Origin of the sequence: Lutibacter maritimus, assembly GCF_900116115.1 — a bacterium.
Lineage (GTDB): Bacteria > Bacteroidota > Bacteroidia > Flavobacteriales > Flavobacteriaceae > Lutibacter > Lutibacter maritimus.
Map to the genome: position 1 here is coordinate 122,843 of NZ_FOZP01000008.1, position 57,671 is coordinate 180,513.

Genomic DNA, 57,671 nt, shown 5'->3' on the forward strand with positions numbered 1-57,671 from the left:
AATTTAATTTTAATTGCTTCAGTTATTTCTCTTTACAAGCATATAACACAATCACTAATTTTCTTCTTCTTGTTGTTTCTTACAAACCAACTTCTTATTAAACTAGTATTTCCTTTTAAATTAACTCCTAAAATTTTGTTGTAATATAATTACTTATTTTAAAGTGTTAATTTAAAAATTTGCTTTTAAAACCGTGTAACCATCTATTCATGCTAAATACTTGGCACATTACCTTTAAGTTGGTTTTAAAAACGATGTTCAAGAACATTTGATTTAACAAATGTTATTTAAACTTTAAAAAGTTACATTTTAATGTTTTTAACTAACATTGCATTGTTAAATCTTTTGTAAAATAAATACCTAAATTTTAAATTTCCAAATTTATAATAGGTTAATTTTCAACACGATATGAACCGTAGTTATGAACAATTGTTAATAACAAAAGCCCATTTTGAATATTCAAAATGGGCTTTGTAATTTTTAATGAAATTTAGACTAACGTCTTCTTTCTTGAATTCTAGCTTTTTTACCAGTTAATTCTCTAAAGTAGAAAATACGTGCTCTACGAACTCTACCTTGTTTGTTAACTTCAATTTTTTGAATTGCAGGTAAATTTATTGGGAAAATACGCTCTACACCAACTGTTCCAGACATTTTTCTGATGGTGAATGTTTCAGATGCTCCTGAACCTCTTCTTTGAATTACAGTACCTTTAAAAAACTGAGTACGTGTTTTTTCACCCTCTTTAATTTCATAGTATACAGTGATTGTATCTCCCGATTGAAATTGAGGAATTTCTTTTTTAGTTACAAATTCGTCTTGTACAAACTTTACTAAATTTTCCATTTCTATATTTTTATAAAAGTTTTTCAATAACCAACATTCACGATTTTCGTCAGAGGTTAATTTTGAGTGTGCAAATTTAATAAAAAAGATTAGTCTTCCAACAAATCTGGTCTTATTTTTTTTGTTCTTTCAAAAGATTGCTCATTTCGCCAATCTTCTATTTTTGGAAAGTTACCTGATAGTAGGATGTCAGGAACCTTAAGTCCTTTATATTCAGAAGGTCTTGTGTATACTGGTGGCGATAATAAATTGTCTTGAAAGCTGTCTGTTAATGCAGAAGTTTCATCCCCTAAAACTCCAGGAATTAACCTTATAATTGTATCACATAAAACAGCAGCACCCAATTCTCCACCGCTTAATACATAATCGCCAATTGAAATTTCTCTGGTAATATATAAATCTCTAACACGCTGATCTACACCTTTGTAATGTCCGCAAAGAATAATAATATTTTCTTTTAATGAAAGTGTATTTGCTGTTTGCTGATTTAAAGTTGGCGCATCTGGAGTCATATATATGACCTCGTCATAGGTTCTTTCTTCTTTTAACTTAGAAATGCATTTGTCTATCGGTTCAATCATTAAAACCATTCCTGCACCACCGCCAAATTGGTAATCGTCTATTTTTCCGTAATCGTTTAAAGCATAAGTTCTTAAGTCGTGAAAATAAACTTCAACTAAGTTTTTATCAATAGCACGTTTAATGATTGAAAATTCAAACGGACTTTTAATTAATTCTGGTGAAACGGTAATAATATCAATTCGCATGCTGCAAATGTAAATCTTTTAATTTGAAAGTTGAAAATGAAATTTTGAATTTAATAATTAAGCTAAAGTGGCCTTAATCATTCTGTCAACGTCATAAAAATCTTTTTTCAAAATACAGTTTTTGAAACCTTTTTTTTGTAGTAAATTTGTTACTTTTTCTCCTAAATATTGATTGATTTCAAAGTATAAACTGCCATTTTTTGTTAAATTATGAATGGCTAAATCGGCAATTTTATCATAAAAAATTAATGGATTTTCATCTTTTACAAACAGCGCTAAATGAGGTTCGTTATTAATCACATTTTGATGCATTAATTCTTTTTCTTTCTCTCTAATATATGGCGGATTACTTACAATTATATCGTATTTTTCTTCTAAAATTTCTATGTCTAAAATATTAGCTTCAACAAAATTTATGTCTACGTTGTTATTTGTGGCATTGATTTTAGCAATTTCTAAAGCTTTGTTAGAAACGTCAACTGCATAAATTTGGGCTTTTGGAAAAAATTTAGCTAAAGAGATGGCAATACAACCGCTGCCAGTTCCAAAATCTAATATTTTTAATTCTGTTTCGTTTTTATAATCATTTACTATCCAATTTACCAATTCTTCTGTTTCTGGACGCGGAATTAAAACACTATTATTTACTTTAAAAGTAATTCCGTAAAACTCTGTTTCACCAATTATATATTGAATTGGTACTTGTTTTTTTAATTCTGATAAAGCGTTTTGTAGATAAATTAAATCTTCATCATTTATTTCAAATTCTGGTTTAAGCGCTACTTCAATTCTGTTTAAGTGTAATTTAAATTTTGTTAATAAATTAAAAAATGATTGTATTTCAGTTTCAGGAAATAATTCTGAAAGTTCAGAAAAGAACTGTTTTTTAAATTGTTGTAGTTTCATTATAAATCTTTAAGCATCCATAAATTACAAGAATAATGTCCGGTATCACCCATTGGAGCATCTAAATCTTTAAAACCAACCTTTCTGTATAATTTTCTGGCATCTTGCATGTACGGTAAGGTTTCTAAATAGCAGTGTTCAAAACCAAATTCTTTTGCTTTTTTTAGGCAAATATCCATCATTTTACTTCCCAAACCAATTCCTCTGGCTTCGGGTAAAAAGTACATTTTTTGTAATTCACAAACACGTCCTTTATAATTTTCTAATTGTTTTACGCCAGCGCCACCCAGTATTTCGCCGTTCTTTTCAACTACAAAGTAAATGGCGTTATCCGTATTATAAGCTTCAAATAAAGTATCTAGAATTTTATCGGCATAAGCAGTTCCTACTTTTGGAACACCGTATTCAATTAAAACTGAGCTAATTGCTTTGGCTATTTTAGAATTGTCCTTCGCAGTAATTTCTCTAATTGTAAAATTGTTAAGAGTCATTTTAATGTACTATTTTTACAGTGTGAATATACACGAAAAATATATAAAACGCTGCATACAATTAGCTAAAAATGGACTGGGTACTACATACCCAAATCCACTGGTTGGTAGTGTGATAGTTTTAAATGATAAAATTATTGGTGAAGGTTGGCATAAAAAAGCTGGAGAGCCACACGCAGAGGTGCACGCAATAAATGCTGTAAAAGATAAAAGTCTTTTAAAAAAGGCTACTATTTATGTAAGTTTAGAGCCTTGTTCGCATTTTGGAAAAACCCCACCTTGTGCTAATTTAATTGTTGAAAGTGGAATTAAAAAAGTTGTGATTGGTATTATAGATAGTAATAGCAAAGTGAGCGGGAAAGGTGTAAAGCATTTAATGGAAAATGGTTGTAAAGTGGTAGTTGGAGTTTTGGAACAAGAATGCTATAATTTAAATAAACGGTTTTTTACATATCATAAATACAAACGACCATTTATTGTTTTAAAATGGGCAGAAACTGCGGATGGATTTATTGATAAACTAAGAAATGAAAACTCGGATAATTCTCCAAATTGGATTTCTAATAGCTATTCTCAGCAGTTGGTGCATAAAATGAGAGCCGAAGAACAAGCTATTTTAGTGGGGACATATACAGCTTTAAATGATAACCCAAGTTTAACGGTTAGAAATTGGACTGGCGAAAATCCTATTAGAATTGTGTTGGATAAAAATGCTAAAATTCCTGCAAATTATAATTTATTGGATGCCGCAGCTAAAACTATTGTGTTTTCTGAAGTAAAACATATTATTGATTCTTACCAAAATATAATTTTTGAAAGAATTGATTTCAGTAAAAATGTACCAGAACAAATATGCAAAGTTTTATATAACTATGAAATTCAATCAGTAATTATTGAAGGAGGAAAACAAACATTGCAAAGTTTTATAGCTGCTAATTTATGGGATGAAGCAGTTGTTTTTATTGGAGCGATTAAATTTAATAAAGGATTAAAAGCACCAGAATTAAAAAAAGCACCATTTAAAACACTATCAATTTTAAATGATACTTTAAATATGTATAAAAATTATTAGTTATTCTGTTTTTTCAAACATTTCAATTGTTGTTTCACCTGTAGATTTTTTATAACCCCTAAACATTCCTGTAGAGTTAAAATCCCAATAAACCTCGCCATTTTTATCTAATAAAATCATTCCGCCTTCACCTCCTAATGGACCAATTTGATTGAAAAGTACTTCATGAAGTGCTTCCGAAGGCGAAAATCCTTTGTGTTTTATTAAACTGGAAACTTCATGTGCAGCAACGGTTCTAATAAAATATTCACCAGTTCCGGTTGCCGAAATTCCACAAGTTAAGTTATTGGCGTAGGTTCCGGCACCAATAATTGGCACATCACCAATTCTACCATATTTTTTATTAGTCATTCCACCAGTTGAAGTTCCTGCAGCAATATTTCCACTTTTATCAATGGCAACTGCACCAACCGTTCCAAATTTATGATCGTCAATTAATTCGTTTTTTATTAAAAATGCAGTATGATCCAATTTTATTTTTTCTTTTCCTTGAAGTTCTTTTAACTGATTCATTCTTTTTTCAGTAAAAAAGTACGAACTATCTACCATTTCAATGCCGTATTTAGCAGCTAAAATTTCTGCTCCTTTTCCTGATAAAAGTACGTGAGATGAGCTATCCATTACAATTCTGGCCGCTAAAATCGGGTTTTTTATATGATTTACACCAGCAATTGCACCAGCATTTAACGTTTTTCCATCCATAATAGCAGCATCCATTTCCTGATTTCCTTCGCTGTTATAAACAGCGCCTTTTCCAGCATTAAAAAGCGGTGAATCTTCCATAACGTTTATGGCGGCTTGAACGGCATCTAAGGAAATTCCGCCCTTTTCTAAAACAGCATAGCCAGCGTTTAACGCTTCTTCAAGTTTTAATTTATAAGCTTCTTGTTGTTGTTCAGTAAAATATTCTTTTTTAATTCCGCCAGCACCTCCATGAAGTACAATTGCAAACGAATTTGGTTCGCGTGTTTTTGTTATTTCTTTTACATTGTTTTTAGGATTACAGCTTGTTAAAAAAAGTGTTAAGCTAACTAAGAAATATAATTTTTTCATATTGGTTTAAATTAGTGTATCAAATATATTCATTTTCAAATTGAAATTTTAACCATTGTAATTAATATATTTGTGCAATAAATGAACTACTTATTTTAGAAAAAGACACATATAATACTATTCATTCCGCTGTTGGAGATGCTTTGTTTAAAGAAAAAGGTAGCAAGTTTATTGGTTATGCCTTTCCTGTAATTTCTGAAGATGAAGTTAAAATGCATTTAGAGGAATTAAAAAAGAAACATCACTCGGCACGTCATTGGTGTTACGCTTGGCAAATTGGTGTTGAAGATATTCAATATAGAGCAAATGATGATGGTGAGCCGAATAATTCAGCAGGGCAACCCATTTATGGCCAAATTTTATCAAAAGAAATTACAAATGTATTAGTTGTAGTTGTGCGTTATTTTGGCGGAACTAAATTAGGTGTTGGTGGTTTAATAAGTGCTTATAAAACCACAGCAAAATTAATTTTAGATGCAGCGAAAATTATTGAAAAAACCATTGATGTTAACTTTCAATTAAATTTTGAATATGTAGATATGAATAAAGTTATGAGAATTATAAAAGAACACAACATTGAAATTCTGCATCAAAGAATGGAATTAAATTGTGAACTTGTAATTTCAATCCGAAAAAAATATGCCAACCTTGTTCAGCAATCTTTTGAAGATTTACGATGTTTAAAAATTAAAGCACTTACGCCATAAATTTTTCAATTTTATTTAAAATTGAATCTGGAATTCTCATAGGTCTATTAGTTTTCATGTTCACAAAAACCAATGTTGAATTTGCAGTTGTTAACAACTCATCTTTTTCATTTCTAATTTCGTAGTCAAATTCAATTCTTGCAGATGGTTTTTTAACCAAGGTAGTTTTTAAAGTTAATAAATCATCGTATTTTCCAGGTTTCATGAAATTTATATTTAGACTAATTACAGGTAGCATAATTCCTGATTCTTCCATATTTTTATAGGTAATTCCTAAATCTCGCAACCATTCTGTTCTGCCCATTTCAAAGTATTGTGCATAGTTTCCATGATAAACAAAACTCATTTGGTCAGTTTCTCCGTATCTTACCCTAAATTTAATTATATTTGATAGCATTTTTATTTTTTTAAAGGATGATGTTACGTAAAAAAAAAATAATAATCAATAGGTATTTTATTTTTTTATGATGAAAAATATTCACATTTTTGTAATACCAAAAAACATTTAGAGATTACTCTAAATTATCGGCTAAAATAAACTTTTAAATACTATTTAACCAACAATGACTAAAACTGCTTCATCAGTTTGGAAGGAATGCCTATCTTTTATACAGGATAATATTAAGCCGCAAGCATATAAAACTTGGTTTGAGCCGATTAAACCAATAAAGTTATCTGGCGAAGCTTTAACAATCCAAGTTCCAAGTAAATTTTTTTACGAATGGCTAGAAGAACATTATATTAAATTGTTAAGAGTTGCATTATTAAAACAATTAGGTGAAGATGCTAAGTTGATTTATGATGTGAGAATGGAAAACAACTACAGTAGTAACAATCCACATACTGTAAAATTTCCTAGTTCAAATAGAAATCCAATTGTTCCTCAAGGCGTTACAGTTCCTATGGATTTAAACAAACGAGAACTTAAAAATCCGTTTATCATTCCAGGAATTCAAAAGGTTAAAATAGAATCACAATTAAATCCAAATTATAATTTTGAAAGTTTTGTTGAAGGAGATTCTAATAGGTTAGCGCGTTCAGCTGGTATGGCTGTTGCAAATAAGCCTGGTGGAACATCATTTAACCCACTTTTAATTTATGGTGGAGTTGGTTTAGGTAAAACGCATATTGCACACGCAATTGGTGTTGAAATTAAAGATAAATACCCAGATAAAACGGTATTATATATATCATCTGAAAAATTCACACAACAATATATAGATTCTGTAAAAGGAAATACTCGAATAGATTTCATTCATTTTTATCAAATGATTGATGTTTTAATTATTGATGATGTGCAATTTTTATCAGGAAAAACAGGAACTCAAGATGTATTTTTCCATATTTTTAACCATTTACATCAAAATGGAAAACAGGTAATTTTAACGTCTGATAAAGCTCCTGTAGATATGCAGGATATTGAACAACGTTTATTATCTCGTTTTAAATGGGGATTGTCTGCAGAGTTGCAAGCGCCTGATTATGAGACGCGTGTATTGATATTGCAAAATAAATTATACCGTGATGGTGTAGAAATGCCAGAAGAGATAGTTGAATATATTGCAAAACATATAAAATCTAATGTACGTGAGTTAGAAGGTGTTTTAATATCTATGATTGCACAAGCATCTTTCAATAGAAAAGAATTTACATTAGTATTAGCAAAACAAATTGTTGATAAGTTTGTAAAAAACACAAAACGAGAAGTATCTATAGAATATATTCAAAAAATTGTATCTAATTATTTTGAATTGGATGTTGCAACATTACAATCTAAAACAAGAAAGCGTCATATTGTTCAAGCCCGTCAATTAGCAATGTATTTTGCAAAAAGAATGACTAAAGCATCCTTAGCAAGTATTGGTTCTCAAATAGGAAAAAGAGATCATGCAACGGTGCTTCATGCTTGTAAAACTGTTGATAATTTAACAGAAACAGACAAGCAATTTAAAAAATATGTAGAAGATATTACGAAGAAGCTTACTTTTTAAATAAATTTCATGACTAAAATATTAATGGTTTGTTTAGGCAATATTTGCCGTTCACCATTAGCAGAAGGAATATTAAAATCTAAAGTATTTAGTTTTAAAACTTTTGTTGATTCTGCCGGAACGGGAGCTTATCATATTGGTAAAAAGCCAGACCCACGTTCTATTTCAATAGCAAATTTAAACGGATTGGATATTACAGATCAAAGAGCTAGAAAATTCACTGTAGAAGATTTTGATAATTTTGATTTAATTTATGCGATGGATAATTCTAATTATCAAAATATTATAGATTTAGCTAGAAATGAAAATGATAAATCTAAAGTAAAACTTATTTTAAACGAAGTTTTTCCTGGTGAAAATTTAGATGTGCCTGATCCTTATTATGGAGGTGATTTTGGGTTTAAAAATGTGTATAAAATGTTAGATGAGGCGTGTGAAATAATTGCAAAAAAAATAAATCCAAATGTCTAAAACTAAAGGTTCTTTATATTTAGTTCCAACAACTTTAGGTGATTGTGATCCAATGGATGTGTTACCTGTTACTGTAAAAAGAGCCATTGAAACTTTAGATTATTTTATTGTTGAAAACGAAAAAACAGCTAGAAAGTTTATTAAAACTGTTGCTCCAGAAAAGTCTCAACCATCTTTAAAATTATTTAAATTAGATAAATATGCTAATCCAGCTGAGGTTTTAACATATTTAGATGTGTGTGAAGAAGGTGTTTCGGTTGGATTGCTATCGGAAGCGGGAGTTCCTGCAATTGCAGATCCTGGAGCTGATATTGTTAAATTAGCACATGAAAAAGGAATTAAAGTAATTCCATTAGTAGGACCTTCATCAATAATACTTGCAATGATGGCTTCTGGATTTAATGGGCAAAATTTTGCCTTTAATGGCTATTTACCTATTGACGCTGCTGAAAAAAAAGCTGTATTAAAAAATTTAGAAAAATTATCTTTAGAGAAAAATCAATCTCAAATTTTTATTGAAACACCTTATAGAAATAATAAGTTCTTGTTAGATTTAAAAACAATATTACATCCTGCAACTATGTTATGTGTTGCTTGTGATGTTACATTACCTACCGAATATATTAAAACCTTAAGTATAAAAGATTGGAAAAATGAAAATCCAGATCTACAAAAAAGACCAGCAATTTTTATTATCCATAGAATATAAAAAAAGGTTTATTCAATTTATGAATAAACCTTTTTTGTAAATCGAAAATTAAAAGTTATTTAATTTTAGGTTTTTGGTTTGCTTCAATAAATGAAACATCATAGCCCGAAAACTGTTTTAAATAATTTCTTACTGAGGAACCAAAAGCATCTGAAAAATAAAATTCTCCATTGCTTCGTAAAAACTTTTTCACATTTCCAGCTCCTGCTAAATGAGCAGCAGCAAGAATACCTGATTCTGTAATTTTAATTCCATCAATTTTTTTTCCTACGGTTCTCTCAATATCTTTTCTTAAAATCCATTTATTTAATGAACATAGTGCTAAAAAAGCTTGTTCTTGTAATTTTGGAGTGTTTAAAAATCTATGAGTGTCATAAATATTGAACCGTTCTAAGGTGCTTTTCCCAAATTGATATTTTCCTAAATATCCTAAAGAGTTCACAACATCATATTGTCCTTGAGATTCTTTAAAAGCAATTGCTTCTCTAAATCCGTTGTACATTTTTCCAACAAAAGGGATGTTATTATACTCTTGGAAAATACTTTCTTCTTCAGTAGGAACAGTACTTACAACTTCCGCTGCAATACTGTTTTTGCTGTAGTTGTTTTTATTTTTGGTAAAACTTGATATAAAAATTACCAAAGCTAAACAACTTAATATTAGTATTGTTTTTTTCATAATTTAAAGGTTTTTCTCCTTTTAAATTTCGGGGCAAAGGTAATTTTTATTTTTAAACCAACAATTTTTTTTAGCTTAAATGTGGTTTTTTAGCACTTTTTTAACGCTTTTTAGTTAACGAAAACGTTTTATAAAGTTTTATAAATCAAGTAGTTGATTTAAAATTACTATCTATTTATTCCTTGTTTTGATAGCCAAATTTGATATTTTGCGGCATATTGGTTATGCTGAGCTAATGTCTTAGCAAACTCGTGTGTACCAATTTTTGTAGTACTTGCACACATAAAAAAGTAATCATGCGAAGCAGGTGATAAAACGGCATCTATTGAAGAAATATCAGGCATTGCAATTGGACCTGGAGGTAATCCTAAATTTTTATAAGTGTTGTATGGTGAATCTATTACAAGATCTTTTGTTAAAACTCTTTTTATAATTACATCGTTACCTAATTTTTGTTTTACTGCAAAAATAATGGTTGGATCAGCTTGTAAAGGCCATTGTTCATGTAAACGATTTAAATATAATTTAGCAACCATAGGTCTTTCACTCACTGTTGATGTTTCTTTTTGAACAATGGAAGCTAATGTAATTACTTCAATTGGTGATAGATTTAATTTTTTTGCTTTGTCTAATCGTTCTTTATTCCAAAATCTATGATATTCATCTTTCATCTTGCTTCTAAAAAGATTGGCAGATGTGTTCCAATAAAACTCATATGTATTAGGTATATACATTCCTAAGGCAGTTTTCTTATTAAATCCGTTTTCTTTTAAAAATATAGTATCTTGAAAAGCTTGTAATAGTGTAACGGAATCGGCTTCAATTTGTTGGGCTATTCTTCCAGCAAGTTTTTCAAAATTATCTTGGTTATTATAAGATAATTTTACAGGAGTTTGCTTACCATTGCGCAATAAGTTAATTAATTTATTATTGCTCATTCCTTCAGTAATTTTATATTTTCCTGGTTTAATTGATTTTGGATAATCTTTTAAATTGGCTATAAAACTAAAGGTATTTACTCTTTTTAAATACGGACGAACTAAATTTTCAACAGTGGCATAATTACTATTTGTTGGAATGTATAAAAAACCTTCTTTTATAGTATTTGGTTTGTATATTTTGTTGTAAAAATTATAACCGAATACTACACCAATAATTATTAATAGGCCAAAAATCAATAAAAAAAGTTTTTTTAAATTCATTCGTTTTATTTTATTAATTGATATAATAATTCGTCTTTATATTGTTTATTGGTGTAAATCCAATCTTTTTTGGTGCCTACCAATTTAAAATTTAATTTTTCAAATAATGCTATACTTTTTTTGTTTTCAGAAGTAATATTGGCATATAATTGATGAATATTTAAATATTGAAATGCATAATCAATTACCAATTCTAGAGCATCGGTTGCATAACCTTTATTTTCATATTGAGGAAGTAATAAAATACCAATTCCTACACGATTGTGTTGTGGGTTAAAATCAAATAAATCAATCATACCAATAGGTATATTTGTTGAATTACAAATTACAAATCGGTATTGTTTAGCCTCGTATATATCTTGATGAGCATTATTTATGTATTGTTTTAAAAGGTGTTTTGAAAAAGGAACTTGAGTACTGCTTACTTCCCAAAAAAGTTCGTTATTTTCTGTAAGGAACAGAAAATCAATATCTTCTGGTTCTAATGCTCTTAAACTAATATTTTTTCCAATTAAGTTAGCCATTATATTTCTATGGTTCCTTCAAACACAAATTGCGCTGGTCCTTTTAAAAAAACATTGGTATAATTTTTACCTTCATTTTTAAACGAAACTTCTAAGTTACCACCTAAAACTTCAATTTCTATAGTGCTTTTGGTTGTTTTTAGAGTTTTATGTGCAGCTATTGCAACGGCTGTAACACCTGTTCCACAAGCCAACGTTTCATCTTCAACGCCACGTTCATAAGTTCTTACTTTAAAAGTATTGTTTGAAGTTTTTTCAACAAAATTTACATTTGCGCCCGTTTTAAAATATGGTGCTCCATATCTAATTTTAGCACCTTCTTCTTTAACATTTATTGCAGAAACTGAATTACAAAAAGTAACATGATGTGGCGAACCTGTATTTAAAAAAGAATGTGTGCTTTCTTCAACAATATCAGAAACATCTATCATTTTTAAACTAACAATTTCATTTTTAACACTTGCAAAATGCAATCCGTCAATTGCATCAAATGAAGTTTCATTTTTTATAATTCCTAACTGTTTTGCAAAAGCAACTATGCATCTACCTCCATTACCACACATACTACCTTCATTTCCGTCAGCATTGTAATACATCATTTTAAAATCCTGTTTTTCAGAATTTTCTAATAAAATAAGTCCATCTGCTCCAATACCAAAACGGCGATTGCATAATTTTTCAATTAATCCTACATTGCTTTTAGGAAAAAATAGACTTCTATTATCAATCATAATAAAGTCGTTTCCTGTACCTTGGTATTTGTAAAAATGTAATTTCATCGGTACAAATGTAATAAAATATCTATTGTTTTGATGATTTTAAATTTGTGAATTTTGTTTTTGTTAAAATGAGTTAAATGAGCGTTAATAAAGCGTTAAAGCATATTTTTGAATATAATAAATATATAATTTTGAATGTTATTTAATTAAAATTTAAAAAATATATAAAGATGAAAAAAATATTGAGTATTGTGCTGTTTTCAGCTTTAGGAGGCGCTTTAACTTTAGGGGCTTATAAAATATTTTTAGAAAAACCTCAAGTAGTAATTGAACAATCAGGTATAACAAATCCTAAAACAGTAGCTGCAAATTATAGTGATGCACGTTTTGGAGGTGCGGAAAATATAGATTTCACTACAGCTGCTGAAAAAACATTAAACTCGGTTGTACATGTTAAAAACACAATGATGCAAACAATAAAAGACCCATTTGCTGAATTTTTCTACGGTCAAGGTAATGGAACTCGTCAATTTTCACAAATTGGAACTGGAAGTGGAGTTATTATTTCATCAGACGGCTATATTGTTACCAATAACCATGTAATAAATAATGCTACTGATATTGCGGTTGTTTTAAATAATAAAAAGGAATATAAAGCAAAAATTATTGGTACAGATCCAACAAATGATATTGCGCTAATAAAAGTGGATGCTAAAGATTTGCCTTACGTAACTTTTGGTGATTCTGATCATATTAAAATAGGAGAATGGGTGTTAGCTGTAGGTAATCCATATAATTTAACATCAACAGTAACCGCCGGAATTATAAGTGCAAAAGGTCGTGATTTAGATGGAAACGGAAGTGTAGATTCATTTATACAAACTGATGCTGCTGTAAATCCAGGAAATAGTGGTGGAGCTTTAGTAAATACAAGAGGAGAACTTATTGGTATTAATACGGCAATTTCATCAATGACAGGCTCTTTTGTTGGTTATTCTTTTGCAGTTCCTTCAAATATTGCTAAAAAAGTTATAGAAGATTTAATGGAGTTTGGAAATGTTCAAAGAGCAGTTTTAGGTGTTGTTGGTGGCGAATTGGATGGTAAAGTTGCTGCAAATTTAGACGTAAACAATACTGAAGGTTTTTATATTTCTGAAGTATCTGAAGGTTCAGGAGCTGCAAAAGCAGGATTAAAACCCAAAGATATAATTATACAATTAGATGGAAATAAAATTTCTACTTTTTCTGATTTGACAGGCTTTTTAAGAACAAAAAGACCAAATGATAAAGTTCAGGTTACTTTTTTAAGAGATAATAATCAAAAAACGGTTGAAGTATTGCTTTCAAAAAATGAAATTAGCAAAGTTTCAACTTTAGGTTTAGAGCTAAAAAACTTAAATAATACCGAATTAAAAAAATTAAAAATTGAAAATGGAGTTAAGGTTTCCAATATTTTAAATAAAGAATTACTTAGCTATGGAGTTAAAAAAGGATATATTATTACAGAAATAAATAATAAAAAAGTGTATTCAGTTGACGATGTAAATGATATGATTTCGGCAAAATCTTCAAACGAAGTAATGCGAATTGAAATGATTAATTTACAAGGAGAAGTTGAACGTTATATTTTTAGATAATAATTAAGTTTGTTTCATTTTTAAAAAAAGCCTTTCTTTTTAAGAAAGGTTTTTTTATGCTTAAAATATTTGCGAAAACGTTTGAAATGGGTATTTTTGCCGAAATTTAAAAAAAACAACACAACATGTCATTTAACGAACTTTACGAAAAAGAACTTGCTTTTCAAACCGACAGAAGAAGAGCAACTGTTGAATTTATTAGAATAATTAGTGATTTATGGTATGATGATACTATTGAATTAGTCCTATTTAGAAATCAATTAATTGATAGAAATGTAAGCGAAATTTTAAATTTAGTGGAATACGCAAGTGATTTTGTTCAAAAACCAATTTCTATTTTTGATGCTGTTGAAATTGCACGAGAAATTAAAAGTCAGGCATTTCCTCCTTCTAAAATTGATATTGGAAAATTAGTGTATGAATTTCATTTAGATGAAGATCAGCATTCAATTAGAGATTTTGTAGTTGAAAGATTAGAAGCGTCTAATAATTCAGAAGAAATTGAACCAAAAGACGTTGTTTTATACGGTTTTGGTAGAATAGGTCGTTTATTAGCACGTGAATTAATGGCAAGAACAGGAAAAGGAAATCTAATGCGTTTGCGAGCTATTGTTACACGCGATGAAATTACTGAATCAATTCTGGAAAAAAGAGCAGCATTATTACAAAATGATTCTATTCATGGAGAGTTTAAAGGAACTGTAAGTTTTGACATCAATAAAAAAGCATTAATTATAAATGGAACAACTGTTCATATTATAAAAGCAAATGCACCTGAAGAAATTAATTATACAGAGTATGGAATTTTTGATGCTTTAATTATAGATAATACGGGAGCTTTTAGAGATAAAGAAGCTTTAAGTAGACATTTAAAAGCTAAAGGAGCCTCAAAAGTATTATTAACTGCACCAGGAAAAGGAGTGCCAAACATTGTACATGGTGTAAATCATAAAGATTACAACCCGAAAGAAGTTGATATTTTTTCTGCAGCATCTTGCACTACAAATGCAATAACACCCATTTTAAAAGTGATGGAGGAAAGTTTTGGTGTTGTTTGTGGACATTTGGAAACAATTCATGCATATACAAACGATCAAAATTTAGTAGATAATATGCATAAAAAATACAGACGAGGCAGAGCTGCTGCATTAAATATGGTTATTACAGAAACAGGCGCAGGGCAAGCAGTTACCAAAGCATTACCTTCTTTTGAAGGGAAATTGACATCAAATGCCATTCGTGTTCCAGTGCCTAATGGTTCTTTAGCTATATTAAATTTGCAATTAGAAAATGCAGCTAGCAAGGAAACCATTAATACTGTTATGAAAAAATATGCTTTAGAAGGCGATTTGGTAGAGCAGATTAAATATTCTTTAAGTAATGAGTTGGTATCCTCTGATATTGTTGGCACTTCAGCTCCTGCAATTTTTGATAGCCACGCAACTATATCAGCAAAAGATGGTTCAAATGCAGTGCTGTATGTTTGGTATGATAATGAATATGGGTATAGCCATCAGGTCATTCGTTTGGCTCGTTATATTTCACAAGTAAGAAGGTTTGTATACTATTAAAAGATACTAACAAATAAATATAAAAGCCAAGACAATAATTGTTTTGGCTTTTTGTTTTTTTAATTACTTTTAACGAACAATTTATTGATATGATTTTAAATATAGAGCAAAAAATAAATGAACTACGTGAAGAGTTAAATAGGCATAATTATAATTATTATGTATTAGATAACCCAACTATTTCTGATTTTGAATTTGATAAAAAATTAAAAGAATTAGAAAAATTAGAAATAGAAAATCCACAGTTTTTTGATGCAAATTCTCCAACTCAAAGAGTAGGTGGTGAAATCACTAAAAATTTTGCTACAATTACCCATAAAAATAGAATGTATTCTTTAGATAATTCCTATTCAAAAGAAGATTTATTAGACTGGGAAAAAAGAATTCAAAAAATAATTGGAACAGAATCAATTACTTATACCTGTGAACTAAAATACGATGGAGCATCAATAAATTTAAGCTATAAAAATGGTATTTTGGAAAACGCTGTTACCCGAGGAGATGGATTTCAAGGTGATGAAGTAACTGCAAATATTAAAACAATAAAATCTATTCCCTTAGTTTTAAATAAACCGTTTGTAGATAATTTTGAAATTAGAGGTGAAATAATTTTGCCTTTTGATGGATTTAATAAAATGAATGAAGAACGGATTGATATTGGTGAAGAACCCTATAGAAATCCAAGAAATACAGCTAGTGGAAGTTTAAAATTACAAAATAGTGCCGAAGTTGCTAAAAGACCCTTAGATTGTTTATTATATCATATTGTTGCTGATAAAAATCCAAATGCAACACATTTTGAAACGTTAGAAAAAGCCAGAGAACTTGGTTTTAAAGTGCCTAAAGCTATTGAACTTTGCAACACAATGGAAGAAGTTTTTGCATTTATTGAAAAATGGAATACAAAACGATTTGATTTACCTTATGAAACTGATGGAATTGTTGTTAAAGTAAACTCATTAGCACAACAAGACGAATTAGGGTATACAGCAAAATCTCCGCGTTGGGCAATGGCTTATAAATTTAAAACAGCGCAAGAAAGTACAGTTTTAAATGAAATAACATATCAAGTTGGAAGAACAGGAGCCATTACACCTGTTGCAAATTTAGAACCTGTTCAATTAGCAGGAACTACAGTCAAAAGAGCGTCATTGCATAATGCCGATCAAATTGAAAAGTTAGATATTCGGGTTGGAGATACTGTTTTTGTTGAAAAAGGAGGAGAAATTATACCAAAAGTTGTGGGTGTAGATTTTAGTAAAAGACCGTTAAATTCTGAACCAACAAAATACATTTCATGTTGTCCAGATTGCAATACCAAATTAGTGAGAACTGATGGTGATGCAAAACATTATTGTCCAAATGAATATGGTTGTCCAACTCAAATAACAGGTAGAATTCAACATTTTATTAGCCGAAAAGCTATGAATATAGATGGAATTGGTGCAGAAACTATTGAATTGTTATTTAAAGAAGGGTTAATTTCAAATTATGCAGATTTATACGACCTTAAAGAAGCACAAATTATTCCTTTAGAAAGAATGGCAGAAAAATCTGCGCAAAATATTATTGCTGGTATTGAAAAATCGAAAGAAATTCCTTTTGAAAAAGTATTGTTTGCATTAGGAATTAGATTTGTAGGAGAAACTGTTGCAAAAAAATTAGCGAAACATTTTAAATCCATTGATAATTTAATGAAAGCTTCATTTGAAGAATTGATTACTGTTGATGAAATTGGCGAAAGAATTGCAAATAGCGTGATAGATTTTTCAAGTAATTTGATAAATATTCAGCAAATTGAGCGATTAAAAAATTATGGAGTTAAATTGGAAGTATCGGCTGAATCACTTTTAAATACTTCATCAATTTTAGTGGGAAAAATATTTGTAGTTTCAGGTGTTTTTACCCACTTTGAAAGAAATGATTTAAAAAAATCTATTGAAGATAATGGCGGAAAAGTAGCGAGTTCAATTTCTTCAAAAACAACGTACGTAATTGCAGGTGATAATATGGGGCCAAGTAAATTAGCGAAAGCGGAAAGTTTGGGTATTCCAATAATCTCTGAAATGGATTATTTAAATTTATTAAAGTAATTTTTATTTATAAAAAATATCATAAGCATACCTAATTATCATTAAAATAACAATAAATAAAAAGATAGACCGAACAAAAGTATTTCCTTTTTTTAATGCTAATTTTGTTCCAAGTATATTTCCTAAAATATTACAAATTGCCATTATAATTGCTAATTCAAGTAAGTAATTTCCTTGTTTTATAAATACAATTAATGCAAAAATATTTGTAATGCAATTAATTACTTTAGAGTAAGCAGATGCTTCAACAAACTCAAACCCAAAAACAACTACAAAAGCTAATACTAAAAAGCTTCCAGTTCCTGGGCCAAAAAAGCCATCATAAAAACCTATAATTAAACCTATAATTGAACCGTAAATTATCATCTTTTTAAACGATAATTTTTTAGTTTGTATGGCTCCTAAATTCTTTTTTATAAAAGTATAAATAGCAATTAAAATTAAAATTACTAAAATTAAAGGTTTTAGTGTATTTACATTTATGTAGCTAACTGTTTTTGCACCTAAAAATGAAGCTATTGCAGCCCAAAATGCAATAACAATCAGTACCTTATAATTGAATTTTATTTTTTTTGAATATTGAGCAGCTGAAATACTTGTGCCCGATAGTGCAGCTATTTTATTGGTTCCAAAAAGAGTAGGAATTGATGTGTTTGGTAAATTTATTAGTAATGCAGGAAGTTGAATTAATCCGCCACCACCAACAACTGAATCTATAAAACCAGCAACAAATGAAAAAAAAGCTAATGAAAGTAAAGTTATAAAACCATAATCTGCAGCTATACTTAAAAAATCCATTTCATTAATTGTTGGTTTAAATTTTTGTTTAAATATATTCTTTTTATTGATTTAGTAAACTTAAAATAACTACTTAATTTGCAGGTTTGTTTGATGAAATTTGGATTAATGAGTAAGACCCTAAAATAAACGAACTTTTTAAATTTAATGTCATCTTCAACTATTTAAAATCATTTGGGTTTTTTAAGTATTTCTTTATTTCTCTTTTACTAAATTCTTCAAATAGAATAGTTTCATTTAATTCTGAAATGTATTCATTATTATTTTCTAGAATAACAACACCTTTATTAGTTAAAAAATACGGCGTTATATATTTTAAACCGCTATTTTGACTTTTAAGTGTTTGATTTTTTCTATTTAAGTCTGTAAAAAACAATTGGTAAATTGAAAAGTCAAGCTTGTAATAATCACCACCAAAATTTTCCAATATTCCTATTTTTGAATGGGGATAGACAGTTTGGCCCAGTTTAACAAACAATGTATTTTTATTTAACCCTTTGTAAGAAGCATAAGAGCCATCATCATGTTCAACAACAATATAATTTCGTTTGCTTGTGTAAGCTATTTCAGGTGACGAGTTTCCTTCAAAATCATCAACAATTTTTACAACAATTCCTTTTCTCATTGCAAAAATGGTGTCAGGTTCTTTTGAGCGAATAGCGTAAGATTTCCAATTTAAAGGTTTTTCACTTCCAAAATACCTTTCTCCTAAAAATGATGCTTCATAAATTTTTACTTTTTTTCCTTTTTTAATAGGAAGAGTGTAAGTAAATAAACTATCTATTTTAGCTTTATTGTTGCCCATAGTATAAGAAAAAGTATAGGAAAAATTAATAGAGCTTTTGTTGTTTATTGGTTTTAAATGCAAAAGATTTCCCCTATAAGAATTTATTACACCATTATAACCGTTAGAGTAGGAGTTAGTTAAATTTATTAACTCTAATTTTAAATAATAGCTACCGGGTACTTTTTTAGTATATGAAATATCTACACTTTTATCGTTATTTCTTTTAACAATTATAGATATATTTTTCTCTTGTGAGAAAATTTTTAAATTAACTCCAATAATTAAATAAGTAATTATTGCGTACAGCAATTTTTTATTTTCCATTTTCTGGCAATAGCAATTTTAGGTAATTTAATAATATACAAATTTGTTAAGTATAAATTAGTTATAATTAACGATACTTTTTTTTGATTAAATTATATATTATCAATAATTATTCTATTTCTTCTAATTTTAATTTTTCCTTCGTGTTCCAATATTTTTAATAAACGTGATACTACAACGCGTGATGTATTAATATCGTTTGCAATTTCTTGGTGAGTTATTATTAAAGTGTTGTTTTCCATTATTTTAACCTTGTCAGTTAAGTATTTGTGAAGTCTGTCATCTAATTTCATAAATGCCAAACTATCAATAGAATCTACCATTTCAATTAAACGCATATGATAAGTATCTATAATAAAATGCCTCCAACTTTTATATTTAATAAGCCATTCTTCAATTTTTTCTACAGGGACAAAAATACCTTCTGTTTCTTTTTCTGTTAACCCTCTAAACATACTTTTTGTAAGGTTAATACAGTTTATAAATGAAATAGCACAAGTATCTCCTTTTTCTAAAAAATATAAGGCAATTTCTTCCCCATTTTTATCTTCTCTAATTATTTTTACTGCACCATTTAAGATTAATGGTACGTGCGACATTTTGTCGCCAATATCAATTAAAAGTTCATTTGCTTTAATGCATCTGTATATGCCTACATTTACAATTTCATCAATTAATTCTTTTTCAAAAATAAGCGAATAATAATCTTTTAACTTTTCCCGTAGAACATCTTTATTTGTAGTCATATTTTTTAGAATAGCGATTGTTACAAATTTAAACATTTTCCACAAAAAAACTCCTGATTTGCATCAGGAGTTTTAGTTTCAAATAATTTATATATAATAAATTAAAACTTAACTTGTAGTTGCATTAAAAGTGCGTCGTTATCTATAGTTGTAGCTGTTTCAATTTTGTTTTGATAATTGATTTGTAATCTTGTATTATCATTAAAGAAATAGTTTACACCTAAAGTCATCATTTCTTGATAACCTATTTTTTTAATATTTAAATCTTGATCAAAGTATTCATATTTAAATACTGGTTGCCATTGTTTGTTTATGTCATATGATGCCATCACGTAAGCTCCAGCTCTTTTTGCACCTAATTCTAAAGGAGTTGCTCCACAACCACCACCTGCAGCTCTGTTATAATCGCCTTCATCATAAATATATTCACTAGTAACATTAAATTTATTGTATGTTAATGCAATTTCTGCACCATAAGAAGTTCTATCAGTTTCATTATTATTTGGGTAACCATATCTAAAACTACCACCAATACTCATAAAATCAAATAATTTATATGATGCGCGTCCAATAATATCTTTTTTAGTGTTATTATCAGCAACACCTAAACCTCTACCATTCATTAAAGCTAGAGAATAACGGAACTTAGTTTTAGAAGTACCTCCTAATAACATTACACCCATATCTCTTTGGGGAGATACTAATTGATCAGAAACAATTGCTCTGTCAATAGTAGTTAAACTATGGCAAGGTGTGTTCACTTCTAAACCAAAAGGTTGTTTAAAAGAACCAACAGAAACTTTTGCCCACTCATATTTGTCATATGTAATAAATGCATCCATTAAATAAACATTACCATCAGATGAAATAAAGTCACTTGTTTCTATCATTGCATAGTAAGAAAACGTTCTGTTTACTCTACCTCGAACTCCAAAACGAGCTCTTTTAAATTTAAAAGTACTTGTTTTATCATCAGTAAAATGTGAATCATATTCTGGTTGAAAATATCCAAAAAATGTTGTGCTACTAGTTTTTGGAACCCCGCTATTTGTAGCAGAAGTACCAGCATCATCTTCACAGCCTTGTGCATAAGTTGCAGAAAAAGAAAGAGTAAAGATAATAGTAAAGATGAATATTATTTTTGTTTTCATAATTTGTGTTTTTAATAAAAAGCCCTAAAAACTTACGTTACTTATTGGTATGTAAAACAGCATTTTAAACATTGTGTTTACAATTTTTAGGGCTTGGTTTTGTTAATTCATTTATTAATTAGTTACCAAATGGTAAATCTTTTGATACGCTAGCACTCCATTTATTAGATGACCAAGCAGCATTACTATTATATAATCCGTTCATTCCAAAAGTTAAACTATAAGCATCGTATCCTAAAACACGTAGCCAAGCTGTAACAACTGCTGATGTTTGACCAGTGTAACAGTAAGTAACCACTTTTGCATTTGGATCTAAACCTAATACACTATTATCAGCTATTGATAATGGTTGTATTCTATAGGCACCTTTAATGTGTCCAAATCCTGTAAAATCTGTTGAGCTAAAGAAATTATTAATAAAATAATTAGTTGGAGCAGCTAATACATCACTACCTTTTACGGTTTTAAAACCTGCAGCAACAACTTCTTCAACACGTTTTTTAAGAATGGCTTCACCTGAAGTAGATAAACTTGTAAAAGATGGTTTTGAAAATACTTGATTTGCAGGCGCAGCATCATAAGACCAATTTGCATTACCATCGGCAATATTTCCTATGTTATTATTCCAAGATCCAGCAGTTGATGAGTTCCATCCTGACATTCCCCATTTTAAAGCTTGTGTATTTTTATAGCCATACATACGCATTAAAGCAGTTGCATAACAAGCTGTTTGGCCAGTGTAACATACTACTAAAACTGGCTTAGCTCCTGCAGCAGTTCCTTCAGCTAAAATGTTTGAGAAAGCAACATTTTTTGCTCCTGCAATATGACTTGTTGCGTAATCAGAAGCGCTTCTAATGTCAATAATATAATATTTTGCTAAAAAAGCGGGTAAATCTGCTTCAGCTGGAGCTGCAGTTACAAATTTTGCTCCATCAACACTTGTATCTACATTAGGCAAATCTAAATTTGCTGTTAACATATAATCAACCATTAGTGTTTGAGCAGGAGTTTGTACAACTTGTAAGTCGTCACCTTTGTCGCAAGAGGTTAAGAATATTGATGGAATTAAGAATAGTCCAATTAATATTAATGATATTTTTTTCATGATTTGTTTGTTTTGGTTATTATAATTAAGCCTTTTGGCGTTTTATTCTACTACTGGGTATTCTTTAATTTCCTCAGATGAAAATCCATTCCACCCTTTTTCCTTTAAAACAGTGTTCATATAACTATTTGCTCCATATCCTAAATTATAAACATCATAGCCTAATACTTGCAAATAAGCAACAGCATATGCTGCAGACAAACCTGTATCACAACTAACTAATATTTTTTTGTTTGTAGGTAAAGTGTATAAATCTGCAGTTGAAGAAAGTGAAGAGTTTGGTTGATATCTTACAGCTCCTGGTACGTGACCAAAATTGTATTTATCTTCACTAACATAATTTACTGTATAATAATCACTTGGGTTTTCAAAAACAGTTTCAGCTTTTACAATAAATTCTTTGTATGGTTTAGCGAAAGCTTCTTCAATACGTTGTTTTAAAATATCCTTTCCTTCAGTTTTTCCTGTTGAAATTGTAGGTGTTGTTGTTTTTTCTGGTATTGGATTTACTGTGGTTTCTAATTGATTAGCAAATGCATCTGAAGAATTTTTTTTCCAAATGTTTGTTGCAAATTCATCAGCCCAAGAACTCATGCCCCATTTTAAACTATATACATTATTATAACCAGCTAAACGAAGTAATCCTGCATAATAAGCAGCAGATTGACCTGAGTAACATACAATTGTAATTTTGTCATAATTTTCTGGAGTTATTTTAGTTTCAAAATATTTTAATAACTCAGGACCTTCAACATTTTCAGCATTTTGAATGTGTCCATAAGCATACCAATCTTCACTTCTAATATCTAAAACAAGGTATTTTTTGTTTCTTACATTATCTTTAATTTCTGGAGCTAAAATAATTGCAGGAGCTAATTCACTGTTTATAAAATTTCCATTTTCTTCTAAATATTTAACCAATATTTCAAACTCTGTAGGGTCGTTTATTGGTTGTTGTTGCACATGGTTTTTAAAACTACTTAATAAAATAACTGTAGTAAAAAGCAGTATTGCATATATTGATATTTTTTTCATCCTTAATAAATTTTTAATTAATAATTTGCTATAATTGTTACATCAAAATTAAATACGAAAACGTTTGAAATTTATGACTTTTATCATTAATTAGCTATATATAATTGTTCTGTTTAGATACTTTAGTTACACAACTAAGTGTCAGTAAATCAATTGTTTAAGCTAATTTTTTGATGATTAATTTTGATGAAATTTTAAGTAGGAAAAAGAGGTGTTGTATTATTATTTTTTTTTAAGTAAAAACGAACTTTTGGAGTTTAAAAAAGACACAAAAAAAAAGCTGTTTTATTTTTAAAACAGCTTTATAATGATTAAAATTAACAACCACCTTCGGCGGGTTTTTTCTTTTTCTTTTGAACAGTAATTACCTTTTTAGGAGTCACAACTTTTACAGGTATTGGTTTTGATTCAACAGATGCTTTTTTTATAGATTCATCAATAAATTCTTTAATATCAGCAATAGATTTTTCTATAGTATCATTTATTGTAATTAGTTGATTTTGATAATAACTATTTTTAATAGTAGCCATTTTTACATTACTATATCCTAACTGATTTAACAGTAAAAAAGGAACTGTAACATCATTGGTGTTTGAACCGTATAAAACAATAGTTTGGTTAGTTGCTTTTAAGTTGTTTAAAATTTTTGAGTTTTCATCATTTAAAATTTCAGGAGTATAAATGTTTATTGCATTTTCAAGATGCCCTTTTTCAAACTCAAATTGGTTTCTAACATCTATTAATGCTAAATTTTCACCTTTTAAATCTTCTAATGTTGCAAAAAAGTTGCTATTAGTGATAGTTTCTAAGGTGCTTTTAGTATTATTAGCATACAAATGTTTAGGTTTTTTGTATGATAAAACAGCTATTAAAACAACTAATATTGTTATTACTGCGGCTATTGATATTCTTTTAGTTTTTTCTAATTCTTTCATAATATATATTTTATAAAAATTGAAAAATTAACAACCACCTTCAGCTGGTTTTTTCTTTTTCTTTTGAACAGTAATTACTTTTTTTGGTGCCACTTTTTTAACTTCTATAGGTTTATCAACCTTAAATTGTTCTGGATATGCTACACCAAAAAACATACTTGCAGCTTTTCTAGTATTATAAAGTTCATAATCTAACGAAGTCATATCTTCAGTTGGAACTGGTGGGTTTATAATTGTTTTATACCAATTATTGATACCTCCTTTTAAAACTTTTAAATTTTTGTAACCTAATCTATTGCATAAAACCCAAGCTTGATCTGCGTAAAAGTTATCATTAGAAAATAAGATAACATTGTATTGAGCTTGATTTAAGTATGGAATAGATTCTTCATCTAACAATTTTTTAAGTGGAATATTAATAGCATTTGGTAATGAGTATTTAGTATATTCTGATTCCTCTCTCACATCAATTAATATAAAAGAAGGGTCTTGGTTTACTAATTTGTCAGCTAAAATATCAGTTGAAATATATCTTTCCGGACTTATTGCTTTGCTTAGTAATTCTTCCGGTTCAATTCCTTCATGTTTTTGGTATTTAGGTAATAAAACCAAACCTCCGGCTAGAACAATAAGAATGGCTGCAAGAAATACATATCTTTTTGACACTGATTTTGTTGTGTTCATAATTTTTAGTTGTTATTAATAAAATACTTTTTTAATTTTTTTGCCTAATAAATCTGTTAAATAAAAGGCTAGAATCGCAGCAATAGTTAGTATAAAAATAAACCAATAAGGATTAACACCAAAGCTATCCACTACAGTAATATTTCCTAAAAATGAGCCTTCATATAATGGTTGAAAGAGTGTGTAAAATTCAGCAAAGATAAAAACTCCAATCATAATTCCAACTACATAAACCATTGCATCTATTTTGCCAATAGCTACAGAAGTTAGTGCTGTTCCTGGACAAAATCCTGCTGCAACAAATCCAACACCCATAATTGCTCCACCAACAATTCCTCCCCAAAGGTAAGTAGGTTGAACATATAATTCAGCTACTCTTATATAACCAAGGTAGTCCATATAATATAATCCAATAGAAGCTACTACAGCTGCCGTAAAAAATACTTTTAAAACGGCAAAGTCATAACCGTAAAATACTCCTGCAAGTTTTCTTGATGATGAAAATCCTGATGATTCTAGTACAAATCCGAATGCAATACCTATTAAAATAGCTAAAACACTGTCCCACTCATAAGGAATTACACCGTTAGGAATTAATGGTCCCATAATTTTTATTTTTTTATAATGTTTTAATTAAATCCAATTTTTTCTAAAGAAATACGCAGCTATATAACCTGTGCCAAAAATGGCAATAGTTGTTATAAAACCACCTACAGAAAGTACTGACATTCCGCTTAATGCAGCTCCACTAGTACAACCTCTGGCAATTTGCGCGCCTATTCCAAATAATGCTCCACCTCCTAAAGCAAAATACAAACGTCTTCTGCTAGTTATTTTAGGAGAGTGTTGCACTCTTAAACCAATTCGTCCAGATAAACCACCAGAAATCATTCCTCCAATTAACATTCCAAGTACTTCAAATACTAACCAAGTATTTAAAGGAGATTTATCTTCACTTATAAATTTACTGTAATAGGCATTATTTGCTGCGTGTGTTGGAGCTACAGTTTCAACAACTGCAACAACGCCACTTTTCATAGCGCCACTTGCACCTAACCCTCTTCCTGTTGTGTAAAATGTGAAAATTACAATTAATCCTAAAAGAAATCCTCCAAAATATGGATTCCAATAAATATGTTTATTTTGTTCTATATTTTTCATTTTTCTATTTTTAATAAAGGTAACGAGTTATTTGACCAGCTTCAACCATTACAAATCTTAATACCATTCCGCCAATTAAAACTAATATTGCTGGAACAGCCACTGGAATTTTAAATCCTCTTAATTCTAAAAACTCTAGAATAGCTGGGGCAATTAATCCAAGAATGATTACAAAACCAAAGAACATCATTGTAAATTCTCCGCCTACCAATAATTGCATTGCTTCTAATTGAACTTCAGAACCAGCGTACATTCCCATTAACATATGTACAATTAAACCTAATTCTAAAACAATTAATGCTAAATCTATTTTACCAAATAGGTGTTTTTCTTTTTGAGTTTTAGCTAATAATATAATTGTAGCTGCACCAGTTGATAAACCAGAAACTAAAAATAAAGGGCCTAAAATTGCATTATTCCATAATGGTCTTGCATTAAATGCTGATAACAAAATACCAGTATAAACTCCTAAAATAATTGATAATGGAATTAAAGCATACGCCATATTTTTTCTATTACCTTTTAAGAATTTTTCAAATTTATTTAAGTTCTCATATTTTAATTGCCATTTCGGAAAAATTTCTGAATAATAACTAAACACCCATAAAAATGATATTGGTGTAATAATTAACAATACCCACGCTCCCCAACTCATTGGAGATTCTATTCTAATTGTGGTGTAAAGTCTCCAAAAATAAAACTTGTGAGTTAAATCATAAAATAAAGCCAACAAACCTAATGTTAATGCTATTGGCGAAATAATTGAAGCATATTTAACAGCCGCTGGGTAATCTTTTTCTTTACCTAAAACTGTAATTAAACCTGCAAAAAACAATAAACCTGCAGCTAAACCTCCTAAAAATAAATAGAGTGATATTGGCCAATGCCATATTTCTAATGAAGGATCTATATGTGGTAAATTTCTTCCACTTGTAAATAATTCTTCTTGCATACTATAAATTTTTTAAATTAAATAATAAACCTGAGGCTTAGTTCCAGCTTCTGGAGCCAATGTTTTATATTTTCTATTTTTTAATAATTCTGAAACTTCACTATTTGGATTGTCTAAATCTCCAAAGTACATACACTTTGTTGGGCAAACAGAAACACACGCAGGAAGTTGTCCTTTTTCTAATCTGTGATGACAAAAAGTACATTTATCTACATAACCATCAGGATGTTGGAAACGCGCATCGTATGGACAAGATTCTATACAAGCACCACAACCAATACATTCATCACCAGTAACCAAAACAATTCCATTATCTAATTGATGACTTGCTCCGGTAGGGCAACAACGCACACAAGGAGCATTTTCACAATGATTGCAACGTTCAGATTTTAATTCTAATTCTATATTTGGATATGCACCATTTACGGTTTCAGTAATCCAATCTCTACAGTACCCAATTGGTACATCATTTTCAGTTTGACAAGCAACAACGCAGTCGCTACAACCAACACATTTTAATGTGTCTATAACCATTGCATATCTCATATCTCAGTATTTTTATGTGGATTTTCGGTTAAAATTGTTACAAAATTTCCTCGCATTCCAGTTCCTCCCATAATTGGATCAACAGCAACCGTTGTAATTAATTCAGTATCATTAATACCTTTGCCAAAAGCACGGCTTAATTTTTTTTCTTGATGGCCAAAACCATGAACCATATACACTGAATCCCAACGAACTCTTTCTGTTACTCTTACTTTTATTGAAAAAGTTGAAATAATATCATCTTGATTTTTTAACCATACTTCTTGACCGGTTTTTAAACCTAAGATTCTTGCAACTTTAGGGTTTACCCATAAGTTATTTTCACTCTTTAAATCGTTTAAATTTGGATTATTTGCAGTTCTGCTAAATGTGTGCATAGGAGCTCTACCATAATTTAATCTATAAAAACCTTGTTGAGGTTCTGGATGTCTCGTATACTTTGGAAGTGGATCAAAACCTAAATTTTTTAATTCATGGGAGTATAATTCTATTTTACCACTATTTGTTGGAAATTCATGAGGACCAGTTTCATTTAAGTACATTGGTCCTGATTTACGTGGAAAATGTTTAACTCCAATTTTCTCCATTTCCTCTAAAGAAGTTCCCATTTGTTGCAATTGCCATTCTATTACTTCTTTATAATCGGTATAATTAAAATATGCACCAACACCCATTCTTTCACCAATTTCTTTGGCAATCCACCAAGAAGGTTTAGAATCGTATTTTGGAGCTACAGCAGGTATTCTTACTGCAATAGAAGGTTCTCTGTTGGTTGCTGATCTAATTTCATCATAACGTTCTAAATAGGTACATTCAGGTAAAACAACATCAGCATAACCTGTAACATCCATTGGCATTGTGTCAATAACCACCATAAAATCAAGTGCATCAATTGCTTCTTCTAATAATTTTTTATTTGGAATTGATTTTGTAATGTTTGTACCAGCTACCATTAATGCTTTTACTGGATATTTATTATCTTCACTAGGTATTGCACATTTTATTACTTCGGTGGTAATACCCATTTGTGCTAAAGGATACTTTGCTCCAATTTCTTTCCATCCCCATTTTGGATGTGGATATTCTGGTGCTGGAAATTCAGGAACTTTTATACTTTCTTTAAAATAGAAACCACCTCTTCTTCCCCAAGAGCCCAATAATGCATTTAAAATGGCCATTGCTCGTGCTCTTTGTGAATCATCACCATACCAAACAACGTGGCGTCCTGGATGTATAATTACTGATGGTGAAGCACTTGCCATTTCTCTGGCAGTTTTTCTAATTTCATCTGGTTTTATTCCTGTAATGCCGTAAGCCCATTCAGGAGTGAAAGTGCTAACATGTTCTTTTAATTCATTAAAACCAGTAGCATATTTTTCAATATATTCTTTATCGTAAATATTTTCGTTTATTAAAACGTTCATCCAAGCTAGCATTAAAGCTATATCAGTTGCAGGTTTGATAGCTAACCAGTATTTAGATTTGCTTGCTGCAGTTGAAAAACGAGGGTCTACAGTTATAATTGTAGCTCCGTTATCAATAGCATCAGACATTTCTTGTACTTGGCTATTATGCATGTTTTCACCTATATGTGAACCTATTAAAACCAAACATTTAGTGTCTCTAATATCAGTTGGTTCTGGTGATCCAACCCAAGATCCGAAGGTTAAACTAAATCCTGTTTCACGTGGGCCTCTACATTGTGCATAGGCAGGTTCAGCAATAGTATCGGAGCCAAAAGATTGAAACAAATGTTCTAAATGTTTGCCTGGAGCACCGTGTTTTATTAACGCTAATGATTCAGCACCAAATTCTTCTTTAATTCCATTAAATTTAGAGGCAATTAAATCAAGTGCTTCTTCCCAAGTTGCTTCTCTAAAGGTTTCTTCCCCGTTAACAGTTGTTCTAATTAAAGGTGTTTTTAATCGGTCTTCATCATTATACATTCCTACGCCACCAGTTCCTCTTGGGCATAAACGGCCATAACAATGAGGGTCATTCTCATTACCAATAATTTTTTTAATAGAACCTTCTTCATCTGTATAAGTCCAAGCAGCGCACTTCCAAAAACAAACTTCGCAATAGGTAGCAGTTCTTTTAAAGTTTTTAGCAACATTTTCTTTTACCAATTCATCAATATATGAACTGGCACCAAACATATTTAATGCTGTGGTTGATGCCGCTACACCTCCCAAACCTAAAGCAGAAATTTTTATAAATTTTCTTCTTGAAGTAGTCATAAGTTTAATTATTTATTTCTTTTGTAAAGGTATTTACTCAATGATGTTTAATGTATGATAAAAATCATTAAATCTGAATAGGAATGGTAACAATGGTTACATTAAGCGTTTGTAAATCAATAATATATGTGTAATAAAAGTTGCATAAAATGTTTAAATAACTGTTTGTAAATGCTTTAAATAATTATGTAAAATAAATGGTATTATTTTTAGAAATTAAATTCATGTAAATTTGTAATGTATAGTTTGCTGAAATGAAAAATAAAAAACATTGGTATTTTTTTAGTGCTATTTTAATTATAATAGCTATTATTTTTTTAATTATAAATAATCTTAATAATTTTCAGGTTATTGAAGATGATGGTTACGTTAATATTGAAAATGCTTCAAAAGAATCTTGTTTAAATTGTCATATAAACACTACAGGATATTCATCCTATCATAATCCAGAATTAATTGGTTGTGCAAGTTGCCATTTAGGAAATACAGCTTCAAATGATAAAGATGAATCTCATAAAGGGATGATTTTAATTCCTGGAAATTTAGTTGATGCTAAAGAAACTTGTGGAAAATGTCATCCAAATGAATTGTCAAAAATTGAAAATTCATTAATGACCACCAATAGTGGTATCGTTGCTGTTGATAAGTACATTTTTGGTGAAGCAGATTCTCCGAATTATCAATATCATATTAAATTGATTAAGAACTCTGCATCTGATAAGCATTTAAGAGATTTATGTGCCAATTGCCATTTAGGAGCTGAGAAAAAGGAATATGGACACATAACTCAATTAAGTAGAGGAGGAGGTTGTAATGCTTGCCATTTAAATTATAGTGAAGAGGCTAAAAAAGATTTAGAAGCGTATTTAAAATCTGAAAAAAAAGTACTTCCTAAAATGCATCCTGCAACTAATATTTTTGTAAAAAACGAGCATTGTTTTGGTTGCCATAGTCGTTCTAGTAGAATTTCAACCAATTATGAAGGCTGGCAAGAAACCTTGTTGGAAGAAAATGATATTAAAGGTAAAAATGGCTTTAAAACTTTTGAAGATTTACGTATTTATAAATTTATTGAAGAAGACGTGCATCATACCAAAGGTATGTTGTGTATAGACTGTCATTCATCACACGAAGTTATGGGTGATGGTAAAAAATATACGCACGAAGAACAAGCTGTAAAATTGCAATGTGCCGATTGTCATTTTAAAGAAAAACCAAACACTATTCCGTATAGTAAGTTGGATGCAGAAAGTTTATTGGTGTTTTTACATAGAGATTATAAACATTCCGATAAACAAATAATAGCTGTTAAAAAAGACGGACATCCATTAGTGAATACTTTTGTAGATTCTGTTGGAAATGCTTTTTTAATTGGAAAAAAAGATGGAAAAATTCACAAATTAAACCCTCAATCTGAAATTTGCTCACGAGATAATGCACATAAAAACGTGAGTTGTTCAACATGTCATTCTTCTTGGACTTCACGTTGTATTGGCTGTCATAACCAATTTGATAAAAATGAACCGCGCGCTTTTGATTTATTAGACAAAAAGTATGTAAAAGGTCAGTGGAAGGAACATGTTGCTGAATTTTCTTCATCATTACCAGCAATGGGAATTAGAGAAAATGCAGAAGGAAAACATATTGAACCAGCAGTTCCTGGAATGATTTTAACTATTGATAAAGGAAGTTATGTTGGAAAAGAAATAGGAAAAGATGTAAGTTTTCATAGACTTTATGCGCCAAATTCTCCTCATACAACTATTTCAAAAGCTAGAGATTGTAAAAGTTGTCATACAAATTCAGCAACTTTAGGTTATGGAAAAGGAGTACTTAATTATATTATTGATAAAGGAAAAGGAATGTGGGAATTTACACCCGAGTATGCTAAAAATCTGAATGATAATTTACCAGAAGACGCCTGGATTCCATTTTTAAAACCTACTAAAAAAGGAATGGTAAACTCTACCAGAACAGATTTTAGACCATTTACTGTAAAAGAACAGCAGCAATTATTGTTAGTTGGTGCGTGTTTACAATGCCATAAAGAAGACTCTAAAGTAATGCAGCAAAGTTTAATTAATGGTATTCAGCCACTATTAAAAAAACTCGACAAAAAGTGTATATTGCCAACTTGGAATTAACTTTTTTGTAAATGAATAAAACTAAAGTAACTTTTTTGTTTTTTGTACTTGTATCATTACTAGATATTGTAGGAATTATTTTTAAAATACCAATACTTGTTTATGTTTTTAAGCCTTTAATTATATTTTCATTGATTTTTTTATATGTATTTTCATTACCAAAAAGATTAAAATGGTATGTAATTGCATTGGAATTCTCTTTTTTTGGTGATGTATTATTACTATTTAATGGAGAATTATTTTTTATTCTCGGACTTATTTCTTTTTTATTAGCACATATTTTATTTATTAAAATTGTAATTGATAGAGTTGAAAAAGTACAATTAAAAACAGTTTTACTTGCTTCAATTCCTTTTTTATTGATATTTGGTTTATTGATAAATACTATAAAAGATTCTCTAAATCAATTATTAATTCCAGTAATAGTTTATGGTTTAGTAATTTCTGCATTTGGAACAGTTGCTTTCATCGATTTTTTAAAAACAAAATCGAAACGCTCTTTATTAATGCTTATTGGTGCTGTTGTTTTTATAATTTCGGATGCTACATTGGCAATCAATAAGTTTTATTCACCTTCACATTTTTTTGAAATTTTAGTAATGGTAACATACGTTTTAGCGCAGTACTTAATTTTTAAATCTATGATTTTAGTAAAGAAATAACTTTTTAAAAAATGGTATATTTCTTCTTTCATTCCAAATTATTATTCCACTTAAAATTAAAACAATTAAAGCCATAAAAAATAATAAACCACCATCATTATTTATTTGAATACCTAAAATTGTCAAGTGAATTAGAACAGCTCCACTTATTATTCCAAAAGTTAATAATGCACCTAGCCAAATTGTTTTAGGTATTAAAATTAAAATTGCTGCAACTAATTCTAAAATTCCAATAAAAATTCTTCCAAAAGGTTCTAATCCAACTTTGGAAAAAATATAAACGCTATCAGGATGTGCAGTAAATTTAAATCGAAGTGTTTGTAATAAAATAACTGAAATTAGTATTCTAAAGAAGCGTAAAACATATTTATTCATAAAAAAAACTTTCTCATTAAGTCGAGAAAGTTTTTTTATGATTACAATTTTAAATAAAAGTTATTTTGAAAACACTTCGTTGTGTTGTTCTTGTACTCTAATAAAAGTTGTTCTTTTTGTTAACTCTTTAAGTCTGTTTGCCCCAACGTATGTGCAAGTTGAGCGAAGACCTCCTAAAATATCTTGCAAAGAATTCTCAACAGAACCTCTGAATGGAATTTCAACTGTTTTACCTTCTGAAGCTCTGTATTCAGCAACGCCACCAACGTGTTTATTCATAGCGGTTTCTGAACTCATGCCATAAAACTGTTTAAACTTTTTACCATTAATTTCAATGGTTTTTCCACCACTTTCTGTATGTCCTGCAAACATTCCTCCAAGCATCACAAAATCTGCTCCACCGCCAAATGCTTTTGCTACATCACCCGGAACTTTACAACCGCCATCGGAAACAATTTGTCCGCCTAATCCGTGTGCAGCATCAGCACATTCTATAATTGCCGAAAGTTGCGGATAACCAACACCAGTTTTCACGCGTGTTGTACAAACAGATCCTGGACCAATACCTACTTTTATAATATCAGCTCCAGCTAATAAAAGTTCCTCCACCATTTCACCAGTTACTACATTTCCTGCTAAAATTACCTTGTCTGGATATTGTTCTCTTGTTTGTTTTACAAAATTTACAAAATGTTCAGAATAGCCGTTGGCAACATCAATACAAATAAATTTTAATTGTGGGTTTTGAGCAAAAATTGCTGCTATTTTTTTAGAATCATTTGTTCCGGTTCCAGTACTTACTGCAATATAATTTGAAATTTCTTTTGGTGCTGTTGCCATAAAAGTATTCCATTCTTTTAATGAATAATGCTTATGTATGGCGGTAAATAATTTATGATTTGCCAAAGCAGTAGCCATTTCAAAAGTGCCAACTGTATCCATATTCGCCGCCATTATTGGAACTCCAGTCCATTTATGATTGCTGTGTAAAAAAGTAAAAGCTCTGTCTAATGATACTTGTGATCTTGAACTTAAAGTTGATCGTTTTGGACGAATCATTACATCTTTAAATCCTAATTTTAAATCTGTTTCTATGCGCATTCTTTCAAATTATTTTTATACAATTATACTTTTTCCTTTACTTTCTATATTTTTATCGGTATCAAAATAAAAATCAATTCTTCCTAAATTTAAACCGTAACAACCAACCTGATTTACTAATACATTTTCGCCTACAATATTTTTAGTTACCGTTGGTTTAGGTAAAAAAGTATGCGTGTGTCCACCAATAATTAAATCAATATCTTTTGTTTTTGAAGCTAATTCTAAATCACTAATTTTATTTTCTTCTTTTTTATAATGGTATCCTAAATGTGATAGACAAATAACCAAATCACAGTGTTCTTCTTCGTTTAAAATTCTGCTCATTTCACGAGCCGTTTCAACAGGATTGTTATACACGGTTTCTTTATACATTCGTGGGTCAACTAGGCCTTTTAATTCAATTCCTAAACCAAACACCCCAATTTTAATGTCGTTTTTTACAAAAACTTTATAAGGTTTTACGTGTGTATCTAACACTGTGTTTTTAAAATCGTAATTGGCTGAGAGAAAGTCGAATTTTGCATGAGGAAGTTGTGCATATAAACCATCAATTCCATTATCAAAATCGTGATTGCCAATTGTTGCAGCATCATATTGCAGCATACTCATCAATTTAAATTCTAATTCGCCGCCATAAAAATTAAAAAAAGGTGTTCCTTGAAAAATATCACCAGCATCTAATAATAAAGTGTGCGGATTTTCTTTTCTAATACCATCAATTAAAGTGGCTCTTCTTGCAATTCCACCTAAGTTTGGATATTTATAATGTGAATTTTCAAAAGGCTCAATATGGCTATGTACATCGTTGGTATGTAATATGGTTATATGTTTTTTTTCTGATGTTGCAAATGATTGTAATGGTAAGCCTCCTAAAGTTAGCAAAGCAGTAGCAGCGGATGTTTTTTTTATAAAATTTCTTCTTTTCATAATCTTATTTTTCTTTCATAAATCTTCCATCTAAAGTAACTTTAATGGTATCATTTTCTTTAAAATAATCAATAATAGTGTTTCTAATTTTGTAGTCTAGATTATAACTACTAATGGAGTTTTTGAAAAAATTCATATTATCGCCACCTGTTTGTAAATAATCTGAAGTAAGTACAAAATAGGTTTTGTTTTTATCAAAAGGTTTGTTGTTAATTTTTAGATTGTAGCCATCTTTTGTAATTACCAAATTAAATTGTTTTGAAAGTGGATGCGCTTTATTTTCTGTGATTAAATAATAAACTAACTCCTCAATTTTTTTAGAAGATAATTCTAAAACTACTAAACTATTTTCAAAAGGCATTAAGTTAAATGCGTTTTGAGTAGTAATATTTCCTTGTGTAATTCCTGCTCTAATGCCGCCATAATTAAACATTGCAAAATCAATATTTTTGCCTGTTCTGCTATTAAAAATTGCATTTCCTTTTAAATAACACAAATCAGCCATTAAATTTCCTAAAGAACTTTCTAATTCGCCATCGGTTCTAACTAAATTATGTGGTGTATAACTTAGTACAGTATTCATCTCTTTGTCAACACTTTCTTTAAAAGGTTTTATAAAATCTTCAATTTCTTGTTTTGATTTAATTCCTTCAGTAATAGGAAGTTGTTTTCCTTCAATTTTAGTTAAAAACGGAGGTTTATTTTTGCAACTTAGTAGTGATGAAATTATAAAAATGTGAATAATAAATTTTTTCATTGTTGAAATACTAATGTTTTTAATTAATTTTGTAAATCAATCGTAAATATAGATGATTTTTACAGGATTTAAACGAAAAAGCAATCAAATTTTTATTAATAAAAATTGGCAAGAACTTCTTGAAAAATCAAGTATAGTTTCAAAAGGTGATATTAAAAATGTGCTAATAATTGTAAACAATCAATTAGAAAAAGAAGCAATAGTAAAATCTTTAAGCGAAATTTTAAAACTACCCCAAAACAATATTGATACTATAATTTTTCAGCCGAAAGTGAAAAAAGAACAGCGTGATTTAGGTATAATAACACCTAAAGACTTTGGCTGGAATGGTAAAGTTCCAACCCAAAAACTGGAGAATATTTTAACAAAAAACTACGATTTGTTAATAAATTATAGTAAAGTTGATTCTGTATATGTGAACTTATTATGTTTGCATTGTAAAACAGCTTTTAGAGTTGGGTTTGGTCATTTAAATAAAAATTTATACAATTTTATTGTAAAATGTGATCCAACAGAATTAAGCTTATTTCATACAGAGTTAATCAAATATTTAAAGATTTTAAAAAAAATATAATGAAGGAATTATTAGGAACTGGAGTAGCGTTGGTAACGCCATTTAATCAAGACAAATCTGTAGATTTTGAAGGATTAAAGCGGTTGGTAAACTTTCAAATAGATAACGGTGTTAATTATTTAGTAGTTTTAGGAACTACTGGAGAACCAGCAACATTAACTGCTGAAGAGAAAGAACAAGTAAAAAAAACAGTTATTGAAACCAATAATGGTAGATTGCCATTGGTAATTGGTATTGGCGGAAATAATACAATGGCAGTTGTAAATGAAATTAAAACAACAGATTTATCAGCGTTTTGTGCAATTCTTTCAGTTTCGCCATATTATAATAAACCAACACAAGAAGGAATTTATCAGCATTTTAAAGCAATTTCTGAGGCTAGTCCATTACCAATAATTGTATATAATGTTCCTGGAAGAACTGGACGTAATTTTGAACCAAAAACAGTGCTTAGGTTGGCCAACGATTTTAAAAATATTGTTGCAGTAAAAGAAGCCGCAGGAGATATGGTACAAGCAATGCGCATTATACAACACAAACCAAAAGACTTTTTGGTGATTTCAGGTGATGATATGATAGCTTTACCGATGACTTTAGCTGGCGGAGCAGGAGTAATATCAGTAATTGCACAAGGCTTACCAAAAGATTTTTCTGAAATGATACAAGAAGGTTTGAATGGAAATGTTGAGAAAGCAAATGCACTACATTATAAAGTTATGGACAGTATAGATTATATTTTTGAAGAATGTAATCCATCAGGAATAAAGGCGTTTTTAAAAGCCGTAAATATTTGTTCAGAATACGTTCGTTTACCTTTAGTTGAAGCATCGGGTGTTTTACAACAAAAAATTAATAACTTTGTAGCAAATTATTAATTACTTTAAATAAAATTTACACTACTTAAAATATAGAATTATGTTATCAGAAAGAATGCAAAAAGCCTTAAACGATCAAATTAGAATTGAAGCTGAATCTTCACAAATATATTTAGCAATGGCTTCATGGTCTGAAGTAAAAGGATTAGAAGGTATAGCTCAATTTATGTACGGACAATCTGATGAAGAGCGTATGCATATGTTAAAGTTTTTTAAGTATATAAATGAAAGAGGTGGTCATGCAGTAGTGTCAGAATTAAATAAACCATCAGTAGAATTTGGATCAATAAAAGAAATGTTTGAAACATTATTTAAACATGAAGTTTTTGTATCACAAAGTATTAATGAGTTAGTTCATATCTCTTTAGAAGAAAAAGATTACGCAACACATAACTTTTTACAATGGTATGTTGCAGAGCAAATTGAAGAAGAAGCACAAGCAAGAACCATTTTAGATAAAATTAATTTAATTGGTGATGATAAAGGTGGATTGTACTTGTTTGATAATGATATTAAACAATTAACTGTTGTTAGTTCAGTAGCACCAGGAGCTTAACAATTAACAAACAATTAAGATTGTTAAGCTACATATATTGTAAAAGCGAGTTATTTTTGTGAATTATTGATGTAAAAAAATCATTTTAATAATCCATATTAAATAACTAATTTTGCCAAATGCAAAAAAATAAAATTTTCATTTTCATTTTATTAGTCGCTATAGGTTTTTCATCTTGTAGTGAATATCAGAAAGTATTGAATAAAGGTACAGTAGAAGACCAGTATAAAATGGCAACAGAATTATACGAATCTCAAAAGTACAATAAAGCAATTCAATTATTTGAGAAAATTACGCCAAGTTACAGAGGGAAACCTCAAATGGAGCGTATTCAATACATGGTTGCACAGGCGCACTACAATACAAAGCAGTATAGTTTAGCAGCTTATTATTTTGATAAATTTGTTAAAAATTATCCAAAAAGTTCAAAATTAGAAGAAGCAGAATATTTATCTGCACATAGTTATTATTTAGCTTCGCCAGTTTATAGTTTAGATCAAAAAGATACACACGAAGCTATTAATGCATTGCAAAATTTTATATATAAGTTTCCAGAATCTGAACATACAGCAGCTGCAAATAAAAATATTAAAGAACTAACACATAAATTAGAAAAAAAATATTTTGAAATTGCAAAACAATATTATCATACAGAAGATTACATTTCTGCAATTGCAGCGTTTGATAATTTATTAGCAGATTACTTAGGAACCTCTTATAAAGAAGAAGCTTTATATTTTAAGTTTAAAGCCTCTTATGAATTGGGAATAAATAGTTATATTTTAAAGAAAGAGTCAAGATTAAAAGATGCGATTAAAGCACACGAAAAGTTTAAAAGAAACTTCCCAGATTCTGAATATTTAAAAGAAACAGAAAAATTAGTAATAAATTTAAATGAAGAGTTAAACTCTTTGCCAGATATTAAAACTCAAACTAATGGAATATAAAAACACAAAGGCAGCTTCAACTACAATAACTTATGATAAAAATAAGATTGAGGCTCCAACAGACAACATTTATGAGGCTATTACAATTATAGCTAAAAGAGCGCAGCAAATAAATGGAGATTTAAAAAATGAACTAATTGAAAAATTAGAAGAATTTGCTACGTATACTGATAGTTTAGATGAGGTTTTTGAAAATAAAGAACAAATAGAGGTTTCAAAATTTTACGAAAAGTTACCTAAACCAACTGCAATTGCAGTACAAGAATGGTTAGAAGGTAAAATTTATTATAGAAATCCAGAAGAAAATCAAAAATAAATGACTGTTTTAAGCGGTAAAAATATACTATTAGGAGTAACTGCTGGTATTGCTGCTTATAAAACTGCGCATTTAGTTAGACTTTTTATAAAAGCAGGTGCAAACGTAAAAGTAGTTATGACACCTGCTTCTAAAGATTTTGTTACACCATTAACATTAGCTACACTTTCCCAAAATCCTGTTTATTCAACCTTTTTTGAAAAAGGAGACAATGAAAATGAAGAATGGAATAGCCATGTTGAATTAGGTTTATGGGCAGATTTAATGGTGATTGCACCAGCAACTGCAAATACCTTATCTAAAATGGCAAATGGAGTTTGCGATAATTTATTGTTAGCCACATATTTATCAGCAAAAAGCTCTGTTTATTTTGCTCCTGCAATGGATTTGGATATGTATCAACACCCAACAACCAAACAAAGTATTGAAAAATTACAGAGTTTTGGAAATATTTTTATACCGCCATCAACTGGTTTTTTAGCAAGTGGTTTAGAAGGTGAAGGCAGAATGGAAGAGCCAGAAAATATAGTTGCTTTTATTGAGAATAATCTTTTAAAAGGATTACCATTATTCGAAAAGAAAGTATTAATAACTGCTGGTCCAACATACGAAGCAATAGATCCTGTACGTTTTATAGGAAATCATTCGTCAGGTAAAATGGGTTTTGAATTGGCTAAAACTGCTGCAAATTTGGGTGCTGAAGTTTTTTTAATAACGGGTCCATCTAATGAAAAAGTTAGCAATAACTTAATTCATAGAATTAATGTTGTAAGTGCTGAAGAAATGTATAATGAAGTTCATAAATATTATAAAACTTCACATATTGCTATTTGTTCAGCGGCAGTTGCAGATTATAAACCAAAAGTTGTTGCCAATAATAAAATTAAAAAATCAACAGAAACTATTTCAATAGAGTTGGTTAAAACACGTGATATTTTATCATCATTAGGGAAAAGTAAAGAAAATCAATTTTTAGTTGGTTTTGCGTTGGAAACTGAAAATGAAATAGAAAATGCTAAAACTAAATTAAAGACAAAGAATTTAGATTTAATTGTTTTAAATTCGTTAAATGACAATGGTGCTGGTTTTAAAAAAGAAACTAATAAAGTAACTATTATTGATAAAATTGAAAATATTTCTGAATTTAGTTTAAAATCTAAAGCAGAGGTTGCTAAAGATATTTTTAATGAAATATTAAAGAAACAGTATGTTGAAAGTAATTAAAATTATTTTTATTTTTTTTTCGGTATTACAATTAAATGCACAAGAGTTAAATTGTACAGTTACTGTGAATGCAGATAAAATTCCTGGATCTAATAAGCAAATTTTTAAAACGCTCGAAAATTCATTAAATGAATTTGTCAATCAAAAGCGCTGGACAAACTATAATTACAAACCTCAAGAACGTATAAATTGTAATTTAACCCTTACCATTTTAGAACAAACAGGAACTGATTTTAGAGGACACATTCAAATACAATCTTCACGTCCAGTTTATAATACAACATATTTAACTCCAGTTTTCAATTTTAAAGATGACAACTTCTCTTTTCAATATACTGAGTTTGAACCACTACAATTCAATCAAAATTCATTCGAATCTAATTTAGTTTCAATGGTTACTTTTTATACTTATATTATTTTAGGAATGGATGCAGATACCTTTATGTTAGATGGAGGTTCAACATATTTTACAATGGCGCAAAATGTGCTTGTGCAAGCACAACAAAGCGGTTATTCTGGCTGGAATCAGAATGATGGATCTAAAACAAGATTTACTTTAATTGATAATATTATTTCACCAACCTATAGTATGTTTAGAAATGTTATGTATAAATATCATAGAAATGGATTAGATATTTTAAGTACAGAAACTAAAAATGCGAAAGAAAATATAGGTGAAAGCATTTTAATTTTAAAATCTATTTATGATTCAAGACCAAATGCATTTTTATTAAGAATATTTATGGACTCAAAAGCTGATGAAATTGTAAATATTTTTTCTGATGGTCCAAAATATGATACTTATAAATTAAAAGAAAACCTCATAAAAATTTCGCCAGTAAATGCTGCGAAGTGGAATGAAATTAAGTAAATTGCTTAAAATTTTAAATACAAGTGCTTACAAATCTTTCCATAAAAAATTACGCTCTAATTGAAAATCTTTCAGTTAATTTCAAAGATAATTTATCAATTATTACTGGAGAAACAGGTGCTGGTAAATCTATTTTATTAGGTGCTTTGGGTTTGGTATTAGGTAAAAGAGCCGATTCCACAACATTAAAAGATACTAATAATAAATGTGTTATTGAAGCCCAATTTTCCATTGGAAATTATAAATTAGAATCATTTTTTGCAGAAAATGATATTGATTTTGAAAAGGAAACCATTATCCGTAGAGAAATTTTACCAAACGGAAAATCAAGAGCTTTTATAAACGATACGCCAACAACATTACAACTTTTATTAGCCTTAAGCGAATTACTTATTGATGTGCATTCACAACATCAAACATTAGAATTGGCAGATGTAAATTTTCAATTTCATATTATTGATGCTCTGGCAAATAATTCCGCAAAAATTGAATCGTATAAAAGAGGTTTGGTTTTATTTAACAAATTAAATAAGGAATTAAGTAAGCTTAAAAAAGATCAGGAAGTTGCCAAAGAGCAATACGAATATAATTTACACCTTTATAAAGAATTAAGTTTAGCAAATTTTGTTGCAGATGAACAGGAAGTAATTGAGCAAAATTTAGATAAGCTTAACAATATTGAAGAAATAAAATTAAATCTTTCTGAAGCGCAGGCAATTGGTTTAAATGAAGAAGTTGGTGTACAAGCCTTATTAATTGCTTTTACACAAAATTTAAATAAAATAGCTTCGTATGCTTCTGAATATAAGGAGTTGTATGATAGAATAGTAGCTGTAAAAATTGAATTTGATGATATTGCTTCAGAAATAGAAAATTTAAATGAAAATGTAGATTTTGATGCTTCTGAATTAGAGAAGTTAAATGATAGATTACAATTGATTTACAATCTTCAAAAAAAGCACAATGTTAAAACCATTGCTGAATTACTAGAAATTCAAGAACAATTATCAGTAAAAGTTGATGCGGTTGAAAATTCATCATCAACAATTAAAGCCAAAGAAAAAGAAGTTAAAGATGTTGCTGAAAAAATTGATATTTTAGCCAAAATAATATTTTTAGAAAGGGAAAAAGCAATTCCGGTTTTAATTAAAAAATTAGAAGCTTCTTTAGCCAATTTGGGAATGGAAAATACTCGATTCTCCATAAAAATTAATCACAGTAAACAGTATTATCAAAATGGTAAAGATGAATTACAACTTTTAATTTCTGCTAATAAGGGTGCTAATTTTGGAGAATTAAAAAAAGTTGCTTCAGGAGGAGAAATGTCTAGAATAATGCTAATTGTCAAATCTATTTTATCAGAATATTTAAAGTTGCCAACCATTATTTTTGATGAAATTGATACTGGAGTTTCTGGAGATGTATCTCAAAAAATGGCTGATATAATGCAGCAAATGAGTGCTAATATGCAAGTAATTACAATAACGCATTTACCGCAAATTGCAGCAAAAGGAAAGCAACATTATAAAGTTTATAAAGAAGATATTAATAACAATATTGTTACTCAATTAAAAGAATTGTCAGAGAATGAGCGAGTTGAGGAAATTGCTGAAATGTTAGGAGGTAAAAATATTACTTCTACAGCTATTGAACATGCAAAGCAACTTTTAAATTAAGAAATTACTATATTTGCTGACTAAATAAAAAATAAATCAAAACAAATACACTATGTATAATTTACTGAAAGGAAAAAAAGGAATTATTTTTGGAGCGTTAGATTCTAAATCAATTGCTTGGAAAGTTGCTGAAAGAGCGCATGAAGAAGGAGCAAAATTTGTTTTAACAAATGCACCCGTTGCAATGAGACTTGGATCAATTACTGAATTAGCAGAAAAAACTGGCTCTGAAATTATACCAGCCGATGCAACTTCAATAATGGATTTGGAAGATTTAGTAGATGGAGCAATGAAAATTTTAGGCGGAAAAATTGATTTTGTATTACATTCAATTGGAATGTCTGTAAATGTTCGTAGAGGAAATCATTATACATTACAAGATTATAATTTTACAAAGACAGGATTTGATGTTTCTGCATTATCTTTCCATAGAGTAATGAGCGTTTTATATAAAAAAGACGCAATGAACGAGTGGGGAAGTATAGTTGCTTTATCTTATATGGCAGCTCAAAGAGTTTTTCCAGATTATAATGATATGGCAGATAATAAAGCATATTTAGAATCTGTAGCGCGTAGCTTTGGCTATTTCTTTGGTCGTGATAAAAAAGTAAGAGTAAATACTATTTCTCAATCGCCAACACCAACTACTGCAGGTAGCGGTGTTAAAGGTTTTGATGGATTTATTGCTTATGCAGAAAAAATGTCGCCACTAGGTAATGCAACAGCTTTGGAATGTGCAGATTATACTATTAGTTTATTCTCAGATTTAACTAAAAAAGTAACACTTCAAAATTTATTTCACGATGGAGGATTCTCAAATATGGGCGTAAGTACTGCTATTATGGAAGGTTTTATGAATAGCTATGAACCTACTAAAGAAGATGTTATAGAAGAATCGAAAAAAAGTGATAAAAAATAGTATTTAGTACTTTTAAATATTTAAAAAGCGAAGATTTTAAAATCTTCGCTTTTTTTATGCCTTTTTTTAAAAGTTAAATTTTAGAAGTATGAGTATTATCATGGTTTGAGTGAAGAAATTCCTATAAATTTAGATGTTTAATACTAATACAACCAAATATTTAAATATGAGACCACTTAAAATTGTAGTACTCGCCAAGCAGGTTCCAGACACAAGACACGTTGGTCCGGATGCAATGAAGCCTGACGGTACTGTTAATAGAGGTAAACTTTCAACTGTTTTTAATCCAGATGATTTACATGCCTTAGAACTTGCTTTAAACATAAAAGATAGAATTCCAGGAACCGAAATAACCATACTAACCATGGGACCGCCAAAAGCTGCCGATATTATTAGAGAAGGTTATTACAGAGGTGTAGATTTTGGAGTAATGATTTCTGATAGAAGATTTGGAGGTGCTGATACTTTAGCAACAAGTTACACCTTAGCAAAAGGAATTGAAAAACTTGCCCCATTTGATTTAATTGTTGGTGGTAGACAAGCTATTGATGGTGATACTGCACAAGTTGGACCGCAATGCGCCGATAAATTAAACCTTCCACAAGTAACCTATGTTGAAGAAATTTTAGAAATAAAAGAAGATGAAATTATAGCTAGAAGAAGATTAGAAAAAGGGATTGAAGTTGTTTCGGCACCTTTTCCTTGTTTAATGACGGTTCATGGATCATCACCTGCTTGTAGATCTAGACATGCAAAAAGAGTAATGAAATATAAATACGCAAGATCTGCTACAGAATTAAGATCTGCGGATGAATTTATGATTGATTTACACACTAAAAGACCACACTTAACTATTCCAGAATGGAATGTTGAAGATATAAATGCCGATGTTGAAAAAATAGGCCTTTCTGGTTCGCCAACAAAAGTAAAAAGTGTAGAAAATATTGTTTTAACAGCCAACGAAGCTAAATTATTAAATGATTCTGATGCTGATATTGAAATGATGATTAAAGAATTAATTGAACATCATACCATTGGGTAATTTGTATAATTTTAAAAGTTAAAAGTATGAAAAGTGTAATGGTATATTGCGAAGTTGAAAATCAAAAAGTCGCAGATATAAGTCAAGAATTATTATCAGCTGGAAAACGCTTAGCTCAAAAATTGGGTTGTCCTTTAGAAGCTATGATTTTTGGCTCAAGTTTAAATGGCATAGAAAATCAAATTGCTCCGTTTGGTGTTGATAGATTATTTGTGGGAAACAGCATGAGGTTAGAACCTTACAGAACACTACCTCACGCAGCGTTGGCATCAAAAATATTAAAAGAAGAAGATCCGCAAATTGTTTTATTCGGAGCAACTTCAGTTGGTAGAGATTTAGCGCCAAGATTAGCATCGGTGTTAAATTGTGGATTAACAGCGGATTGTACAATTTTAGATATTGGAGATCATTTGGTTAAAAAAGAGAAAAAAGAATATAAAGATTTACTGTATGCAATTCGCCCAGCGTTTGGAGGAAGTATTATGGCAAATATTATAAATTGGGATATGCATCCACAAATGGCAACAGTGCGCGAAGGTGTTATGAAAAAAGAAATTTTTGATGAACATTATGCAACTGAAATTGTTGAGGTTGATGTAAATGCCGTATTAAAAGAAGAAGATTTTGTTGTAAAAATAATTGACCGACAAATAAAAGAATCTGGTGTAAATTTAAAAGATGCACCAATTATTGTTGCTGGTGGTTATGGTGTGGGCTCAAGAGAAAATTTTGATTTGTTGGTAGAGCTTGCGCAATTATTAGGCGGAGAAGTTGGAGGCTCTAGAGCAGCTGTTGATGCAGGTTTTATTGAACACAACCGTCAAATTGGTCAAACGGGTACAACTGTTCGTCCAAAATTATACATTGCTGCGGGTATTTCAGGTGCAATTCAACATACTGCTGGAATGCAAGATGCATCCATGATTATTTCCATCAATAATGATCCAGATGCACCAATAAATAAAATAGCAGATTATGTAATTCATGGTGATTTAGGAGTTGTAGTTCCTAAAATGATTAAGTTTTATAAACAAAACGCAAAATAATTAAAAACAATATTGTTTTGGCAAAATCTTATTTTGTTGAAGCAAATAAAAATATAGAAAATGGATAATTTTTTTAATGATACGCCAGATTTTAAATTTCATTTAGAGCATCCAATAGTAAAAAAAATAGTGAAACTAAAAGAGCGCAATTTTGAAGAATCAGAAACTTATGATTATGCTCCTTTAAACCACGAAGATGCTATTGATACTTATGAAAAAATATTAGAAATTGTTGGTGAAATTTGTGCTGATACTATTTCAGTAAATGCAGAAGGTGTGGATATTGAAGGTCCGCATATTGAAAATAACGAGGTTATTTACGCAAAAGGAACTACTGCAGATTATAAAGCTTTATACGATGCGGGTTTAATTGGAATGTCACTTCCTAGGAAATATGGCGGATTAAATTTTCCTTTATTACCATATGTAATGGCTGCAGAAATGGTTGCTAGAGCCGATGCCGGTTTTGCAAATATTTGGGGATTACAAGATTGTGCCGAAACAATTTACGAATTTGGTAGTGAAGAACAACGAGAAAAATATTTGCCGCGTTTTAACAGAGATGGAGCAACTGCAGCAATGGTTTTAACAGAACCTGATGCAGGATCTGATTTACAATCTGTAAAATTAAAAGCAACTTTTGATAAAGAAAAAAATAAGTGGTTTTTAAACGGAGTAAAGCGTTTTATTACCAATGGTGATGCAGACATTTCGTTAGTTTTAGCACGTTCTGAAGAAAATACAACAGATGCTCGAGGATTATCTATGTTTATTTATGATAGAAATGACCACGCAGTTGAAGTACGTCATTTAGAAAAAAAATTAGGTATAAAAGGTTCACCAACTTGTGAATTGGTATTTAAAAATGCACCAGCAGAATTGGTTGGGAAAGAACGTTTTGGACTGATAAAATATGTAATGGCATTAATGAACTCTGCACGTTTAGGTGTAGGTGCACAATCTGTTGGTATTGCAGATGCTGCATATAGAGAAGCTTTAAAATATGCTGAAGAAAGAGCACAGTTTGGAAAATTTATTGTAAAATTTCCAGCAGTGTATGAAATGCTTACTAATATGAAAGTAAAATTGGATGCGCTTCGTTCTTTATTGTATGAAACTACCAGATTTGTTGATATTTTTAAAGTATATGAAGATGTTTCAAGTGCACGAAGTTTAGAAAGTGAAGAGCGCACTGAAATGAAGCATTATTCAAAATTAGCCAATGTTTTTACGCCATTAATTAAATTAATTGCCAGTGAAGCTTGTAATAGAATGGCTTATGATTCTTTACAAATTCACGGAGGAACCGGTTTTATGCAGGATTTCCCAATTGAACGAATTTATAGAGATGCCAGAATTACTTCAATTTATGAAGGAACAACTCAATTACAAGCAGTTGCAGCTATAAAAGGTGTAACTACTGAAGTGTTTTTAGAACAAATTATACAGTATGACAGCGAAATTTTAGAAGACAGTCCAACTAGAACAAAACTTCAAAAAATGACTGCCAAATTTGATATTATTGGTAAAAAAGTAATAGAAACTAATAATACCGAGTATTTAGATTTTCATGCAAGACGTTTAGTAGAAATGGCTGGAAATATTATTATGGGTTATTTGTTGCTTTTAAACAGTCAGCGTGATGAAAAATTTAGCAAATCAGCGAAACTTTATGTGAATTTAGTAAGCTCTGAAAATAATGAAAAGTTTGATTATATTGATAATTTTGAAATTGAAAACTTAGAGTTGTATAAATTAACGCAAGTTGAAATTTTAAAAGCTGCTGAAGAATTAGAGGAAGTATAAAAAAACAAATCTACAAGTTAAAAAAGCTGTTTGAAAACTTAACTTCAAACAGCTTTTTGTTTTATATAAAATACAGTAAATTTGAATTCTTAAAAATTATTTGTGGAGCTACATTTTTCAATCATTATTCCAGTTTATAATCGTCCTCAAGAAATTGAGGAATTATTAGCTAGTTTGTCAAAACAAACGTATTCAAAGGGTTTTGAAATTATAGTAGTTGAAGATGGATCAGAAAATACTTCAAAAGAAATTGTTGAAAATTTCTCGAATAAATTAACTATTCAATATTTTTTAAAAAATAATACGGGAGCTGGAGCAAGCAGAAATTTTGGAATGCAACATGCTATGGGAAATTACTTTATAATTTTTGATTCAGATTGTGTTATTCCGCCAAACTATTTAGTGGAGGTTGAAAATGCTTTAACTAAAAATTTTACCGATGCTTTCGGCGGAGCAGATGCTGCTCATACTTCTTTTACAGATATTCAAAAAGCTATAAATTATAGTATGACTTCCTTTTTTACTACTGGAGGAATTAGAGGGAATAAAAAAGCAGTTGATAAATTTCAGCCTCGTAGTTTTAATTTGGGGATTTCAAAAAAAGCTTTTGAAGTTACTAATGGATTTTCTAAAATGAAAATTGGTGAAGATATTGATTTAACTTTTAGGCTTTGGGAACACAATTTTGAAACCCAGTTTATTGAAAATGCTTTTGTGTACCATAAACGTAGAGCAACATTTCAGCAATTTTTTAAACAAACATTTGCGTTTGGAAAAGGTAGACCATTTTTAAATAAAAAATATCCTGGAACAGCGAAAATCACCTATTGGTTTCCTTCTATTTTTATTGTTGGTTTTTTGTTTTCAGTGTTAATCTATATATTTAATTTTCCCTATTTTATATGGTTTTATGCTGTGTATTTTATAATAATTTTTGTTGATTCTATACTGAAAAATAAAAGTATTAAAGTTGCTTTTTTAAGTATACTTACTACTCTAATTCAATTTACGGGTTATGGTTTTGGTTTTTTGAAAGGAATTGTTTCAAATTAAATTAAAAAAAAACTGACTAAAATTTTAAATTTCAATCAGTTTTTTAAAAGTTAATAACGAATTTTATTCAACTTTATCTTTCCCTTTTCCCTTACTAATTTTAATAGTAAGTTCATTTTTTTCTTTATCTAAATCCATGTTTATAGCATCACCTTCTTTTAGCGAAGAATTTACAATTTCTTCTGCCAAGGCATCTTCAATATATTTTTGAATAGCACGTTTTAAAGGTCTTGCTCCATATTGTTTATCAAATCCTTTGTCAGCTATGTAATCTTTTGCTTCTTCAGAAAGATTTAATTTATAACCCAATCCTTCAATACGAGTTACTAATTTTTTCAATTCAATATCAATAATGGAATGAATATCTTCGCGCTCTAAAGCGTTAAATACAATTACATCATCAATTCTATTTAAAAATTCTGGTGCAAAAGATTTTTTAAGTGCGTTTTCTATCACACTTTTGGCATTTGCATCAGCTTGAGCTGTTTTAGAAGCGGTTCCAAAACCAACACCAGCGCCAAAATCTTTTAGTTGACGTGAACCAATGTTAGAAGTCATAATAATAATGGTATTTCTAAAATCAATGCGTCTTCCTAAACTGTCTGTAATATGTCCATCATCCAAAATTTGTAGTAACATATTAAAAACGTCAGGATGCGCTTTTTCAATTTCATCTAATAAAACAACGGCATACGGTTTGCGTCTAATTTTTTCAGTCAATTGTCCACCTTCTTCATAACCAACGTACCCAGGAGGTGCTCCAATTAAACGAGAAATGGCAAATTTTTCCATATACTCACTCATATCAATTCTAACAAGCGAATCTTCGCTGTCAAATAATTCACGTGCTAATACTTTAGCTAATTGCGTTTTTCCAACACCAGTTTGACCTAAAAATATAAATGAGCCAATTGGTTTGTTTGGGTCTTTTAAACCAACTCTGTTACGTTGAATTGCTTTAACAACTTTAGAAACAGCATCATCTTGCCCAATAACTTTTCCTTTAATTAAAATTGGCAACTCATTTAAACGTTTGGTTTCAGCTTCAGCAACTCTATTTACAGGAATTCCTGTCATCATGGAAACTACTTCAGCAACATTATCTTCAGTAACGGTTTCACGATTTAATTTTGAAGCTTCTTCCCACTTTTTTTGTTCAGTTTGAAGTAATCCTTCAACACGTTTTTCATCATCACGTAAACGAGCCGCTTCTTCATATTTTTGACCGTTTACAGCTGCAGTTTTATCTTCTTTAATTTTTTCTAATTGTGCCTCAAGGTTTAACACTTCTTTTGGAACAATAATGTTTGTAATATGAATTCTTGAGCCAGCTTCATCTAATGCATCAATTGCTTTATCTGGTAAAAAACGATCCGTCATGTATCTGCTGGTTAATTTTACACAAGCTTCAATAGCTTCATCAGTATAAGTTACATTGTGATGATCTTCGTATTTATCTTTAATATTATTTAAAATTTGAATAGTTTCTTCAACGTTTGTTGGTTCTACTAACACTTTTTGAAATCTACGTTCTAAAGCACCATCTTTTTCAATATTAGTTCTAAATTCATCTAAAGTTGTAGCTCCAATACATTGTATTTCGCCTCTAGCTAAAGCAGGTTTTAACATATTAGAAGCGTCTAAAGATCCTGTAGCACCACCAGCTCCAACAATGGTATGAATTTCATCAATAAATAAAATAATATCATCATTTTTTTCAAGTTCATTCATTAGGGCTTTCATACGCTCTTCAAATTGTCCACGGTATTTTGTGCCAGCAACCAAACTTGCTAAATCTAAAGAAACAATACGTTTGTTAAAAAGTATTCTTGAAACTTTACGTTGAATAATTCTTAAAGCCAAACCTTCTGCTATGGCAGATTTACCAACACCTGGTTCACCAATTAACATTGGATTGTTCTTTTTTCTTCTACTTAAAATTTGAGAAACGCGCTCTATTTCTTTTTTTCTACCAACAACAGGATCTAAGTTACCTTCTTCGGCTAAACGTGTTAAATCGCGTCCAAAGTTATCTAAAACAGGTGTTTTTGACTTCTTTAAAGGGGCTTTTTCTCCAGGTTTAGATTGTTCAAAAGGGTTAGATTTTGGTGAGTCAAAATCATCATCTGATGAATTTTCAGCTTTCGGTAAATCAATTTCTTCCTCTAAGAATAGTTGTTTAAATACGTTTTTTACATCTTCGTATGATGCATCAAAATTATGCATAAGCTTTGTTGTTGGGTCGTTTTCATTACGTAAAATACAAAGTAATAAATGCGCAGTATTAACAGCATCACTTTGGTATAATTTAGCTTCTAAAAACGTAGTTTTTAATGCTTTTTCAGCTTGTCTTGTTAAGTGTAAGTTTTTCTTTTCATTTGAAAATACACTACTAGGATTTACAGGACTTAAGCCTTCAATTTTTTTTCTTAAATGATCTAAATTTATTTCTAAATAATTTAATATTTCTATTGCTTTTCCTTCTCCTTTTCTTAAAATGCCTAACATAAGGTGTTCCGTGCCTATAAAATCATGTCCTAAACGCAAGGCTTCCTCTTTGCTATATGCAATCACATCTTTAACCTTTGGTGAAAAATTATCGTCCATTTTTTTAAGTTTATATGGTAAAATTAACTGATTTTTTTCTTTTTTTTGCACAAAAACAAGTCCACTTTTTATTAATTTAATTTTTTAACATTTTTTTAGGTCTTAAATTTGTTGTTAATCAGTTAATTATGAATGATATAGATAAGTTGTTTGTTGTTGATAAATATTAAAAAAACAAGCGTCTATTTGACTTGTAAAAAAGTGAAAAATTGTATATTGCTTTGTTAAAAAAAGACACTAAAATAAATTAAAAATATATGGCAGACGGAGAAAAACTGATACCAATAAATATTGAAGATGAAATGAAATCTGCGTACATTGATTACTCAATGTCCGTAATTGTTTCAAGAGCTTTGCCTGATGTTCGAGATGGTTTAAAACCAGTACACAGAAGGGTATTATATGGTATGCATGAATTAGGAATTAAAGCTACTGGATCTTATAAAAAATCAGCAAGAGTTGTAGGGGAAGTTTTAGGTAAATATCACCCACATGGTGATACATCTGTTTACGACTCAATGGTGCGTATGGCACAAGATTGGAGTGTGCGTTATATGATGGTTGATGGACAAGGTAACTTTGGTTCGGTTGATGGTGATAGTCCAGCAGCAATGCGTTATACAGAGGTGCGTATGCAAAAAATATCAGAAGAAATGTTATCTGATATTGAAAAAGATACTGTAGATCACAAATTAAATTTTGATGATACTTTAAATGAGCCTACAGTTTTACCAACCAGAATTCCAAACCTTTTAGTTAATGGAGCATCAGGAATTGCAGTTGGTATGGCAACAAATATGGCGCCACATAATTTAACCGAAGTTGTTAATGGAACTTTAGCTTATATTGATAACAGAGATATTGAAATTTCTGAATTAATGCAGCACATAAAAGCTCCAGATTTTCCAACAGGTGGTATTATTTATGGATATGATGGTGTAAAAGAAGCTTTTGAAACTGGTAGAGGTAGAATTGTTATGCGTGCAAAAGCTACTATTGAAGAAGTGCAAGGAAGAGAATGCATAATTGTTACCGAAATACCTTACCAAGTTAACAAGGCAGAAATGATTAAAAAAACTGCTGATTTAGTTAACGAAAAAAAATTAGAAGGTATTGCTAATATTCGTGATGAGTCGGATAGAAATGGAATGCGTATTGTGTATATATTGAAGCGTGACGCAATTCCAAATATTGTACTTAATAAATTATTTAAATACACAGCGTTACAAACGTCTTTCAGTGTAAACAATATTGCATTAGTAAAAGGTAGACCACAACAATTAAACCTAAAACAATTAATTCATTACTTTGTTGAACACAGGCATGAAGTAATTGTTAGAAGAACTGAATATGAACTTAAAAAAGCTGAAGCCAGAGCGCATATTTTAGAAGGTTTAATTATTGCAAGTGATAATATTGATGAAGTAATTAAAATAATTAGAGCTTCTTCAAATGCTGATGAAGCTAGAGAGAGTTTGATGACACGTTTTGAATTAACTGAAATTCAAGCAAGAGCCATTGTAGAAATGCGTTTGCGTCAACTTACTGGTTTAGAGCAAGATAAATTACGTGCTGAATATGAAGATATTATTAAATTAATTGCTGATTTAAAAGATATTTTAGCAAATGAACCAAGACGTTACGAAATTATTAAAGAAGAATTAGTAGCTGTTAGAGATAAATATGGCGATGATCGTAGATCGGTAATTGAATATGCAGGTGGAGATTTATCTATTGAAGATATGATTCCAAATTCAAATGTGGTTGTTACAATTTCTCATGCAGGATATGTAAAACGTACTAATCTAGATGAATATAAAGTTCAAAATAGAGGAGGTAGAGGCCAAAAAGGAGTTGCAACAAGAAATGAAGATTTCTTAGAGCATTTATTTGTTGGAACAAACCACCAATATATGCTGTTTTTTACTCAAAAAGGAAAAGTATTTTGGATGCGCGTTTATGAAATTCCAGAAGGAGGCAAAAACTCTAAAGGTAGAGCAATTCAAAACTTAATTAACATTGAACAAGATGATAAAGTAAAAGCTTTCCTTGTTACTGAAGATTTAAAAGATGAAGATTATGTAAACAACCACTACATAATTATGGCTACCAAAGAAGGTCAAGTTAAAAAAACACCGCTTGAGCAATATTCTCGTCCACGTACAAATGGTATAAATGCTATTACTATTAAAGAAGGTGATGAGTTGCTAGAAGCAAAATTAACCAATGGTACAAGTCAAATTATGTTGGCTGTAAAATCTGGTAAAGCTATTCGTTTTGAAGAAGAAAAAACACGGCCAATGGGTAGAAATGCTTCAGGTGTTAGAGGAATTAAATTAGCCAATAAAAAAGATGAAGTAATTGGTATGATTGCTGTTGACGATTTAAGTAGCAATATACTTGTGGTTTCAGAAAATGGTTATGGCAAACAATCTAGTATTGAAGATTATAGAATTACAAACCGTGGAGGTAAAGGTGTAAAAACTATTAGTATCACAGAAAAAACAGGAAATTTAGTTGCTATTAAAAATGTAACAGATGAAGACGATTTAATGATTATCAATAAATCAGGTATTACAATTCGTTTAGCAGTTACAGATTTAAGAGTTATGGGGCGTGCAACACAAGGTGTGAAACTGATTAATATTAAAGATAATGATTCAATTGCTGCAGTAGCTAAAGTACCGCATGAAGATGATGAAGATTTAGAAAATATTGATGGAATGGAAAATGGCACGGAAATTGAAAACAATAATGATGAGAGTACAAATCAAGAATAAATAAGAATAAATAAGAATAAATCAAATACAATGAAAAATCAAATATTATTTTTGTCTGTTTTTTTAATAAGCATGACAATTTTCGGACAGAAAGATGAAATAAAATCGGCCGAAAAAGCTATAAAATCAAACGATTTTAATACGGCAATATCTGCAATTCAGCAAGCTGAAAATTTAATTTCTAATGCAGACGATAAACTGAAAGCAAAATTTTATTACATAAAAGGATTAGCTTTATATCAAAATGGTGGTCCACAAATGGATGTAAATAAAACTGCAGCAGCATTTAATGAATTACTTGCTTTTGAAAAAAGCATAAATTCTTATAAATACAGTGATGAAGTTAACAGTTTAATTGGTAAAATGGTTAATGATATTGCAACAAAGGCTACTGAAGATTATACTTTAGCACTAGAAACTAAAGAACCTGAAGATTTTAAGAAAGCAGCAAAACAATTTCATCAAGTTTATTTGTTGAGTAAATCAGACACAGTATATCTAGACAATGCAGCTTTAGTTTATTATTTTGGTAAAGATTATGCTACTTCTCGAGATTTATACCAACAACTTTTAGATTTAAATTATACTGGTATTGCTGAAGAATATATTGCTACAAATAAAGCTGATGGCCAAGATGTTACTTATCCAGATAAAAAAGCAATGGATTTACAAGTTAAGTTAGGAATTGCTGAAAATCCAAGAGTTGAAGTTAAAGAATCTAGACGTGAAATGATTTTCAAAAACTTAGCACAAAATTATTCTGACCTAGGTGAGATGGATAAAGCATTAGAATATATTGCAAAAGGTAGAGTTGAATTTCCAAAAAGCTATTCATTATTAATTGACGAAGCTAATATTTATTACAAGTTAGGGGATAATGCCAAATTTAAAGAGCGTTTAGAAATGGCTATTGAAATGAATCCTACTGAGCCTACTTTATATTATAATGTAGGTGTAATGAACATGGATCAAAAAAACTTAGATGAAGCCATCAAATATTTTGAAAAAGCAATTGAGTTAAATCCAGATTATGGTGATGCATATAACAATATTGGAGCTGCAATTATTGATAAAGCTGCACCTATTATTGATGAAATGAATAAAAGTTTATCAGATTTTGCAAAATATGATAAATTACAAAAGCAGCAATTTGAAATTTACGGGAAAGCAGTTCCTTACTACGAAAAAGCTTTTGAATTAAATAAATCTAGTATAAGCGTGGTTCAAACATTAATGGGGTTATATGAAAACCTTGGAATGAATGAAAAACTTGAAGCGATGCAAGCTGTTTATGAAGAGTTAAAAGCCGAATAATTAAAATAATATAAAAAAAAAGCTCACAATTTTGTGAGCTTTTTTTTTATATTATTTTCTTAATAACTCTCAGCTTATGAGAATGTCTTTGAGTATCAATATTAAATATTCCGCTATGATCAATTCTATCAATTCTAACTTTGCCATGTGCGTGAATAATATAATTGTCATTCATAATAATACCAACATGAGTAATAGTACCTTCGTTGTTATCAAAAAAAGCTAAATCTCCAGGTTCACTTTCTTCTATAAAACTTAAAACTTCACCCTGTGTTGCTTGTTGTGATGCGTCACGTAATAATTTATACCCACAAAGTTTATAAACCATTTGTGTAAAACCAGAGCAATCAATACCAAAAGGTGATTTTCCTCCCCATAAATAAGGGGTATTTAAAAAAATATAAGCAATTTCAATAATGGAATTTTTGGTTAATTTTTTATCAAATATTTTTCCTTCATATTGGTAATTAGTGGTATTAATAACTAATTGTTGGTTGCTATAAAAAGGCAAACACGAACCAATAGGGATAGTTAAAAAACTTTGATCAGTTTTAGTTACAAAATCAATAATTTCAGCAGACAATATAGTACTAGAACTTTCAATAGATAAAAATAATTCTTCTGAAATTTCTTCATACTGTTTTTTATCTACCCAACCTTCATAATTATCAAAAGCTACTCTAATTTTACTCCAATTTTTACGTACTTCTAACACCTTAAAATGTTCACCAAATAATAATTGAGAAACCATTTCACTGGCATCATCTGGTTCAATTCTTAAGGGTATTATACTTAAATTACAAATTCCGTAATGCATATAATTTAATTACATTCGTTCAATAACAATTGCACTTGCACCGCCGCCGCCATTACAAATTCCTGCTGCTCCAAGTTTCGCATTTTTTTGTTCTAATATAGATGTTAAAGCAATTACAATTCTTGCGCCAGACATTCCTAATGGATGTCCTAAAGAAACTGCACCGCCGTTAACATTTACTTTGTCAGGATTTAATCCTAAAATTTTAATATTAGCTAAACCTACAACTGAAAAAGCTTCATTTAGTTCAAAATAATCTATTTCATTTTGATTAACACCGGCATTTGACAATGCTTTTGGTAATGCTTTTGCTGGAGCTGTTGTAAACCATTTAGGTTCATGTGCAGCATCGGCATAACCTCTTATTTTTGCAATTGGTTTTAAACCTAATTCTGTTGCTTTTTCAATACTCATTAAAACTAAAGCTGCAGCACCATCATTTAGTGTAGAAGCATTTGCGGCTGTAACTGTTCCATCTTTACTAAAAACAGGTCGTAAAGTTGGTATTTTTTCTAAAATTACATTTTTGTATTCTTCATCTTCAGAAAATAAAATTGGATCGCCTTTTCTTTGAGGAATTTCTACTGGAACAACTTCATTTTTAAAATTTCCGTTTTCCCAAGCCTTTGCAGATTTTTTGTAAGACTCAATAGCAAAATTATCTTGATCTTCTCTAGAAAAACTATATTCAGTAGCACATAAATCGCCACAAGTTCCCATATGTTGGCCATCATATACATCAGTTAAGCCATCAACTAATAAGCCGTCTTTTAAAGTAATATTGCCAAGTTTAGCACCTTTTCTACCTTCCATATAATGTGGAATACTACTCATATTTTCCATTCCACCAGCAACAACAATTTCGGCATCACCACATTTAATTGCTTGAGTTGCTAACATAATAGCTTTCATTCCTGATGAACAAACTTTATTGATAGTTGTACACGGAACAGTATTAGGAATTCCTGCAAATATAGCTGCTTGTTTAGCTGGCGCTTGTCCTAGCCCAGCAGAAACAACATTTCCCATGTAAACTTCATCAACAAGATTTGGATTTAAATTTATTTTATTTAAAGCGCCTTTTATGGCTATTGCTCCTAATTTTGTAGCTGAAATATTTGATAAGCTACCTAAAAAGCTTCCAATAGGAGTTCTGGCTACGGATACTATAACTACTTCTTTCATATACTTGGTTAAATTCAATTGCGAATTTATGAATTTTTAAGCAATCTTTTAAATTATGCAACAGTCTTTATTAAATGTAATAATTATTACTTTGAAGAGTAGTAGGTTTTATAATTTTCATGAAGTATTCAAAAACAACTAATTATGAAAAAAACTACACAATTTAAAAATCATTATATAGCTATAATT

55 protein-coding genes and 2 pseudogenes (1 of these 57 cut by a window edge) are annotated in these 57,671 nt (G+C 29.7%); 26 read left to right on the top strand and 31 right to left on the bottom strand.

All coding sequences use genetic code 11. The features are described 5' to 3' along the window. Positions 1-495: 495 nt before the first annotated feature. The 4 genes from rplS to BM335_RS13345 all read right to left on the bottom strand — a co-directional run bounded on the left by rplS (position 496) and on the right by BM335_RS13345 (position 3,010). On the bottom strand, positions 496-846 hold the full coding sequence (gene rplS / locus BM335_RS13330; protein ID WP_090228997.1) for a 50S ribosomal protein L19: 351 nt from the start codon (positions 844-846) through the stop codon (positions 496-498). Between the two features lie 89 nt (positions 847-935). Continuing rightward, on the bottom strand, positions 936-1,613 hold the full coding sequence (gene trmD, locus BM335_RS13335; protein ID WP_090229001.1) for a tRNA (guanosine(37)-N1)-methyltransferase TrmD: 678 nt from the start codon (positions 1,611-1,613) through the stop codon (positions 936-938). Between the two features lie 57 nt (positions 1,614-1,670). Continuing rightward, positions 1,671-2,519 carry a peptide chain release factor N(5)-glutamine methyltransferase gene (gene prmC, locus BM335_RS13340; RefSeq protein ID WP_090229005.1) on the bottom strand — a complete coding sequence of 283 codons (849 nt, stop codon included), beginning with the start codon at positions 2,517-2,519 and terminating at the stop codon, positions 1,671-1,673. Next, complete coding sequence (locus BM335_RS13345) at positions 2,519-3,010, bottom strand: GNAT family N-acetyltransferase (RefSeq protein WP_090229008.1); 492 nt, start codon at positions 3,008-3,010, stop codon at positions 2,519-2,521. Before BM335_RS13345 ends, prmC begins: the two co-directional genes overlap by 1 nt. Positions 3,011-3,032: 22 nt before the next feature. Between BM335_RS13345 and ribD the strand changes: the two genes are divergently transcribed. Further along, on the top strand, positions 3,033-4,082 hold the full coding sequence (ribD, locus tag BM335_RS13350; RefSeq protein ID WP_090229434.1) for a bifunctional diaminohydroxyphosphoribosylaminopyrimidine deaminase/5-amino-6-(5-phosphoribosylamino)uracil reductase RibD: 1,050 nt from the start codon (positions 3,033-3,035) through the stop codon (positions 4,080-4,082). On the opposite strand, the gene BM335_RS13355 is transcribed toward ribD, so the two are convergent. Then, a complete protein-coding gene (locus BM335_RS13355; protein WP_090229015.1) occupies positions 4,083-5,135 on the bottom strand; it encodes an isoaspartyl peptidase/L-asparaginase family protein in 1,053 nt (350 codons plus the stop codon). Positions 5,136-5,278: 143 nt separating this feature from the next. On the opposite strand from BM335_RS13355, the gene BM335_RS13360 reads away from it, so the two are divergent. Then, positions 5,279-5,842: an IMPACT family protein gene (locus BM335_RS13360; RefSeq protein WP_245780673.1), complete on the top strand. Its 564-nt coding sequence runs from the start codon at positions 5,279-5,281 to the stop codon at positions 5,840-5,842. Here BM335_RS13360 and BM335_RS13365 read toward each other — a convergent pair. Further along, entirely contained in the window at positions 5,832-6,239 is a 408-nt protein-coding gene (locus BM335_RS13365) for an acyl-CoA thioesterase (protein ID WP_090229025.1), read from the bottom strand. The genes BM335_RS13360 and BM335_RS13365 overlap by 11 nt on opposite strands. Before the next feature lie 166 nt (positions 6,240-6,405). Here BM335_RS13365 and dnaA point away from each other — a divergent pair, with 166 nt between their 5' ends. The 3 genes from dnaA to BM335_RS13380 are packed head-to-tail and all read left to right on the top strand — an operon-like array spanning position 6,406 to position 9,013. Beyond that, complete coding sequence (dnaA, locus tag BM335_RS13370; RefSeq protein WP_090229028.1) at positions 6,406-7,833, top strand: chromosomal replication initiator protein DnaA; 1,428 nt, start codon at positions 6,406-6,408, stop codon at positions 7,831-7,833. Positions 7,834-7,842: 9 nt separating this feature from the next. Then, positions 7,843-8,304: a low molecular weight protein-tyrosine-phosphatase gene (locus BM335_RS13375; protein WP_090229031.1), complete on the top strand. Its 462-nt coding sequence runs from the start codon at positions 7,843-7,845 to the stop codon at positions 8,302-8,304. Continuing rightward, entirely contained in the window at positions 8,297-9,013 is a 717-nt protein-coding gene (locus BM335_RS13380; protein WP_090229036.1) for an SAM-dependent methyltransferase, read from the top strand. Before BM335_RS13375 ends, BM335_RS13380 begins: the two co-directional genes overlap by 8 nt. Before the next feature lie 55 nt (positions 9,014-9,068). On the opposite strand, the gene BM335_RS13385 is transcribed toward BM335_RS13380, so the two are convergent. From BM335_RS13385 to dapF, 4 genes are all read right to left on the bottom strand, one after another. Further along, positions 9,069-9,692, bottom strand: coding sequence for a peptidoglycan-binding protein LysM (locus BM335_RS13385; protein ID WP_090229039.1), 624 nt, complete (start codon positions 9,690-9,692; stop codon positions 9,069-9,071). A gap of 167 nt (positions 9,693-9,859) precedes the next feature. After that, complete coding sequence (gene mltG / locus BM335_RS13390; protein ID WP_090229043.1) at positions 9,860-10,894, bottom strand: endolytic transglycosylase MltG; 1,035 nt, start codon at positions 10,892-10,894, stop codon at positions 9,860-9,862. Positions 10,895-10,899: 5 nt separating this feature from the next. Beyond that, on the bottom strand, positions 10,900-11,418 hold the full coding sequence (locus tag BM335_RS13395; RefSeq protein ID WP_090229046.1) for a GNAT family N-acetyltransferase: 519 nt from the start codon (positions 11,416-11,418) through the stop codon (positions 10,900-10,902). Continuing rightward, positions 11,418-12,197 (bottom strand): diaminopimelate epimerase, encoded by a 780-nt coding sequence (gene dapF, locus BM335_RS13400; RefSeq protein ID WP_090229049.1) that lies wholly within the window; start codon positions 12,195-12,197, stop codon positions 11,418-11,420. The genes BM335_RS13395 and dapF overlap by 1 nt, the downstream gene beginning before the upstream one ends. 170 nt (positions 12,198-12,367) lie before the next feature. Between dapF and BM335_RS13405 the strand changes: the two genes are divergently transcribed. The 3 genes from BM335_RS13405 to ligA all read left to right on the top strand — a co-directional run bounded on the left by BM335_RS13405 (position 12,368) and on the right by ligA (position 17,438). Beyond that, entirely contained in the window at positions 12,368-13,774 is a 1,407-nt protein-coding gene (locus tag BM335_RS13405; protein ID WP_090229052.1) for a Do family serine endopeptidase, read from the top strand. A 125-nt stretch (positions 13,775-13,899) separates the two neighbouring features. Further along, the gene (locus tag BM335_RS13410) at positions 13,900-15,345 is read left to right on the top strand and encodes a glyceraldehyde-3-phosphate dehydrogenase (protein ID WP_090229056.1); all 1,446 of its coding nucleotides are present in this window, start codon (positions 13,900-13,902) and stop codon (positions 15,343-15,345) included. Between the two features lie 89 nt (positions 15,346-15,434). After that, the gene (ligA, locus tag BM335_RS13415) at positions 15,435-17,438 is read left to right on the top strand and encodes an NAD-dependent DNA ligase LigA (RefSeq protein WP_090229061.1); all 2,004 of its coding nucleotides are present in this window, start codon (positions 15,435-15,437) and stop codon (positions 17,436-17,438) included. Between the two features lie 3 nt (positions 17,439-17,441). Here ligA and BM335_RS13420 read toward each other — a convergent pair whose 3' ends face one another. From BM335_RS13420 to BM335_RS13480, 13 genes are all read right to left on the bottom strand, one after another. Beyond that, entirely contained in the window at positions 17,442-18,236 is a 795-nt protein-coding gene (locus tag BM335_RS13420) for a sulfite exporter TauE/SafE family protein (protein WP_090229065.1), read from the bottom strand. Positions 18,237-18,396: 160 nt separating this feature from the next. Further along, on the bottom strand, positions 18,397-19,347 hold the full coding sequence (locus BM335_RS13425; protein WP_090229068.1) for a M23 family metallopeptidase: 951 nt from the start codon (positions 19,345-19,347) through the stop codon (positions 18,397-18,399). A gap of 92 nt (positions 19,348-19,439) precedes the next feature. Then, positions 19,440-20,093, bottom strand: a complete 654-nt coding sequence (locus BM335_RS13430) for a Crp/Fnr family transcriptional regulator (RefSeq protein WP_090229072.1) — start codon at positions 20,091-20,093, stop codon at positions 19,440-19,442. 101 nt (positions 20,094-20,194) lie between these two features. Next, positions 20,195-21,244, bottom strand: coding sequence for a porin (locus BM335_RS13435; RefSeq protein WP_090229075.1), 1,050 nt, complete (start codon positions 21,242-21,244; stop codon positions 20,195-20,197). A 118-nt stretch (positions 21,245-21,362) separates the two neighbouring features. Then, on the bottom strand, positions 21,363-22,352 hold the full coding sequence (locus tag BM335_RS13440) for a rhodanese-like domain-containing protein (protein WP_090229081.1): 990 nt from the start codon (positions 22,350-22,352) through the stop codon (positions 21,363-21,365). Between the two features lie 42 nt (positions 22,353-22,394). Then, the gene (locus BM335_RS13445) at positions 22,395-23,387 is read right to left on the bottom strand and encodes a rhodanese-like domain-containing protein (protein WP_090229086.1); all 993 of its coding nucleotides are present in this window, start codon (positions 23,385-23,387) and stop codon (positions 22,395-22,397) included. Positions 23,388-23,704: 317 nt separating this feature from the next. Further along, positions 23,705-24,322, bottom strand: a complete 618-nt coding sequence (locus BM335_RS13450; protein ID WP_090229089.1) for a rhodanese-like domain-containing protein — start codon at positions 24,320-24,322, stop codon at positions 23,705-23,707. 27 nt (positions 24,323-24,349) lie between these two features. Then, positions 24,350-25,006 (bottom strand): rhodanese-like domain-containing protein, encoded by a 657-nt coding sequence (locus BM335_RS13455; protein WP_090229093.1) that lies wholly within the window; start codon positions 25,004-25,006, stop codon positions 24,350-24,352. Positions 25,007-25,021: 15 nt separating this feature from the next. Continuing rightward, positions 25,022-25,612, bottom strand: a complete 591-nt coding sequence (locus BM335_RS13460; RefSeq protein ID WP_090229096.1) for a YeeE/YedE thiosulfate transporter family protein — start codon at positions 25,610-25,612, stop codon at positions 25,022-25,024. A 27-nt stretch (positions 25,613-25,639) separates the two neighbouring features. After that, on the bottom strand, positions 25,640-26,167 hold the full coding sequence (locus BM335_RS13465) for a YeeE/YedE thiosulfate transporter family protein (RefSeq protein WP_090229101.1): 528 nt from the start codon (positions 26,165-26,167) through the stop codon (positions 25,640-25,642). 10 nt (positions 26,168-26,177) lie between these two features. Beyond that, positions 26,178-27,119, bottom strand: coding sequence for an NrfD/PsrC family molybdoenzyme membrane anchor subunit (gene nrfD / locus BM335_RS13470; RefSeq protein ID WP_090229104.1), 942 nt, complete (start codon positions 27,117-27,119; stop codon positions 26,178-26,180). 12 nt (positions 27,120-27,131) lie between these two features. After that, the gene (locus BM335_RS13475; RefSeq protein WP_090229107.1) at positions 27,132-27,665 is read right to left on the bottom strand and encodes a 4Fe-4S dicluster domain-containing protein; all 534 of its coding nucleotides are present in this window, start codon (positions 27,663-27,665) and stop codon (positions 27,132-27,134) included. Continuing rightward, a complete protein-coding gene (locus tag BM335_RS13480; RefSeq protein ID WP_090229110.1) occupies positions 27,662-29,905 on the bottom strand; it encodes a molybdopterin-containing oxidoreductase family protein in 2,244 nt (747 codons plus the stop codon). Before BM335_RS13480 ends, BM335_RS13475 begins: the two co-directional genes overlap by 4 nt. A 254-nt stretch (positions 29,906-30,159) precedes the next feature. Here BM335_RS13480 and BM335_RS13485 point away from each other — a divergent pair, with 254 nt between their 5' ends. Both BM335_RS13485 and BM335_RS13490 read left to right on the top strand, forming a co-directional pair. After that, the gene (locus BM335_RS13485; protein ID WP_090229114.1) at positions 30,160-32,049 is read left to right on the top strand and encodes a hypothetical protein; all 1,890 of its coding nucleotides are present in this window, start codon (positions 30,160-30,162) and stop codon (positions 32,047-32,049) included. A gap of 11 nt (positions 32,050-32,060) precedes the next feature. Beyond that, the gene (locus BM335_RS13490; RefSeq protein WP_090229118.1) at positions 32,061-32,711 is read left to right on the top strand and encodes a lysoplasmalogenase; all 651 of its coding nucleotides are present in this window, start codon (positions 32,061-32,063) and stop codon (positions 32,709-32,711) included. Here the strand turns inward: BM335_RS13490 and BM335_RS13495 are convergent. Genes BM335_RS13495 through BM335_RS13510 form a run of 4 tightly spaced genes read right to left on the bottom strand, consistent with a single transcriptional unit; the run spans position 32,697 to position 35,874 of the window. Beyond that, positions 32,697-33,086: a DoxX family protein gene (locus BM335_RS13495; RefSeq protein ID WP_090229122.1), complete on the bottom strand. Its 390-nt coding sequence runs from the start codon at positions 33,084-33,086 to the stop codon at positions 32,697-32,699. The two genes, BM335_RS13490 and BM335_RS13495, sit on opposite strands and share 15 nt — an antisense overlap. A gap of 60 nt (positions 33,087-33,146) precedes the next feature. Next, the gene (locus tag BM335_RS13500; protein ID WP_090229126.1) at positions 33,147-34,187 is read right to left on the bottom strand and encodes a GMP reductase; all 1,041 of its coding nucleotides are present in this window, start codon (positions 34,185-34,187) and stop codon (positions 33,147-33,149) included. 15 nt (positions 34,188-34,202) lie between these two features. Next, a complete protein-coding gene (locus tag BM335_RS13505) occupies positions 34,203-35,117 on the bottom strand; it encodes a bifunctional metallophosphatase/5'-nucleotidase (RefSeq protein WP_090229131.1) in 915 nt (304 codons plus the stop codon). A 4-nt stretch (positions 35,118-35,121) separates the two neighbouring features. Beyond that, complete coding sequence (locus BM335_RS13510; RefSeq protein ID WP_090229136.1) at positions 35,122-35,874, bottom strand: 5'-nucleotidase C-terminal domain-containing protein; 753 nt, start codon at positions 35,872-35,874, stop codon at positions 35,122-35,124. 52 nt (positions 35,875-35,926) lie between these two features. On the opposite strand from BM335_RS13510, the gene BM335_RS13515 reads away from it, so the two are divergent. The 13 genes from BM335_RS13515 to BM335_RS13575 all read left to right on the top strand — a co-directional run bounded on the left by BM335_RS13515 (position 35,927) and on the right by BM335_RS13575 (position 48,779). Next, on the top strand, positions 35,927-36,448 hold the full coding sequence (locus tag BM335_RS13515; protein ID WP_090229139.1) for a DUF6913 domain-containing protein: 522 nt from the start codon (positions 35,927-35,929) through the stop codon (positions 36,446-36,448). Next, on the top strand, positions 36,448-37,323 hold the full coding sequence (dapA, locus tag BM335_RS13520; RefSeq protein ID WP_090229143.1) for a 4-hydroxy-tetrahydrodipicolinate synthase: 876 nt from the start codon (positions 36,448-36,450) through the stop codon (positions 37,321-37,323). The genes BM335_RS13515 and dapA overlap by 1 nt, the downstream gene beginning before the upstream one ends. 40 nt (positions 37,324-37,363) lie before the next feature. Further along, complete coding sequence (locus BM335_RS13525; protein WP_090229147.1) at positions 37,364-37,879, top strand: ferritin; 516 nt, start codon at positions 37,364-37,366, stop codon at positions 37,877-37,879. 119 nt (positions 37,880-37,998) lie between these two features. Continuing rightward, positions 37,999-38,826, top strand: a complete 828-nt coding sequence (locus BM335_RS13530; protein WP_090229153.1) for an outer membrane protein assembly factor BamD — start codon at positions 37,999-38,001, stop codon at positions 38,824-38,826. Beyond that, on the top strand, positions 38,816-39,142 hold the full coding sequence (locus BM335_RS13535) for a DNA-directed RNA polymerase subunit omega (RefSeq protein WP_090229158.1): 327 nt from the start codon (positions 38,816-38,818) through the stop codon (positions 39,140-39,142). Before BM335_RS13530 ends, BM335_RS13535 begins: the two co-directional genes overlap by 11 nt. Continuing rightward, positions 39,143-40,366, top strand: a complete 1,224-nt coding sequence (coaBC, locus tag BM335_RS13540) for a bifunctional phosphopantothenoylcysteine decarboxylase/phosphopantothenate--cysteine ligase CoaBC (protein WP_090229163.1) — start codon at positions 39,143-39,145, stop codon at positions 40,364-40,366. It abuts the gene before it with no gap. Next, positions 40,350-41,237 carry a type IX secretion system protein PorD gene (porD, locus tag BM335_RS13545; protein ID WP_090229168.1) on the top strand — a complete coding sequence of 296 codons (888 nt, stop codon included), beginning with the start codon at positions 40,350-40,352 and terminating at the stop codon, positions 41,235-41,237. Before coaBC ends, porD begins: the two co-directional genes overlap by 17 nt. A 23-nt stretch (positions 41,238-41,260) precedes the next feature. Beyond that, positions 41,261-42,913 carry a DNA repair protein RecN gene (gene recN / locus BM335_RS13550; RefSeq protein WP_090229172.1) on the top strand — a complete coding sequence of 551 codons (1,653 nt, stop codon included), beginning with the start codon at positions 41,261-41,263 and terminating at the stop codon, positions 42,911-42,913. Positions 42,914-42,965: 52 nt separating this feature from the next. Continuing rightward, complete coding sequence (locus tag BM335_RS13555; protein ID WP_090229177.1) at positions 42,966-43,832, top strand: enoyl-ACP reductase FabI; 867 nt, start codon at positions 42,966-42,968, stop codon at positions 43,830-43,832. A 166-nt stretch (positions 43,833-43,998) separates the two neighbouring features. Then, positions 43,999-44,874, top strand: a complete 876-nt coding sequence (locus BM335_RS13560) for an electron transfer flavoprotein subunit beta/FixA family protein (protein WP_090229440.1) — start codon at positions 43,999-44,001, stop codon at positions 44,872-44,874. Between the two features lie 26 nt (positions 44,875-44,900). Next, positions 44,901-45,920 carry an electron transfer flavoprotein subunit alpha/FixB family protein gene (locus BM335_RS13565; RefSeq protein WP_090229182.1) on the top strand — a complete coding sequence of 340 codons (1,020 nt, stop codon included), beginning with the start codon at positions 44,901-44,903 and terminating at the stop codon, positions 45,918-45,920. 60 nt (positions 45,921-45,980) lie between these two features. Then, a complete protein-coding gene (locus tag BM335_RS13570) occupies positions 45,981-47,726 on the top strand; it encodes an acyl-CoA dehydrogenase family protein (protein ID WP_090229186.1) in 1,746 nt (581 codons plus the stop codon). Between the two features lie 102 nt (positions 47,727-47,828). After that, positions 47,829-48,779: a glycosyltransferase family 2 protein gene (locus BM335_RS13575; RefSeq protein WP_090229189.1), complete on the top strand. Its 951-nt coding sequence runs from the start codon at positions 47,829-47,831 to the stop codon at positions 48,777-48,779. A gap of 63 nt (positions 48,780-48,842) precedes the next feature. Here the strand turns inward: BM335_RS13575 and BM335_RS13580 are convergent. Both BM335_RS13580 and BM335_RS16010 read right to left on the bottom strand, forming a co-directional pair. Beyond that, a pseudogene (locus BM335_RS13580) lies at positions 48,843-50,840 on the bottom strand (ATP-dependent Clp protease ATP-binding subunit); the annotation flags it as partial. A gap of 414 nt (positions 50,841-51,254) precedes the next feature. Then, a pseudogene (locus BM335_RS16010) lies at positions 51,255-51,386 on the bottom strand (Clp protease N-terminal domain-containing protein); the annotation flags it as partial. 257 nt (positions 51,387-51,643) lie between these two features. Between BM335_RS16010 and gyrA the strand changes: the two are divergent. Together gyrA and BM335_RS13590 are read left to right on the top strand one after the other, a co-directional pair. Continuing rightward, positions 51,644-54,166 (top strand): DNA gyrase subunit A, encoded by a 2,523-nt coding sequence (gene gyrA / locus BM335_RS13585; protein WP_090229194.1) that lies wholly within the window; start codon positions 51,644-51,646, stop codon positions 54,164-54,166. Positions 54,167-54,196: 30 nt separating this feature from the next. Next, entirely contained in the window at positions 54,197-55,480 is a 1,284-nt protein-coding gene (locus tag BM335_RS13590; protein ID WP_090229199.1) for a tetratricopeptide repeat protein, read from the top strand. Positions 55,481-55,526: 46 nt separating this feature from the next. On the opposite strand, the gene BM335_RS13595 is transcribed toward BM335_RS13590, so the two are convergent. Then, on the bottom strand, positions 55,527-56,297 hold the full coding sequence (locus BM335_RS13595) for a C40 family peptidase (protein WP_090229202.1): 771 nt from the start codon (positions 56,295-56,297) through the stop codon (positions 55,527-55,529). A 9-nt stretch (positions 56,298-56,306) separates the two neighbouring features. After that, positions 56,307-57,482 (bottom strand): acetyl-CoA C-acyltransferase, encoded by a 1,176-nt coding sequence (locus tag BM335_RS13600; protein WP_090229205.1) that lies wholly within the window; start codon positions 57,480-57,482, stop codon positions 56,307-56,309. A 144-nt stretch (positions 57,483-57,626) separates the two neighbouring features. Here BM335_RS13600 and BM335_RS13605 point away from each other — a divergent pair, with 144 nt between their 5' ends. Continuing rightward, a protein-coding gene (locus BM335_RS13605) for an FAD-dependent oxidoreductase (RefSeq protein ID WP_090229209.1) crosses the window boundary here: on the top strand, positions 57,627-57,671 show its beginning. 1,353 nt of this gene lie beyond the right edge of the window; the window shows 45 of its 1,398 coding nt (coding positions 1-45); its start codon is at positions 57,627-57,629; its stop codon lies beyond the right edge, outside the window.

Excerpts from the sequence above, each read along its gene's own strand:
- BM335_RS13420 (WP_090229065.1), bottom strand. The coding sequence starts at position 18,236 with ATGGATTTTTTAAGTATAGCTGCAGATTATGGTTTTATAACTTTACTT.
- BM335_RS13430 (WP_090229072.1), bottom strand. The coding sequence starts at position 20,093 with ATGACTACAAATAAAGATGTTCTACGGGAAAAGTTAAAAGATTATTAT.
- BM335_RS13590 (WP_090229199.1), top strand. The coding sequence starts at position 54,197 with ATGAAAAATCAAATATTATTTTTGTCTGTTTTTTTAATAAGCATGACA.
- BM335_RS13480 (WP_090229110.1), bottom strand. The coding sequence starts at position 29,905 with ATGACTACTTCAAGAAGAAAATTTATAAAAATTTCTGCTTTAGGTTTG.
- BM335_RS13530 (WP_090229153.1), top strand. The coding sequence starts at position 37,999 with ATGCAAAAAAATAAAATTTTCATTTTCATTTTATTAGTCGCTATAGGT.
- trmD (WP_090229001.1), bottom strand. The coding sequence starts at position 1,613 with ATGCGAATTGATATTATTACCGTTTCACCAGAATTAATTAAAAGTCCG.
- BM335_RS13380 (WP_090229036.1), top strand. The coding sequence starts at position 8,297 with ATGTCTAAAACTAAAGGTTCTTTATATTTAGTTCCAACAACTTTAGGT.
- BM335_RS13510 (WP_090229136.1), bottom strand. The coding sequence starts at position 35,874 with ATGAAAAAATTTATTATTCACATTTTTATAATTTCATCACTACTAAGT.
- BM335_RS13560 (WP_090229440.1), top strand. The coding sequence starts at position 43,999 with ATGAGACCACTTAAAATTGTAGTACTCGCCAAGCAGGTTCCAGACACA.
- BM335_RS13455 (WP_090229093.1), bottom strand. The coding sequence starts at position 25,006 with ATGAACACAACAAAATCAGTGTCAAAAAGATATGTATTTCTTGCAGCC.
- rplS (WP_090228997.1), bottom strand. The coding sequence starts at position 846 with ATGGAAAATTTAGTAAAGTTTGTACAAGACGAATTTGTAACTAAAAAA.
- dapA (WP_090229143.1), top strand. The coding sequence starts at position 36,448 with ATGAAGGAATTATTAGGAACTGGAGTAGCGTTGGTAACGCCATTTAAT.
- BM335_RS13460 (WP_090229096.1), bottom strand. The coding sequence starts at position 25,612 with ATGGGACCATTAATTCCTAACGGTGTAATTCCTTATGAGTGGGACAGT.
- BM335_RS13435 (WP_090229075.1), bottom strand. The coding sequence starts at position 21,244 with ATGAAAACAAAAATAATATTCATCTTTACTATTATCTTTACTCTTTCT.
- BM335_RS13365 (WP_090229025.1), bottom strand. The coding sequence starts at position 6,239 with ATGCTATCAAATATAATTAAATTTAGGGTAAGATACGGAGAAACTGAC.
- BM335_RS13410 (WP_090229056.1), top strand. The coding sequence starts at position 13,900 with ATGTCATTTAACGAACTTTACGAAAAAGAACTTGCTTTTCAAACCGAC.
- BM335_RS13570 (WP_090229186.1), top strand. The coding sequence starts at position 45,981 with ATGGATAATTTTTTTAATGATACGCCAGATTTTAAATTTCATTTAGAG.
- BM335_RS13595 (WP_090229202.1), bottom strand. The coding sequence starts at position 56,297 with ATGCATTACGGAATTTGTAATTTAAGTATAATACCCTTAAGAATTGAA.
- BM335_RS13405 (WP_090229052.1), top strand. The coding sequence starts at position 12,368 with ATGAAAAAAATATTGAGTATTGTGCTGTTTTCAGCTTTAGGAGGCGCT.
- BM335_RS13515 (WP_090229139.1), top strand. The coding sequence starts at position 35,927 with ATGATTTTTACAGGATTTAAACGAAAAAGCAATCAAATTTTTATTAAT.
- BM335_RS13375 (WP_090229031.1), top strand. The coding sequence starts at position 7,843 with ATGACTAAAATATTAATGGTTTGTTTAGGCAATATTTGCCGTTCACCA.
- BM335_RS13345 (WP_090229008.1), bottom strand. The coding sequence starts at position 3,010 with ATGACTCTTAACAATTTTACAATTAGAGAAATTACTGCGAAGGACAAT.
- coaBC (WP_090229163.1), top strand. The coding sequence starts at position 39,143 with ATGACTGTTTTAAGCGGTAAAAATATACTATTAGGAGTAACTGCTGGT.
- BM335_RS13450 (WP_090229089.1), bottom strand. The coding sequence starts at position 24,322 with ATGAAAGAATTAGAAAAAACTAAAAGAATATCAATAGCCGCAGTAATA.
- ligA (WP_090229061.1), top strand. The coding sequence starts at position 15,435 with ATGATTTTAAATATAGAGCAAAAAATAAATGAACTACGTGAAGAGTTA.
- BM335_RS13565 (WP_090229182.1), top strand. The coding sequence starts at position 44,901 with ATGAAAAGTGTAATGGTATATTGCGAAGTTGAAAATCAAAAAGTCGCA.
- BM335_RS13555 (WP_090229177.1), top strand. The coding sequence starts at position 42,966 with ATGTATAATTTACTGAAAGGAAAAAAAGGAATTATTTTTGGAGCGTTA.
- BM335_RS13500 (WP_090229126.1), bottom strand. The coding sequence starts at position 34,187 with ATGCGCATAGAAACAGATTTAAAATTAGGATTTAAAGATGTAATGATT.
- BM335_RS13445 (WP_090229086.1), bottom strand. The coding sequence starts at position 23,387 with ATGAAAAAAATATCAATATATGCAATACTGCTTTTTACTACAGTTATT.
- nrfD (WP_090229104.1), bottom strand. The coding sequence starts at position 27,119 with ATGCAAGAAGAATTATTTACAAGTGGAAGAAATTTACCACATATAGAT.
- BM335_RS13495 (WP_090229122.1), bottom strand. The coding sequence starts at position 33,086 with ATGAATAAATATGTTTTACGCTTCTTTAGAATACTAATTTCAGTTATT.
- BM335_RS13600 (WP_090229205.1), bottom strand. The coding sequence starts at position 57,482 with ATGAAAGAAGTAGTTATAGTATCCGTAGCCAGAACTCCTATTGGAAGC.
- BM335_RS13395 (WP_090229046.1), bottom strand. The coding sequence starts at position 11,418 with ATGGCTAACTTAATTGGAAAAAATATTAGTTTAAGAGCATTAGAACCA.
- BM335_RS13490 (WP_090229118.1), top strand. The coding sequence starts at position 32,061 with ATGAATAAAACTAAAGTAACTTTTTTGTTTTTTGTACTTGTATCATTA.
- BM335_RS13385 (WP_090229039.1), bottom strand. The coding sequence starts at position 9,692 with ATGAAAAAAACAATACTAATATTAAGTTGTTTAGCTTTGGTAATTTTT.
- BM335_RS13475 (WP_090229107.1), bottom strand. The coding sequence starts at position 27,665 with ATGAGATATGCAATGGTTATAGACACATTAAAATGTGTTGGTTGTAGC.
- BM335_RS13440 (WP_090229081.1), bottom strand. The coding sequence starts at position 22,352 with ATGAAAAAAATATCATTAATATTAATTGGACTATTCTTAATTCCATCA.
- BM335_RS13505 (WP_090229131.1), bottom strand. The coding sequence starts at position 35,117 with ATGAAAAGAAGAAATTTTATAAAAAAAACATCCGCTGCTACTGCTTTG.
- BM335_RS13525 (WP_090229147.1), top strand. The coding sequence starts at position 37,364 with ATGTTATCAGAAAGAATGCAAAAAGCCTTAAACGATCAAATTAGAATT.
- prmC (WP_090229005.1), bottom strand. The coding sequence starts at position 2,519 with ATGAAACTACAACAATTTAAAAAACAGTTCTTTTCTGAACTTTCAGAA.
- BM335_RS13355 (WP_090229015.1), bottom strand. The coding sequence starts at position 5,135 with ATGAAAAAATTATATTTCTTAGTTAGCTTAACACTTTTTTTAACAAGC.
- dapF (WP_090229049.1), bottom strand. The coding sequence starts at position 12,197 with ATGAAATTACATTTTTACAAATACCAAGGTACAGGAAACGACTTTATT.
- BM335_RS13485 (WP_090229114.1), top strand. The coding sequence starts at position 30,160 with ATGAAAAATAAAAAACATTGGTATTTTTTTAGTGCTATTTTAATTATA.
- BM335_RS13535 (WP_090229158.1), top strand. The coding sequence starts at position 38,816 with ATGGAATATAAAAACACAAAGGCAGCTTCAACTACAATAACTTATGAT.
- BM335_RS13425 (WP_090229068.1), bottom strand. The coding sequence starts at position 19,347 with ATGGAAAATAAAAAATTGCTGTACGCAATAATTACTTATTTAATTATT.
- gyrA (WP_090229194.1), top strand. The coding sequence starts at position 51,644 with ATGGCAGACGGAGAAAAACTGATACCAATAAATATTGAAGATGAAATG.
- dnaA (WP_090229028.1), top strand. The coding sequence starts at position 6,406 with ATGACTAAAACTGCTTCATCAGTTTGGAAGGAATGCCTATCTTTTATA.
- BM335_RS13465 (WP_090229101.1), bottom strand. The coding sequence starts at position 26,167 with ATGAAAAATATAGAACAAAATAAACATATTTATTGGAATCCATATTTT.
- porD (WP_090229168.1), top strand. The coding sequence starts at position 40,350 with ATGTTGAAAGTAATTAAAATTATTTTTATTTTTTTTTCGGTATTACAA.
- mltG (WP_090229043.1), bottom strand. The coding sequence starts at position 10,894 with ATGAATTTAAAAAAACTTTTTTTATTGATTTTTGGCCTATTAATAATT.